A 57671-nucleotide genomic window follows, 5' to 3' on the forward strand; every position below is an offset into this window, starting at 1 on the left:
CGGCACACCGAACTTGAAGCCCTTCCACTGTTTGGGATCGCGTTTATCAAGATGGTCGTTATGCAGGACAATCGCCTGCCCGTTGATGTTTTCAACTGCCGGCATCAGGAACGGGGTTGCGGTCGAACCCGCCCCCATGGTGATGGCAAGCGGCATCGGGGTGAGCATATGCGACGCGTCATATTCATTGTTCAATGACTTGTCACGTGCGACCGCCCAGCCCGCAGTTTTGATCACATCGACATCAAGGCCGTATTTCTCATAAAAGCCCATCGGCTGGGCCATAATGATCGGTGTGGCGCAGGTGATCGGAACAAAACCGATATTAAGCTTGGTCTTTTCCGGCGTGCCCAGATCATCAAGGATCGCCGCCTTGACCTTATCCAGCGGCAGGACCGACGCCAGTGCCGCCATCATCGTGCCGCTGCCAACCATTTTGGCAAAGGAACGACGCGAAATCTCGTTATGCCCGAAGACAGAGCGGACCACCGCACTTTCAATCGCGCGATCCAGCATTTCCTCGCTGCTGGCAAGTTTGCCAGACGATGACGCCGCGCCATCCACAGCCATATCGCTATGGGCGGGCATCGATGCCAGATCGTATGTGTCTTCGTGATGGTCATGACCGGCATGGTGATGTTTGCCGGTTGCGCAAGCCTCGCAGCCGCACGATTTGCTATGCCGCAGATCGCTTTCGCCACTGAATGGATCGCCCAGACTTTTGATAGACATGTGGTCACCCCCTGTTTTGTTTACGCCGCCCGTCAGGCGACACCGATATTCGGGGTGATAACAGCAACCGGCGTGCCAGATTTGTGCAGCGCGAAAAACTCTAGGGAAAGACTGGACTTTGGCCCGAAACAGGCGCAATCTCGGGCTATACGAAATTTCGTAATTTACGATATTTCGTAACCATATTTACGAAATATCGTAGGCCAATCACGATGGATCAGATTGCAAACCCGCCACCCCCAACGGTTTCGGATGCCCTGTATCAACAGGCCCTTGCATCGCATATTCATCCGACTTTGCTGGTGCATCCGCAAAGTGATCGCATCATGTTTGCCAATCAGGCGGCGGCGCATTTGCTGGGCCGCAGCATTGCGGACCTTAAATCTACCGCCATGAGCAGCCTGCACAAGGGGCAGGTGCCAAGCCTTGTGGTGTTCAGTCAGGCCGCCCTTTATCACGGCTTCGCCTGGACGCGGGGCCTTAACCTGATGCATGCGGATGGCACCGAAATCCAGCTTGAACACGAAGCCCGCGCCCTGCACTGGGAGGGCGAGGATTACCTGATCATCATCCTGTGTGACCTTGATGCCCGCCACCGCCGCGACGTCGATGCCGAGGCCGATAATTACCTGCGCGAAGGCATTGCCGAATGGCGGCGTGCCGAACGGTTTTTCCGCGAAATCGAACGCGAAAACCAGTTGATCCTGGGGGCAGCGGGCGAAGGCATTTACGGGGTCAACAGCGACGGCATCACCACCTTCGTCAATCCGGCTGCCGAACGGATGCTGGGCTGGACGGCCGAGGAACTGGTGGGCAAGGAAATCCATTCGATCATCCACCATTCGCATATCAATGGCGATCCCTACCACGCCGAACATTGCCCGATTTACAATGCGTTCCGCGAAGGCATCGTTCGGCGGGTTGATGACGAGGTTTTCTGGCGCAGCGACGGCAAACCGATCCGGGTTGAATATACCTCCACCCCGATCCGCGATCATGGGCTGGTGATTGGCGCGGTGATCGTGTTTCGCGATATCACCGAACGCAAGATTGCCGAGGAAAAGCTGCATGCGGCGCTTGCCGAAGTCGACCGCCTGCGCGAAAGGCTCGAACTTGAAAACGCCTATCTGCAGGAAGAAATCCTGTCGACCAACAACCACCATGAAATCATCGGCCAGTCCGAGGCGATCAATAGTGCGCTTAAACAGATCGATCTGGTCGCCCCGACCGATGCCAACGTCCTGATCACCGGGGAATCGGGGACCGGCAAGGAACTGATCGCGCGCGCCATCCATCAGGCAAGCCACCGGCGCGACCGTGTTCTGGTGCGCGTGAACTGTGCCGCCATCCCCCATGAACTGTTCGAAAGCGAGTTTTTCGGCCATGTCCGCGGTGCCTTTACCGGGGCCGTGCGCGATCGCGTCGGGCGGTTCGAACTGGCCGATGGCGGAACGCTATTTCTGGACGAGGTCGGTGAAATCCCGCTGGAACTACAGGGCAAGCTTTTGCGCGTTCTGCAGGATCAGAAGTTCGAACGCATCGGCGAGGAACGCACGCGAGAGGTCAATGTAAGGCTATTGGCCGCAACCAACCGCGATCTCAAGGAAGAAGTCCGGCTCGGCCGCTTCCGCGAAGATCTGTATTTCCGCCTGAATGTGTTTCCCATCGAATGCCGGCCGCTGCGCGAACGGCCCGACGATATCCCGCCCCTGGCGACACATTTCCTGCGCAATATCTGCCAGCGGCTGAACATTCCGCAACTGACGCTCACCAACGGGCAGGTCCGAAGCCTGATGAAATATGACTGGCCGGGCAATGCGCGCGAACTTGAAAACATCATCGAACGCGCCGCCATTCTGGCGCGCGACGGTAAACTGAATTTTGACCTGCCCGAACCCAACCGCCGCGAAACAGATCATGGCAATGCCAACCCCGCACGTGATCAGGCCAGCCCCCAATCGGCAATCCTGACCGAAGATGACCGGCGCAAACGCGAATATGACAATATCATCCGCGCCCTTGAAACCACACGCGGCCGGATTTTTGGCCCCGATGGCGCGGCAGCCCTTTTGAATGTAAAGCCGACAACACTGGCATCGCGGATCAAAAAGCTTCGGATTGACCGGCGCGATTTCACGCCATCGGGCCAACCCTAGGATACGGCTATAGGAACCAGTCATCGGAAATCGCAAAGATTTTTCGATCTGCGACCTTGCCCCCGCCCGCAGTTTGACGCAGCATGTCGCCCCGCCCGGCACATCACACCCGCAGGGCGGCACAAAGGAGTAGTCCGGTATGGCTGGATTTTTACAGATTGGCGTTCTGATCGCGATGGCCGCGGTCGCGGTTATTCTGGTGCTTGGCATCATCACCATGGCACGTGGCAAGGATGCCAGAAAATCCAACAAGCTGATGCAGCTTCGCGTACTGGTACAGGGGATTGCCCTGCTGCTTCTGGTCATTCTGTCCTTCATGGCGCTGGGCAAATAGGCCCGCCGATGATCCACCCCGAAAGTCACGCATCAGGACAACGGAATTCACCATGGTTCAACTGACCCGCATCTACACCAAATCCGGCGACAAGGGCAAAACCGCCCTTGGCAATGGCACCCGCGTTGCCAAAAACGATATTCGCGTTGCGGCCTATGGCACGGTGGACGAAACCAATGCGGTGATTGGGGTTGCCCGCCTGCATGCGACTGGTGATGTCGATGCCATGCTCGCCCGCATCCAGAACGACCTTTTTGATCTTGGGGCCGATCTGTGCACGCCCGGTGATGGCAGCGACGATAACCCGGAACGCCCGGCCCTTCGCATCACGAGCAAGCAGACCGAGCGGCTGGAAAGCGAAATCGATGCGATCAATGCCGGTCTTGATCCGCTGACATCCTTTGTCCTGCCCGGTGGCAGCGCCCTTTCGGCCCAGCTTCATGTCGCGCGCACCGTATCGCGCCGCGCCGAACGGCTGATTGTGGAGCTCTCGGGAATCGAGGCGATCAACCCCGAAGCGGTCCGTTACATCAACCGCCTGTCGGACCATATGTTCGTTCTGGCCCGCCATGCCAATAATGGTGGCAAGGACGATATCCTGTGGCAACCCGGCCTGACCCGCTAGGCAAATATTCGAACAAACCCCTGTCTTTTCAGGGTTCGGTTGCGTATCAAGGCAGCCCGAGACTTCAGAATTTCAGTAAAGAAGTTGTCGTTAACGTTAACCTCTTTACGTAAATTGACAAGCCCCGTAGCACCCCCTATTGTGCATCGCGGGGAAAACAGTAACATCGGGCCCCACTGCGGACTGCCCCGGCAGAACGCAGCAAGCCCATAGCTTCGACAACAAAAACGAACAGGTCTGTCATGAAGGTTCTTGTCGCCGTTAAGCGCGTTGTGGATTACAACGTCAAGATCCGTGTCAAACAGGACCAGTCTGGCGTTGAATTGAACAACGTCAAAATGTCCATGAACCCGTTTGACGAAATCGCCGTTGAAGAGGCCGTCCGCCTCAAGGAAGCCGGCACCGCGACCGAAGTGGTCGCTGTATCGCTGGGTGTGAAACAGTGTCAGGAAACACTGCGTACCGCCCTTGCCATGGGTGCCGATCGCGGCATTCTGGTCGAAACCGACGACGAACTGCAACCGCTTGCCGTTGCCAAACTTCTCAAGGAAGTCGTTGCCAAGGAAAGCCCGGATCTCGTGATCCTCGGCAAACAGGCAATTGATGACGACGCCAACCAGACCGGTCAGATGCTGGCCGCCCTTCTGGACTGGCCGCAGGGCACGTTCGCGTCCAAGGTTGCCGTTGCCGATGGCAAGCTTGACGTCACCCGCGAAGTCGATGGTGGTCTTGAAACCATCAAGATCGATCTTCCGGCCATCGTCACCACCGACCTTCGCCTGAACGAGCCGCGCTATGCGTCGCTTCCCAACATCATGAAAGCCAAGAAAAAGCCGCTTGATACGCTAAGCCCGGCTGATCTTGGTGTCGACACCGCGCCGCGCCTGAAAACCCTGAAAGTGACGGAACCGCCGGCACGTCAGGCAGGTGTAAAAGTTGCCAGCGTCGCCGAGCTTGTCGACAAGCTTCGCAACGAAGCAAAAGTGATTTAAGCGGGGGCCGATCAAATGAGCATTCTTGTTATTGCCGAACACGACAATACCGAACTGAAGGGCGCAACGCTCAATACCGTTGCCGCCGCACAGAAAATCGGTGGCGACATCACCATTCTGGTCGCGGGCGAAAACTGCCGTGCGGTTGCCGATGCGGCCGCAAAGGTTGCGGGCGTTTCCAAGGTTCTGGTTGCCGATAACGCGGCCTATGGCCATTTCCTGGCTGAAAACCTGGCCGGTCTCGTCAATGAACTGGCCGGTGATTACAGCCACGTTCTGGTGGCCGCTTCGACCACGGGCAAAAACTTCATGCCCCGCGTTGCAGCATTGAAAGACGTCGCGCAGATTTCCGACATCACCGATGTCGAAGGTGCCGATACCTTCGTCCGTCCGATCTATGCCGGTAACGCGATGGCAACCGTTCAGTCGTCAGACAGCCTGAAACTGATCACCGTCCGTACCACGGGCTTTGATCCGGTCGCGGCCGAAGGCGGTTCTGCATCGATCGAAGATATCGCAACTGCGAAAGATGCCGGAAAATCCGCTTTTGTCAGTCAGGAACTGACCGAGTCGGAACGTCCGGAACTGACCGCAGCCAGTGTTGTCATCTCTGGCGGTCGCGGCATGGGCTCGGGCGAGAACTTCCACCTGATCGAACCGATTGCCGATAAACTCGGCGCTGCCATTGGCGCTTCGCGTGCCGCAGTCGATGCGGGATACGCCCCGAACGACTGGCAGGTCGGCCAGACCGGCAAAGTTGTTGCACCGCAGCTATACATTGCGGTAGGCATTTCAGGTGCGATACAGCACCTTGCCGGCATGAAGGACAGTAAGGTCATTGTTGCGATCAACAAGGACGAAGAAGCACCGATCTTCTCGGTTGCCGATTACGGTCTTGTCGCGGACCTGTTCGAGGCCCTTCCCGCACTGGCGAGCGAACTCGACAAATAATCAGATCCCATCTAGGGTCAGAACAGTCAAAGAACATTGTTCTGACCTTGTTTTGACCCTGGGGGATGAGTGGGGAACAAATGGCTTCGCTTGAAGATATCAAGACCATTGGCGTAATCGGCGCCGGTCAGATGGGCAACGGGATTGCTCATGTGATTGCGCTTGCCGACTACGACGTCCGACTGCTTGACGTATCGGCAGAGGCGCTCGACAAGGCGCTTGGCCTGATTGGCAAGAACATGGATCGTCAGGTCAAGAAAGACCTGATTACCGAGGCACAGAAAGAAGCGGCCCTTGCCCGGATTACCACGGGTACGGATTACAGCTTCCTGTCTGACTGCGATCTCGTGATCGAGGCCGCAACCGAAAACGAAGAGACCAAGAAACAGATTTTCAAGGCTCTGTGTCCGGTTCTGGGTCCCGAAGCCATCATTGCGACCAACACATCGTCCATTTCGGTGACGCGTCTGGCTTCCTATACAGACCGCCCGTCGAAATTCATGGGCATGCACTTCATGAACCCGGTGCCGCTGATGAAGCTGGTCGAACTGATCCGTGGTATTGCCACGGACGAGCCGACCTATCGCACCATTCATGAACTGACCAAGAAACTGGGCAAGGACACGGCAAGTGCCGAAGATTTCCCGGCTTTCATCGTGAACCGTATTCTGCTGCCGATGATCAACGAGGCGATCTATACGCTTTACGAAGGTGTCGGCAATGTCCGGTCCATCGACGATGCCATGCGCCTTGGCGCAAACCATCCGATGGGGCCGCTGCAACTGGCCGATTTCATTGGTCTGGATACCTGCCTGTCGATCATGCATGTCCTGCATGATGGTCTGGCCGATACCAAATATCGCCCTTGCCCGCTTCTGGTCAAATATGTCGAAGCCGGCTGGCTTGGCCGCAAGGTCGGCCGCGGCTTCTATGACTATAGCGGCGACGAGCCGGTTCCGACCCGCTGATCATCGCCGGATCAAAAATTCAAAAGGCCACTGCATCACTGCGGTGGCCTTTTTGCATTGGGGGTATACCCCCGCCTTGATGATTTAACCGACGTGCAAAGCTTTTGATCTTTCGATCAGAAATTGCCCTGCTATGATGACCCATAAGAAACCAAGACCAAAAAGAATCCAGGAGGCCGTCCCACATGTTTCTCGGAATAGATGTCGGTACATCTGCCGTTAAAGCGCTTCTGATGGATGAACATTCGGTCACCGTCGCCGAAACAGATGTGCCCCTGACGCTGAGCAACCCCAAACCATTCTGGAGCGAGCAGCACCCGGATGACTGGTGGGCTGCGACCTGCACGGCGATGGATCAGTTGAAATCATCCAACCCCGCCGCCCTTGCCGCGGTTCGCGCGATTGGCCTGTCGGGCCAGATGCACGGTGCGGTGATCCTTGATGCGAACGATAAACCACTTCGTCCTGCGATCCTGTGGAATGACGGCCGGGCAAAGGCCGAATGCGATGAATTGCAGGCCGCCCTGCCCGATCTGCCATCGCGTGCCGGTGTGGTCGCCATGCCGGGCATGACCGCGCCCAAACTGATCTGGCTGCGCAAACACGAACCCGATATCTTTGCCCGGATCAAAACCGTCCTGCTGCCCAAGGATTACATCCGTTTCTGCCTGACCGGCGAAAAGGTCACCGAAATGTCGGATGCCGCCGGCACGCTCTGGCTTGATGAAGAAAGCCGAAGCTGGAACTTTGACGCCATCGCCGCAACCGGCATGGATATCGCCCAACTACCCCGCCTTGTCGAAGGCAGCGACCCCACCGGCCATCTGCGCGGTGAACTGGCCGCGCGCTGGGACATGAAGCCGACCGTGATTGTCGCGGGCGGCGGCGGGGATGCCGCGACCGGTGGCATCGGTGTCGGCGCGGTCAGCCATGGCGACGGCTTCATTTCGCTCGGCACATCGTCACAGATTTTCGTCGCATCGGATCGTTATCGCCCGAAACCCCACGAACTTCTGCACAGCTTCGCCCATGCAGTACCCCAGCACTGGTTCCAGATGGCCGTCCTGCTGAACGGGGCAAGCTGCCTTTTGTGGGCGGCAAACCTGTTGGGTGAAAAGGATATCGGCGCATTGCTGCAACGGACCGAAGCCGGGCACAAGGCCCCCTCGGATGTCGTGTTCCTGCCCTACCTTAATGGCGAACGAACCCCGCATAACGATCCCTATGCGCGCGGCGTGTTCTTTGGCCTTGGCAGTGACACATCACGCGAAACAATGGTCCAGTCGGTGCTTGAAGGTGTCGGTTTTGCCCTTCTGGATGGGCAGTCACGCCTGCATGCCGCCGGAACGCATTGTGAATTGCCCGGTGTCATTGGCGGCGGTGCGCGCAGCCGATACTGGATTCAGTTGATATCGGATATCATGGGCTGCCCGCTTGCCCGATACGAAGGGGCGGCCAAGGGCCCGGCCTTTGGCGCGGCGCGCCTTGGACGGCTGGCACTCGATAACGAAACGGTCGAGGATGTCTGCCAGAAACCGGCCATTCAGGAAGTGATCGAACCCGATATGAACAGACACGCGGCCTATCAACCGCGATTTGCCAAATTCAAACGCATCTATTCCGCGCTTCGCGAAGAATTCCAACCCGCCTGACCCACGCCACCAGACTGATACCTTTTGCCCCACCTGATCGGCTTTTTTGCGGTGTGATGCATTTCACCTGAAATGTTGCACCGGGTTCTTTAATCACTTCAAAAGATGCCAATATCAGCAAAAGGTATTAGAAATTTGCCAATCGGATAGCCCATGACCATTGCCATTGTCGGAAGTTCCAATATCGATTTTGCCGCCCGCGTTGCCGAATTGCCCAAACCCGGCCAAACCGTATCGGCCAAGGATTACATCACAGGCCCCGGCGGCAAAGGCTGCAATCAGGCGGTTGCCGTGGCCCGCCTGGGGCAGAAACCTGTTTTCATTTCCAAAATCGGCAATGATGTTCTGGGACGCAGTCTGATTGATACGCTCAAAATCGAAGGATTTGACACCAACCAGCTGATCCAGACGACGGATGCGCAGACCGGCACCGCCCTGATATCCATCGACGATGCCGGGGAAAACATCATCACCGTGGCCGGTGGTGCCAACATGACCATGAGCCGCGCCGACATCCGCGAAAAGCAGGTTTTCCTTGAACATTGCGACTATCTGCTCGTGCAGCTTGAATGCCCGGTTGTCGCCGTGGCCTGCGCCATGAAATATGCCCGCGACGCCGGGGCCACCATCATTCTTGATCCGGCACCGGTACCCGACCGGGTTGTTCTGCGCGATCTGATGACGCTGACCGATATCGTCACCCCCAATAGCAGCGAATGTTTCGCCATGACCGGCATTCTTCCCGAAAACCTTGAAACCGCCCATCAGGCCGCCGAAAAGCTGCGCGAAATGGGCGCCCGTATCGCGATCATCAAAATGGGATCAAAGGGCGCGTTTTATTCGGATGGCGATCAGTCCGGGATTGTCCCGCCATTTGATGTCTCGGCGATTGATACGGTTGCGGCGGGCGATTGCTTTAACGGTGGCCTGGCCGTCGCCCTGCACGAAGGACGCCCCTTGCGCGATGCCGTCCGCTTTGCCTGTGCGACCGGGGCATTGGCGACCACACGCTATGGTGCCGCCGATGCCGCCCCGACCCTTGATCAGGTTTTATCGCTTCTGGAACAAGATACCGGCACCTGATCGCGTCAGGACGCGGCATCAATCAGGCTGTTGAAATAATCGATGACCGGACCGGCATCCCATTTGGCCGTGCCTTCCAGCTTGCCAATGACCTGCCCGTTGGCATCAATCACGAAACTGGTCGGAAGGCCGCGCGCGCCAAAGGCCCGTGCGGTTGCCCCGCGCGGATCAAGCACGACATCAAGATGGCCGATTCCGTTTTCATCAAAGAATTCCTGCACGATTTCCGCCCCGCCGCGATCCTGACTAAGGGCCAGGACACGGAACGGCTTGCCCTCCATCTCAGACGCCAGACGATCAAGATCGGGCATTTCTTCAATGCAGGGCGCGCACCATGTCGCCCAAAGATTAACCAGAATAACCTGACCTTTCAGGTCTTTAAGGTCACTTTCGCTGCCATCTTTTTCGATGAAAACCGCCTTTTCCGGCAGGCTTGTGCTATCAGGTGCGGTGTCCATTTTCGAAAGTTCTTGCGGCAATTGCGTATCTGCGAAGGCAGGGCTTGCATAAATGGCCGATATGGCGACAATCACGCCCAGTTTTACGTAACGAAGCAGTGCCTTCACAATACTCACCTTTCCAACGCTTGCGGATCACAATGACCGATCAAAACGCCACCGACCAGAAAAATGCCAACGCCCTGTGGGGAGGCCGCTTTGAAGCGGGCCCGTCCGCCATCATGGAAGAAATCAATGCTTCCATCGGCTTTGACAAACGCCTGTACGCCCAGGACATTCAGGGTTCCAAAGCCCATTGCGCCATGCTGGTCAAGCAGAAGATCATCCCCGCAGAAGATGGCGAGAAAATAGTCGCGGGTCTAGACCAGATCCTTCAAGAAATCGAGAGCGGCCAGTTTACCTTCTCCGCCGCCCTTGAAGACATCCACATGAATGTCGAAAGCCGCCTGCGTGATCTGATCGGGCCTGCCGCCGGTCGCCTGCATACCGCGCGCTCCCGCAATGACCAGGTCGCGACCGATTTCAAACTCTGGGTGCGCGACGTGGCACTGGCCGATCTTGAAGCCGGGCTCAAGGGCCTTCAGGAAGCACTGGTTGAACAGGCCGGCACCCATGCTGAAACCATCATGCCGGGCTTTACCCACCTTCAGGCCGCCCAGCCGGTCACCTTTGGCCATCATCTTCTGGCCTATGTCGAAATGTTTGGCCGGGATCGTGGCCGCGTTGCCGATTGCCGCACGCGTGCTAATGAAAACCCGCTGGGTTCAGCGGCCCTTGCCGGAACGCCCTATCCGATTGACCGTCACATGACGGCGTCATCGCTTGGCTTTGATCGCCCGACCGCGAACTCGCTGGATGCGGTGTCGGATCGCGACTTTGCGCTGGAATATCTGAACGCGGCCTCGATCACCGCCATGCACCTGTCGCGCCTGGCCGAGGAAATGGTGATCTGGTGTTCGGCACAGTTCCGCTTTGTCGGCATGTCGGACAAGTTTTCGACCGGCTCCTCGATCATGCCGCAGAAACGCAACCCCGATGCCGCCGAGCTGATCCGCTCCAAGATCGGTCGTATCGTTGGCTGCTATAACTCGCTGATGCTCTCGATGAAGGGTCTGCCGCTGGCCTATTCCAAGGACATGCAGGAAGACAAGGAACCGGTCTTCGAGGCCCACGACCATCTGGGTCTGTGTGTCGCCGCCATGACCGGCATGATTGCCGACATGAAGGTTCACAAGGACAACATGCGTGCGGCTGCCGGTGCCGGTTACACCACCGCAACCGATCTGGCCGACTGGCTGGTCGCCGAACTTGGCATGCCGTTCCGCGATGCCCATCACGTGGTCGGTGCGACCGTGAAACTTGCCGAAGGCAAGGGTTGCGATCTTGATCAGCTTTCGCTCGAAGACCTTCAGGGGATCGAACCCAAAATCACCAACGCCGTTTACGATGTCCTGACTGTCGAGGCATCGGTCAGTGCCCGTCAAAGCTTTGGCGGCACCGCCCCGGTCCGGGTGAAGGAACAGGTCGCGGCGGCAAAGGAAAGGTTCCTGAAATGAGCAACCCGATCTTTAAACGCAGCACAGTGATCGTACTGGCGGTGATGCTGGGCCTGTCTGTTGCCGCCTGTGGCAAAAAAGGCCCGCTTGAACCACCGACCGACGAAGGCAACAAATATCCACGGACATATCCGGCACAATGAACCATTTTGAATATATTGATGGCGTCCTTCACGCAGAAGGCGTTTCCATCCCCGAGCTTGCCGAAAAAGTCGGCACGCCGTTCTATTGCTATTCCACCGCCACCCTTGAACGCCATTACAGGGTGTATGCCGGTGCGTTTGACGGGCTTGATGCCACGGTTTGCTATGCGATCAAGGCAAACTCCAATCAGGCCGTCCTGAAAACGCTCGCCAAACTGGGTGCCGGTGCCGATGTGGTTTCGGTTGGTGAAATGCGCCGCGCCCTGCGTGCCGGTGTCGCCCCGGGCAAAGTCATCTTTTCCGGCGTTGGCAAGGCCGATGCCGAAATGCGCGAAGCCCTTGATGCCGATATCGCCCAGATCAATGTCGAAAGCATCCCGGAACTCGAAGAACTCAACCGGGTTGCCCTCGACATGGGTAAAAAGGCCCGGATCGCGATCCGCATCAACCCGCATGTCGATGCCAAGACCCATGAAAAGATCGCCACCGGCAAGGCCGAAAACAAATTCGGCATCGACTGGACCCGCGCGATCGAGGTTTACCGCATGGCCGCCGCCATGGACGGGATCGAGGTCACCGGCATTGCGATGCATATCGGATCACAGCTAACCGATCTTGCCCCCTTCCGGGAGGCCTTCACCCGTCTTGCCGGGCTGGTCGAAAAGCTTCGCGCCGAAGGCATCAATATCCGTAATCTCGACCTTGGTGGCGGGCTTGGCATTGCCTATCAGGGCGAAACCCCGCCCCTGCCCGATGCCTATGGCCAGATGGTGCGTGAAACCGTCGGTCACCTTGGCTGTCACATCACGCTGGAACCGGGCCGCCTGATTGCTGGCAATGCCGGTGTGATGATTTCGCGTGTCATGTATATCAAGGACGGCGAAGCCAAACGCTTTGTCATTCTCGATGCCGCGATGAACGACCTGATCCGGCCAACCCTTTACAGCGCCTATCACGAAATCATCCCCGTCGATGAACAGGGTGAAGGCGACAAACAGGCGACCGTCGATATCGTCGGACCGGTCTGCGAAACCGGCGACACCTTTGGCAAGGACCGCAAACTGCCCGATGATCTGAAACCGGGCGATCTGGTCGCGGTCATGTCGGCAGGTGCCTATGGTGCGGTGATGTCATCGACCTACAACACCCGTGCCCTGACGCCCGAAGTTCTGGTCAAGGGCAACGACTTCGCCATCGTCCGCCCGCGCCAGTCGATTGACGACCTGATCGGTCTGGACCGCATTCCCGACTGGCTCGACTGATCCGGGCCGGCAAAAACCGGAAAAACTTTGCAAGGCGGTCTTTCAACACGAAAGGCCGCCTTCTGCATATCCGCATCCTGCCCGGCAGGGTTCATCTGACCTGCCCCATCTCCTTCGATCTCCCGGATGGTTCCGGGGACCAACGGCAGTACAGGAACGCCAGACTCCGAAAGCATGGTAACCGGCCGGTTCTCCGGGAAGCAGACGAAATGCCCCACCCGAACAAAACACGGCCTTCCGACAGACGTCCCACTGACAGCCACAGGCTTACCGCCCGCTCCGGTCCCTTCCGCCAACGCCATGACCACGAAGCCCGGCCAAACCCCGGACCTCAGAAAGCCTAACCACCAGACACCCCACAGACCGCCCAAAACCTCGCTGCCCGTTTCGGCCGCTTCCGGCAATGGCATGATCACGAAACCCGGACGCACCTCGGGCCTCCACCAGCCCTCGCCAGCAGATGGCACACTGACGGCCCGCAGCCTCGCTACCCGCTCCGCCCTCTCGGCAATGCCATGATCACCGACGCCCGGACAAAACTCGGGCCTCCAGCAACCGTCGCCGACGGACAATCATCGGCCGCTTTGCCGCCTCGATCACCGTCCGGCCAAGGCGGCAACCTGCCACCTCGACGACCAGACACACCTCGGGCCACTGCCATTTTCACCAGCAGACGGTCCAGGGGCTCGCTGCCCACTTCGATCATCTTCCGGCCACGGCGGCAACCTGCCACCCCGGCGTCCAGACACACCTCGGGCTGCTGCCATTTTCACCAGCAGACGGTTTTCGGGCGCACTGCCCCCAACCTGTCCACCACCGACGGACCGCAAATCACTGCCGCCACTGCTGCCATTTCTGCCCCTTCCGGCAAATCCGGGGTCGCTTCCCGACAAGACGCACCTCTCCCGTCATGACAAACAAGCGTAATAAAAGCGTGTTAGAATCGGCGCGGAATGCCGCCGTAATGGCTCCGCCATCCGCCGACGCATATCCTGCGGACTGCCCCGCCACCCTGCCTCAATCCTTGCCGCTGCATCCTGATCACCTCTTTGATCCGGCCCCAAACGCAAAAACCCGCGAGGCTCAGGGCCTTGCGGGTTTCGGTCCGGGTGCATTTCTCCCGTTGACTTTATCTTTATGCCACAACAAAAAGAACAAATCAAGAACTTTTTGAAAAAACTTTGCATGCCTTCAAAAGCCGCCGCCCTTCAGGGACCGCCTTTTATTTTGGCCTGGCCGCGATCCTGACTTGACCCGCCCCGCCAAAGCCCCAAACTTAGATTAAGGTCTGAAATCTGTTCATAGGACCACGCTGGCGTCACATGTCCCGGACACGGGGCGATTGCAGGGGCCTGAAATCGATATGTCGATCATACCACCCAATCCCCGACTGGAACGGCATCTGCGCTTGGCGCGGATGATCATGTCGTGGGAACGGGTGTGGCCGCGGCTGATCCCGCCTTTGACAATCGTGATGCTGATCGCCGGGCTGACCCTGACCGGCACCTTTGAAATACTGCCCGCGACCGGGCATATCATGTTGCTTTCGATCCTGTCGGTTGCCGGTCTTGTCGCCATCATCCTGCCGTGGCGCCATTTCACATGGCCCAATCGCCGTGCTGTCCTGCAAAGGATCGAACAGGAAAATGGCCTTGAAAACAATCCGCTGCAAAGCCTTGAAGACCATATCGATGATGGTGACGACCCGCTAACCAGTTACCTGTGGCAAAAGCAGTTGCAACGCCACGAGGCTATGCTTGATAACCTGCATTTGCCCCGCCCCCTGCCCTCGCTGGCGCGCATTGACCGCTATGGGCTGGTGGTTTTGCCGGTACTGCTCCTCGCCGTCGGGCTGTTTGTCGCCCATGACCGGATGGGGGAACGTTTCTATAAGGCGTTCAGCCCGCTGCAACGGCTGGGTGCTGCCGATTTCAGCACCACATTATGGGTCACCCCGCCTGCCTATACCGGACAGATCCCGCGAGTCCTCCGTTTTGCCGATGGCACCGACCAGCCGCAGCTGCAACCGGCGGATACAAACGCCGGAAATCCCAATGTTATCGATGTGGATGTCCCCGTCGGATCAACACTGGCCGGCAGCATCGGAAGTGTCTGGCAACCGACACTGCATACCCCCACCGGCGAACGCGAGATATCGGAAAGCAGCGACAACAGCTATGTCATTTCGACCGCCCTTGATCAGGCCGGGCCGTGGCGCATTTCGGTCTGGGGCAATGACCGGCTGACACTGAATGTCAATCTGGTGGCCGATAAACCGCCCGCCCTTTCATTCGTCAGCCCGCCCTCGGTGACGCGCCGCGATCATATCCGTCTCGATTATGTCGCGACCGATGATTACGGCATGAACAACCTTGATCTGATCATCACCCCCGCGACCGATGGCATTGGCGCCGAACAGTTCGGGTCGATCGACAATATCCGTATCGATATGTCCGGTCGCGATGGTCAGGGGGGTGCTGTATCCATGCCGACCCGGATCGAAGGCCCCCGTTTCCTTGATCTTGTTTCCCATCCCTGGGCAGGGCTTCCGGTCAATCTTCAACTGGTATCGCAGGACAATTCCGGGCAGCGCGGCGAAAGCGACATGCGATCCATCGTGTTGCCGGAACGCGAATTCACCCATCCGGTTGCCAAAAAGCTGATCACGATCCGGCGTGGCTTGCTGCGCTATCCCGACAAGGCGCTTGAAATGCGCAATGCTCTTTTGCCCGTGCTGTATGCCCCGCAGGCATTTAACGGTCATATCGGTATTTTCCTGGCCCTGTCGGTCACCGAAGCCCGTCTTTCGGCCCATCTGCGCGACCGCGACGTCCATCAGGAAGTCGCCGGATTGCTGTGGCACATTGCCGAAGAAATCGAACGTGGCAGCTATGGCATGGCCGAACGCAATCTGATGGAGGCCGAGGAACGGCTGCTCGAAGCACTCGCCGATCCGAACGTCACCGAGGCCGAAATCGCCGAGCTGATCGAAAACTATCGCCGGGCCCTTAACGAATATATGGCCGCCCTCGCCCGCGAGGCACCGCAAAACCAGCAAAGCCAGCAACAGGCGCCCGCCGCCATCCTTGAACAGCAGGACCTCTCGCGCATTGTCGATCAGATAGACGCCCTGATGCGGGCCGGTGCCCGTGATCAGGCACGCGCCCTGATTGATCGCCTGCGTGAACTGGTTGAAAACATGCAGGTCACATCGGGCGACGGCGGGACCGATATCACATCGACCCTTCGCGAAATGCTCGATGGCATCCGTGATCTTGCCCGTCGGCAGCAGGAACTGATGAACCAGGGCGACAACCCATCCACCAATTCCGGCGGCAATGGCAACCGTGCCGAGGAACAGCAAAACCTTGCCGGTGATGCCCAGAACCTGACCAATAATTCCGGCTTTGGCCAGTTTGGCAATCTCAGCGGCATTGAAACTGCCATCGAGGCGATGCAGCGCGCCGCAGAAGCCCTTGGCCGCAACCGCGCCCACGAAGCCCTGCAACAGCAGGGACAGGCCATGGAGGCCCTTCAGCGCGGCATTGGCGAACTGAGCCGTGCCCTTGAAGGACTTAGCCAGATGATGCCGATGCTTGATGAACTGCGCGGGTCGGGCAACCGTGATCCGCTTGGCCGGCCTGTCGGCGGGGATGGCACAACCGTCATCCCCGAAGTCGACACGCTTGAACGGGCGTGGCGTATCTTGCAGGAACTGCGCCGCCGATCCGGCGACCCGGACCGCCCGGTGATCGAACAGGAATATATCGACCGGCTGCTTAAACGGTTCTAGGGCGTCCTACCGGACCCTTTGCGAACGACCACAAAAAAAAGGGCAGCGATCCGTCGCTGCCCTTTGTCATTTTCAGATCAAACCGATCAGGGTTCGACCGCCTCGCGCGGGTCAAGGAAGGTGACCTGCAGGCGGGTTGCGGTCGGGTTCGGACGGCGGATCTTGGTTTCCACCGTCATGGTTTCGCCAACCGGCAGCATCTGGGCTTCCATTGGCATTTCCGCACTGCCCTGAACCGCACTTTCGTCATAGATCAGCGGCACTTTTTTGCGCTGAACCACACGATCCAGCGGATCAAGAAGCTCGATCAGCAGATAGGGAAGAACCCGGTCAACCTCGCTGATATTGACGATCTCGGCGCGCACGACAAGAACATCGACACCGTCTTCTTCTTCGCGAGTCGGCGGCAATTCACGAATATCAAGACCTTCGCCAACATGCGGGACGTCAAGCCCGACCATGTCATAGACCTTGGCAATCGGCGGCCACAGATTGATCAGGATATCTTTGGCAAAATATCCGCCCGCGCCAATCCCGCCAAGGATCAGGAAGAACAGGATCCAGCCAACCACACCCTTTTTCGATTTCGCAGGCGGCTTCGGATTGTTGCGAATCAGCTGCTGCGGGATGGGGGGCGGATCGGGGATTTTATCGGCTTCTTCGAAACCGGGATCAACCTGACCTGGCATCTGGTCGGCATTGAAGTCGGCACCAAGTGCGCCGTCCTGATCGAAAGGTGGCGGCAGCTTGTTTTCCTGCGCTGGCGACGGGGTTTTCGTTCCCGGCGGGTCCTGATGCCAGCTATTGCCGCAATTTTTGCAGCGCACGGTTCTGCCCTTTGGGCCGATCGCCTCTGTTTTCACAGAGTATTTTTTTGAACAATCTGGGCAAGTAATGATCATTGCAAACCTGGCATCTCGATGTCAGCGGCATGAAACCCGGGGCACGGCCATAACCTGAGTGATTTCCGGCGACCCCCCGAATTCGCCGGTGTAGGGCAGAACCTACACTATATGTAAATAGCGGCGATTTAACAGACTGTTAAGCACAGATAACTGAAGCTGCCCGAATTTGGTTGGCACAGCATTGCATATATGGTGCTTCGATGACATCCGAAGAACTGTTTAAGTCGTCATATTTTAGGCCAATCTGCAATGATACCCACTTTGGGGTCTGCCAGATCGGACTTTTGCAATTGTTCAACCGGCCCCCGCATTATCATGTTATGTCGGGTCTGATACGTCGTGCTGCGATATGGAGCGCAAGTTTTGACTGAAGTCGTAAGTTTCAGGAATGTGGGTGTCCGCTATGAATCCGGGCCGGAGATTCTGCGCGATCTGAACTTCACCCTGCATCGTGGCAGCTTCCATTTCCTGACCGGGGCTTCGGGTGCAGGCAAATCGACATTGATGCGCCTGCTTTATCTTGCCCTGCGCCAGACCCGCGGCGAGATCAACATTTTCGGCCGCGACAATATCCGTATTCCGCGCGATGAACTGCCCGCGATCCGCCGCAGGATCGGCGTGGTGTTTCAGGATTTCCGCCTGATCAATCACCTGACGACTTTTGAAAATGTCGCCCTGCCGCTGCGCGTCGCCGGGGTTGAGGATTTGCAGATCCGCAAGAACGTGACCGAACTTCTGGAATGGGTCGGCCTTGGTGATCAGATCAACGCGGTACCATCCCGGCTTTCGGGCGGACAGCAGCAACGCGTTGCCATCGCGCGCGCCGTTATCGGACGCCCGGCCCTGCTTCTGGCTGACGAGCCCACCGGTAACGTTGATGACCGCATCGCCATGCGGCTGTTATATCTTTTTGAAGAACTGAACAAACTTGGCACCACGGTGCTCATCGCCACCCATAACCGGCAACTGGTGCGTCGTTTTGGCCATAATCAATGGCTGCTCGAAGCTGGCACCCTGCACGACATCACGCATAGCGCGTAACCGGACCAACCGACGGCAACTGGCTCAGACAGGACCCAAAATCGATCATGGCTTTTCGTTCGCAACCGTCACATCTGCCACTTGATAGCGACTCATCGACGCGCTTTTTGCCAAGCATCGTCGCATTGATGGTGGCCCTGCTGACGTTTTCGATTGTTGGCCTTGCCGCCCTGCATGACAGTGTCGGCAAATGGTCCGGCCAGATCGAAGGCAGCCTTTCGATACAGGTTCCCCCGACCGGCATGGCGGATCGCGACCCCGAAGAACGCGAAGAAGCCCTGCAGGCAACGGTTGACGATATTATCGAACAGCTCGCCGACATGCCGGGCATTTCCCGGATCGAGGAACTCAGCCCCGAAACCATGTCCGCCCTTCTGGAACCTTGGCTTGGCCCGGACGAGGTCGTCAGCGAATTACCCATCCCGCGCATTATCGAAATCACGCCGGAAACCGGTTTTAATTTCGATGCCCTTGAACGCAGGTTGGGCGAAATCGCGCCCGAGGCGGTTCTGGACGACCATCGCATCTGGATTGAACGGATTGCCGATGTTGCCTTTTCGGTCGAACTGGCGCTGATTACACTGATTATCGTTCTGTTCGGGGCAACGATGCTGTCGGTCGTATTTGCCACCCGATCAGGTCTTTCCATTCATCGCACAATCATCGAATTGCTGCACCTGATCGGGGCGCAGGATTCGTATATCGCGGGCCAGTTTGCCCGTCATAACCTGCGGCTGGCGTTTTTTGGTGCCCTGATCGGCCTTCTGATCGCCCTGCCGGTTTCGGGGGTAATCGCGTGGCTTGGCATGCGGGCGGGCTGGCCGATCCCGACACTGGTTTTCAGCCCGCTTTTCATTGCGATCATCATTGCCATTCCGTTCGTGGTCGCTGGTGTCGCCCAGATGACGGCCAAAAGAACTGTACTGCGTGTCTTGCGCAGAATGTTGTAACCTGCCTCACTCCTCCGTATAGTCGGCCTGCAGCGTCGTGATCATTTCCCGTTTCGGATCATGACCTTGTCCCCAAAAGGAGAGCCTTGTCGCATGCCAGCGTCCCGTCAGGCCCAATCATATGAGTAAGCCACCCCTTTCCGTTCAGCACCGGCGACGCTTCCGCCGGTTCCGTTTTTTGCTGTCGACCCTGATCCTGCTGGGGCTGGTCTGGGCGGGTGGTTTTGTCTGGTATGTCGATATCATCCCGACCGAGGTCAATGAACCTGACCGCACGACCGATGCCATCGTCGTTCTGACCGGCGGCAGTGAACGCCTGTCAGAAGGCCGTCGCCTTCTGACCCGCCATCTTGCCAAAAAGCTGTTCATTTCCGGCGTTTATCGCGGGGTCGAAGTGGACGAACTTCTGTCCGCTGGCAAAGCCGACCCCCGGCTGATTTCATGCTGTGTGGTTCTGGGCCATGTCGCGGAAAACACGCGGGGCAATGCGCTTGAAACGGCGGTCTGGGTCTATGAAGAAGGCTATAAAAGCCTGCGCATCGTCACAGCCAATTATCACATGCCGCGATCGCTTCTGGAATTTCGCAGCCTGATGCCCGATGTCGATATCATCGCCCATCCGGTTTTCCCCGAGAATGTCAAGGTCGATAGCTGGTGGCGCTGGCCGGGAAGCGCCAGCCTGATTGCCAGTGAATATAACAAGTTCCTGTTTGCCAGCCTGCGGAACTATCTTCTCGGATTTCTTCCGGACGGGGACCGTGCTGGCCTGCATGGACCGAGCACGCCATCAACGCCGCCAAAGCAGGATTATTCGGCGTCCAATCGCCTGTCCCAGAAATCAGGCTGAAGATACGGCGTTTCACTCGTGTCTCATAACTGTTACAAACCCTTTGACGAAGTGTTTGAAGGATCTGTCTGCATGAGAGCCCTGCGCGCGTTTTTGTTTAACGTGTTGTTTTTCGCCGGTACCGCAGCATTGTGCATTGTGCTCATTCCGGTGATGCCGTTTGGCCGCAAAATCAATCAGTGGGTTGGCCATACATGGTGTCGCCTGACACAGGGAATGCTGGCGACGTCGGTTGGCATGTACAGGCGTATTCGCGGCCTTGAAAACCTGCCGAAAGGCCCGTGTATTCTGGTTGCCAAGCATCAGTCTGCGTGGGAAACCCTGACCTTTCACACGGTCGTGCCTGACCCGGCCTATATCCTTAAAAAGGAACTGACCCGCATCCCGTTGATGGGGCAGTTTCTGCTGCTGTCCGGGCAGATCGCGGTCGACAGATCGGCTGGATCATCGGCCCTGAAAGACATGATCAAGGGTGCCGAACGTGCCCTTGCCGATGGCAGACAGATCGTGATTTTCCCCGAAGGTACGCGCACGCCCCCCGGGTCGGATCGCCCCTATCACCCGGGCATTTACGCGCTTTACAAGGCTTTCCCGAATGTCCCGGTCATTCCGGTCGCGATTAATTCCGGCATGTTCTGGGGACGGCACAGCTTCATGAAATATGGTGGCGAGGTCACCATGGAATTCCTGCCCGCGATGGAACCTGATCTGGATCGCAAAACCTTTATGAAGACGATCAAGGGCAGGATTGATGACCGCACCCGTGAACTCGAACGCGAAGCACAAACCGAATTCAACCTGCCGACCCTGACATCCCGTGACGTCGAGATCGAGGAAGCCCGCGAAAAGGCCGAAGCCGAACAGCAGGAAGCCAAAACCGCAATTCCGATGAAATCCATCGACAAGGAAAAAACGCCTTCCTGATCAGACGGATCGTTCGAACACCAAAAAGGCCGGAGTTTCATCCGGCCTTTTTCAATTCCATCCATTCAACTATCGGCTGCTATGCCTTTCGGCGTGTTGCCTGCCAGATACCAAAGGCAATCAATGCGATCCCGCCCAGATGGTAAAGATGCAATTCCTCGCCCAGGAAGATGATGGCAAGAACACTGGCGAAAACCGGCATCAGATACAGGAACACGCCTGCATTTGCCGGGCCGACAACCGCAACGCCCTTGTTCCAGAACAGATATCCCAAAAAGGCTGGTCCCGCCCCGATATAGAAAATCTTCAGCATATCGGGCCATGCCGGATCAAGATGGGTAAAGAACGGCTCATTGCCCACGGTTACCGACCAGATGTAAAGCGGCGTCAAGAACACCAACCCGATCAGGGCCGAAACGAATACGAGGCTTAGCGGATGCACCCCCTTGGGCGCGCGTTTCAAAAGCATTGAATAGGCCGCCCAGACCATTGCCGAAATCATGGCAAACAGGTCACCCGAGACAAAATTCATCTCGGCAAATACCGAAAAATCACCTTTGGCAATAATCACCGCCGTACCGACACCGGCAATCAGCACACCGACCCACTGGCCAAGCTTGGGTTTATCGGCAGTCAGGAAAGCTGCGAACAACAGAACCCAGACCGGGGTGGTCGCATTCAGAAGCCCGGTATTGACCGCGGTCGTGTTGTAGGCAGCCAGATAAATGACAATCGAAAACATGAAAACACCGGTTGTTCCGATCAGGAACATCGACATTTTATGATCCGCCATCAGCCTCAGATCGCGTTTAAGGTGCGGAATACAAACCGGAAACAGCAATACGGCAGCCACAACCCAACGCCAGAAAGCCAGCGCCTCAAGCGGCACCGTGGCATTCACCCCGCGGGCAACCACGTGGTTTGATCCCCACATCATCGCGCAGGCAACCAGCATCAGATAGGCTGCCATCATCGGTGCGTTTCCGCCTTTTGACATCGTGGTGGCATTCGACATCAGATACCGGCTCCCATATTGATTTCACCGTATTCGCGGCGCACCAGATCCATCAGATCGTGCAATGGCGGGTCGACAATTCCCATCTGGTCCAGATGACAGACCGTATTTTCAAGATATTCAAGGTTCGGGCCGATATTGCCGTGTGCCGCGACAATGATTTCAACCGCTGTTCTTACCGGCAGGTTGCCCGCGAACTGTTCATGCGTTGGATCGGCGACATAGGTGTGCGCAATGACCTTCCGTCCATCGGCAAGCTCGACCTCGACATCGGCGGGAATATAGGTGTTGGTCACCAGTTCGCGTTCATCCAGATATGCCTTGACCAGCGGCCAGTTGTCCGGCGCGATCCGGAATGCATTGCCCACACATTCCCCGCCAACATTCAGCCCCAGAACCAGCCCCGGGTTTTCCGGTGTGCCGCGATAATGATGGGAATATATGCAAAAGGACCGGTGATAGCCGCGCAGCGTCGCGCGTGCCCGTTCTTCAAATTCGAAGCCCGGCCGCCATAGCAGCGATCCATATCCAAATACCCATCTTTCCTGGGGCTCAGTCAAAATTTCCTCCGGTCATGCTGGTATTTTATGTCCGGTTCTGAACCTAGCGTTTCACCATCACCAATGCCACCCCGAGTGCGGCAATTGCAAATCCGGCAAAACCGAGCAGGCCCAGATGTTCATCAAAAAGCAGCCAGGCAAAGAAGGCAGCCGTGGGCGGGACAAGGTAAAACATGCTTGCAACCCGGGTTGCCTCGCCCTGCTTGATCAAAACCATCAGAAGCATGATCGCCCCGATTGACAGCACCAGAACCAGCCACGCCATCGCAAGAATGAAGTTCATGCTCCATTCGATCACCAATGGTTCCTTGATCAGGGCCACCAGCCCGACAAAAGCCGCCGCAGCGATATACTGGATAACCGTACCGCTCATCAGGTCCATGCCCGTGCAGAACCGCTTCTGATAAAGCGTCCCGGCCGTCATGCCAAACAGCGCCATGATGGCAAGCCCGATGCCAAAGGCCGTAATACCGATCCCGTCACCAATTTTGGGCAGCAGGACCAAAGCCACGCCAATCAGGCCAAGAACAAGCCCGGCCCACTGACGCCCGCTGACACGTTCACCCAGAAGGGCACCAACAACCGATGCCGTCACAACCGGCTGCAACCCGACAATCAGGGCCGCCAAACCCGACGGAAGCCCCGTATCAATCGCCCAGAAAACGCCGCCCAGATAAATCCCGTGAACTAGAACCCCGGTGGTACTGATATGGGCAACCTGTCGCCAGCTTTTGGGCCATTTGGCGCCCAGCAGCGAAATCACCGGCACCATCAGAACGATGACAATGGCGAAACGGGCAAACAGAAAGGTAAAGGGTTCGGCATAGGGAAGACCGAACTTTGCGCCAACAAAGCCCGTGCTCCATAGGAACACAAACACAAACGGCATGATCCGTGCAAAAGCCGGATGATCGGTGGCAGGCATGACGTTCCCCTTTAACCGGCGGAAGATGCAGTTTGGGGCCCATCTTTCCGCCCGACAACGGCCTGCCATTTGCAAACCGTGAAAATTGCTTATTTATCGGACTTGCTTTTACCCTTGGCGTCGCTTTGGCGGTCTTCACCCTCGGCCGAGAAATTGGTGAAGTACTGCCCGGCATCGACAATACCACGGCGAATTTCGCGTGTACGGGTGAACAGGTCGAACAATTTTTCGCCCTCGCCCCAGCGGATCGCACGTTGCAACGCCATCAAATCTTCCTGAAAACGGCCAAGAACTTCAAGAACAGCTTCGCGGTTATTCAAAAACACGTCGCGCCACATCGTCGGGTCGGATGCGGCAATACGGGTGAAATCACGGAAACCCGATGCGGAAAACTTGATGACTTCCTGACGCAGTGCATCTTCAAGATCGGTTGCCGTCCCGACGATGGTATAGGCAATCAGGTGCGGCAAATGCGACGTGATGCCCAGAATGCGATCGTGATGATCGGCATCCATGCATTCGACCTTCATGCCACATGCTTCCCAAAGGGCCTGCACGCGTGTGGTCGCACTTTCCTTTTCCCCCGGAACCGGGGTCAGAATGCACCAGCGGCCTTCAAACAGTTCGGGAAAACCGGAATCCGGTCCGGAATGTTCGGTCCCGGCCAACGGGTGGCCCGGCACGAACGAAACACCTTCGTCAAGATGCGGGGCGATATCGCGAATGACCGCCTGTTTGACCGACCCGACGTCGGAAACAATCGCACCCTTTTTAAGTTTTCCGGCAAGCTGGGCGCCAATGGCTTCATTGGCACCCACCGGGGCACAGATCATCACCAGATCGGCATCCTTAACCGCTTCCTTGATGTCGCAATAGGCTTCATCGGCAATACCAAGTTCAAGCACCCGGTCACGGGTAGCTTCAGAACGCACGGCACAGGTGATTTTTTTCGCCAGACCATCGCGCAGAATGCGACGCGCCAGGGACGAGCCAATCAGCCCCATGCCGATAAAAGCAACGGTATCAAAAAGCGGTTCGGATGCGGTGTTGGTCATTTTACCTGTTCACAAAGTCTTTGATCGCCTTGAGGCAGATTTCCATTTCTTCCTTCGTACCGATCGAAATACGAAGCATCTGCGGCAGGCCATAGGCACCAATTTTGCGCGGGATAACGCCCTGTGCCATCATGAAATCATTGGCAGCATCGGCGTTCTTGCCTTCTTCCTTGGGGAATTCGGCCAGCACAAAGTTGCCATAGCTCGGATGGGCGATCAGCCCGTCAATCGCGTTCACCTGATCGCGGAACCACGCCAGTGTTTCGGCATTGTGACGCACGCAGGCATTGACGAATTCATCATCATCCAGTGCCGCAAGACCGGCTTCCTGTGTCGGAAGGGCCACGTTAAACGGATTACGCAGGCGTTGCAGAACATCGGCAATATCAACCGGTGCATAGCACCAGCCAAGACGAATGCCGCCAAGACCATAAATCTTGGAAAATGTACGGGTCATGACGGTATTTTTACCGGCTCGCACCAGTTCTTCACCCGCAGAATAATCTTCCTGACCAGTCATGAATTCGGCATACGCCGCATCAACGACCAGAACGATATCTTCGCGCAGGCCATCACGCAGGCGTTTCATTTCCGCATCATTGATGTAGGTGCCCGTCGGATTGTTCGGGTTAGCGACAAAAACGATTTTGGTTTTTTCAGTCACAGCGGCCAGCAACGCATCAACGCTGGTGGTCATGTTGGTTTCGGCTGCGGTCACCGGAACCGCACCAACACCCTTGGCTGCAATCGGATACATCAGGAAGCCATGCTGCGAATACAGCACTTCATCCCCCGGACCGGCATAGGCACGGATCAGAAGGGTGATCAGCTCATCCGAACCGGCACCGCAGACAATCTGATCGGCTTCAAGATTGTATTTTTCAGCCAGCTTGTTGCGCAGTGCCTCGCAACCACCATCGGGATAGCGATGCAACTTTTCAGCCGACTTGCGGAGCGCCTCGATGGCCTTGGGGCTCGGGCCAAGCGCGCCTTCGTTCGATGAAAGCTTGATCACGCGGGTTGCACCATCGGTGCGCGACTTGCCGCCAACATAAGGCGCAATATCAAGAATGCCGGGACGTGGGGTGGGCGCAGACATTTCCTAGTTTCTCCCAGTGGGCAGGGCCGGTGACAATCAACCGGCCGGTATCAATCAACTCAGCGCGTCTTCGGGAATCGGCACGCCATAGGCACCAACAACACTGAGATCTTCGGGATCAAGCCCCTGATCGGTCAGTGCGCGCTGAAACACTTCGGCGCGATTACAAAAGAATCCCGGCACATCAACAAGAACAAAACGTCGATCACCGGTTTCATCTGCAGAAAAGCCAAGGATTGCCGATCCATCGATGCCATTCGCAATTTTTTTGCGCGCCGTATCCATCGAAATCTCGTTTGGCAGGCTGACGATAAACAGCGTGCGATCATCCCCGCTTTCTTCAAGCTCGATCGCCGCAAGGACAAATCCCTCGGTCTGTTCACCACGTCCGACCGGACGCCCGCCAAATGGCAGCTTCGATACAATGCGCACCGGGCTGTCATCGGACAGCAAAGTCCACCACGGCTGTGCTTCGCCAAGTTCCGGTTTCGGGAACACGCCGACCGCCGCACGACCTTCTTCAAGGGCGTAAAATGCCTCGCGCGGTGTATCGAATTCGACAATTTCGTTCAGGCAGCCAAAGTTAAGGCGCGCAAGTTCCCAACAATCAACACCATCGGCATTGCGGCAAAGTGCAACCGTATACGGCGCTTCAAGACGCGTTCCGGCCGCAATCATTTCGCGCCAGATCTGGATCAGGGCCGTTTTCGGAAAGGCACCATTGTGACGGTCAACCAGCGTGCGCATGATGCGGGCTTCACGTGCCGGACGATAAGGTACCTTGACCTTGCCACCCGCGGCAATCACCCGGTCCTTATAGGCCCCGACAGCCTGAACCACCTTTGTGCGCCGGATGATCAGGGATTGCAGTGCCTGATCGATATCATCGATTTCCGCCCTGAGCCCGTTCAGGTCAAGATTTGCTAAATTTTCGTCGCTTTGCGCCATGATCCGCTCTTTTCTCAAACGGCGCCCAGTATTAGGACAGGGCAGCCGAAAAGCAAAGAAAAGATTGACTAAATCCCGGTCTATTCCTAGCTAGAACAGGCTTGTTTCCTTCGATAGCAAGGAACAGCCAACCTTGCCTGCAAGAAAAACAACCTAATCAAAGGGAAACGGACATTCATGTCGACCGCCGCCAGTACGGATCAGCGCAGCAAACTTCCCGGCCATCACATGGTCCTTGGGGAAACGGAAAAGCTGCGCCTTGATAGCGGCATCGAATTTGGGCCGTTCACCATTGCCTATCAGACATATGGCGAACTTAACGCCGACAAGACCAATGCAATTCTGGTCTGCCACGCATTGACGGGTGATCAGTATGTCGCCGACGAAGTCCACCCGATCACCGGCAAGGAAGGCTGGTGGCGTGAAATCGTCGGGCCGGGCAAAATCATCGATACCGACAAATATTTCGTCATCTGTTCGAACGTGATTGGCGGCTGCCTGGGCAGCACCGGGCCCAAGGAAATCAACCCGGCCACCGGCAAACCCTGGGGTCTTGATTTCCCGGTGATCACGATTGCCGACATGGTGCGTGCGCAGACCATGCTGATTGATGCATTGGGCATCGATACCCTGTTTGCGGTTATTGGCGGTTCGATGGGCGGCATGCAGGTTCTTGAATGGTGCAAAAGCTATTCCCATCGCGTTTTCGCCGCCGCCCCGATTGCAACCAGCTTCCGCCATTCGGCGCAAAATATCGCGTTTCACGAAGTCGGGCGTCAGGCGGTCATGGCCGATCCGGACTGGTGCGGGGGCAATTACCTGCTGGAGGGCAAAAAGCCGTCCCGCGGGCTTGCTGTGGCGCGCATGACCGCGCACATCACCTATCTGTCGCAACCGGCCCTGCATCGCAAATTCGGCCGCAAGCTTCAGAACCGCGGGGCGATCACCTATAGCTTCGATCACGATTTCCAGATCGAAAGTTACCTGCGCCATCAGGGCAAAAGCTTCGTCGACCGGTTTGATGCCAACAGCTACCTTTATATCACGCGGGCGATGGATTATTTCGATCTGTCCGCGGATGCAGAAGGTCGCCTTGGGGAGGCGTTTGTTGGCTGCAAAACCCGTTTCTGCGTCATCTCGTTTTCCAGCGACTGGTGCTTTACCACTGCCGAAAGCCGCCAGCTTGCCCACGCATTGAATGCATCATCGTGCAATGTCAGTTGCGTCGAAATCGAAAGCGACAAGGGGCATGATGCCTTCCTGCTCGACGAGCCGGATTTCCATATGGTGTTAAGCGGCTTTATCGAAGGCGCTGCTGAAATCCGGGGATTGAAATAGGTTATGAGTCATTCTTTACCAAACGCGACCGGCGTTATTCCGAATGATCGCATTCGTGTCGACCTGCAGCTTATTGCCGATATGGTCGAACCCGGCACGCGTGTACTTGATATCGGGTGCGGCGATGGTGAATTGCTGAGCTATCTGACGCGCAGCAAAAATGTCGATGGCCGTGGGCTTGAGCTTTCCAACGAGGGGGTGCGCAACTGCGTAGCACAGGGTCTTCCGGTGATGCAGGGTGATGCGGATCGCGATCTTGGCGATTATCCCGACGGGGCGTTTGATTACGCCATTCTCAGCCAGACTTTGCAGGCGACCAACCGCCCGAAACAGGTTCTGACCGAACTGCTGCGCATCGGCCAGAAAGCCATCGTTTCCTTTCCGAATTTCGGGCACTGGCGCGCACGGTTTGATTTGATGTTCCGCGGGCGCATGCCGCAAAACCCGAACCTGCCGATCATGTGGTACGAAACCCCGAACATCCATTTTTGCACCGTCCGGGATTTCGTCACCCTTTGTGATGAGTGCGGCTTTAAAATCGAACGATCGATGGTGCTTAATGAAAGCGGATCGAAAGTCAGTCTCGACAGTCATTCCCGGCTTGCCAATTTCTTTGGTAATCAGGCGCTTTTCATGCTGAGCAAATAGCACCTGCCGGTATCCGGATTTTAAAAGGCCGCAGCAAATCTGCGGCCTTTGTTATTTTTGCCATCACATTTTGCACCTGTTCCCGTCAGATGACGAGCATGATCACGTGATGGGGACGTTATGGCAGTTTCATCGATCTACCAATTCACACGCAAAGCAGTCCTGATTATTGGCATCGGGCTTTTGGCCGCCTGTTCGCAAAAAGCCGAAACCCTGAAAATCACGGTCACCCAGTTTGGCAGCGCGGCCGAGGATGCCTTTGATGCCTATGGCACGGCACAGACCGCGCAATTTGCACCGACACCAAAATCGCAAAACGCCCGGCAATCCGAATTCATCACGAATATGGAAGCCTTCACCGGCAAGGTGACGCCATCCAATCTGCCCACCCTGCTTGATCCGGATGCGGTTAAAATAGATCCGAATGTTGCGCAAGAATGGCAAAAGACACTGGCCGACCTGCGCAGCCAGTATCGGCAATTTGTCGCAATTTTCGATCAGATCGAAGGCGGATCGGCCCTTGGGGCATCGGCGGTCACGGATTCCGGTCCGATCCTTGAAAAACTGCGCAGTCAGCTTGACGCCATCACCAGCGATCTGGCCAAAGACCCGCCGCAATATCTGGTACGTCGCGGCACATTGATCGCCGAACTGAACAAAATCCGCTCCGAACCAAATGATGATGACGACGCCAAATCATTGCGTCTGCAAATCTGGTGGCAGGACTGGCAGGCTCTGATGGCCGAGGAAAAGCTGCTTCAGACCCATACGCTACGCAGCTTCATGACGGCATCCTCTCTTGGCGCGCATCTGCAAAATCAGATCGACAGTTACGCCCAACTGGACGTCACCGCCCTGATTGGTGCGGCAGAACAGGGCATTGCACTGGCCGGAGAAGTTCGCAACCTGCCACCGACGGAACTTATTGCGCAGGGCAGCAACCTGCTTGAAACCGCCACCGGTAGTGCAACCGCGATACCAGCACAATAGGGAGTATCACCATGAGCAATCTTGATGAACTGATAAGGGCCGCCAAAGCCAGCTTCATTGAAATCGACGCGGCCTACCAGTCGTCAGATATCAACGAAAAACTTGTGATGGCCGAAACACGCAATAAAGCTGCTGATCAGCTTATAACACTTCAAGCAAAGCGGCTGATCCAGAATGCATCGGCAATTACCGATGCGGATATAGCCGAAATGAAGAACCTTAAAGACCGGATCGATGATGCCGCGCAAATCCAGACAGCCCTTCTTCAGTTTGTCGGATTGCTGGCAAAATTTGTCGGTTAATCCGTTTTCCAGCGATCAGCATCGGCATCGTCCGATGCCTTTGCCGTGACCCAATGATCACCTTGGGCGGTTTCTTCGCGTTTCCAGAACGGGGCCCGGGTTTTAAGAAAATCCATGATGAAGTCGCAGGCCTCGAACGCAGCGCGTCGATGGGCCGACAGGGTTATCACCAGAACGATCCGTTCACCGGGCAACATACGCCCAAACCGGTGCACGATCCGCACATCATCAAGCGGCCAGCGATTGGCGGCTTCGTCTGCGATCTTTTCAAGTTCGCGTTCGGTCATTCCGGGATAATGATCAAGTGTCAGGGCGGAAACGCTGTCCCCGCCGTGGATATCACGCACCAGCCCGACGAAACTGACCGCTGCCCCGATATCGGTACGACCTTCGGTCAGGGCTGCCAGTTCGGCACCCGGATCAAAATCCTGTTCCTGAACAGATATACGTGTCATGCGCGACCTGATCCTTCCGATAGGTGTCAGTCGAGATGCTTGAGCCCGGTGCGAAGATAGATATACCCTGTCTGAACCGTCACAAGCCCAGCAATCCACAACAGGATATCACCGATCAGGATCGACGGGATCATGTCGGGCGACGCATCGCCAACCAGAAGAAACCCGATGGCAAGGATTTGTGCCGTGGTTTTCCATTTTGCAAGAACCGTCACCGGCAATGGCACTTTCAGTTCGGCCAGATGTTCGCGCAAACCCGACACCATGATTTCGCGGCACATGATGATCACGGCGGGTAAAATGGCCAGACCGGAAATGCGTTCAAACGCAACCATCATCATCAGGGCGGCAGCGACCAGAAGCTTGTCAGCAATGGGGTCAAGGAACCGGCCAAGCGGCGAGACAACATTCATGCTGCGCGCAAGGTAACCATCAAAAAAGTCCGTCACCCCGGCAAAGGCAAACAGCGCAAACCCGATCCAGTTACCAACCGGTCCGCTGATATAAAAGGACGCAACCAGAGCCGGAATCACAATGATGCGCGACAAGGTTAGCAGATTGGGAATCTGGTTTTTCATAAACAGGCCTGTTTGCGGGTATTGTATCGAACGGTCCGGCGAAGCGTTTTCTGTCTCCCCGATGCGAGGCAATTATTAATGTCTCCGGGCAGTTACCACAAGAGCCGCGTTCAATTGCAACAAACCTGTTATGAAACAGCCGGTAACCGGGATCAGTTTTCGCCGTGGAAATGATCGTAAATCTTGCGTGCAAGGGCGGCACTGATGCCGTCCACCGCCTCAAGATCGGTCAAACCGGCATCCGCCACGCCGCGTGCCGACCCGAAATGATGCAACAATGCCTTTTTGCGTGCCCCGCCAACGCCGGGCACATTATCCAGAACACTTTTGCCGATCTGCTTGGACCGTTTGGCGCGATGTGTGCCAATCGCCCAGCGGTGGGCTTCATCGCGCAGACGCTGGATGAAATATAGAACCGGGTCCTGCATATCGAGGCGCACGGGCGGCTTTCCGGGGATATGCAGGACTTCCTTGCCCGCATTCCGATCGACACCCTTGGCGACCCCAACCAGCATCACATCTTCGATTCCCAAATCCTCAAGCACTTCGCGGGCAACGCCAAGCTGCCCCAAACCACCATCAATCAGACAAAGGTCTGGCCATGTGCCGTTTTCCCGGTCCGGATCTTCCTTTTGCGCACGGGCAAAACGCCGGGTCAGAACTTCGCGCATCATGGCAAAGTCATCACCCGGTGCGATGTCGCCCTTGATGTTGAATTTGCGATAGGCACTTTTCATAAAGCCCTCGGGCCCGGCAACGATCATGCCGCCGACCATGTTGGTGCCCTGAATATGGCTGTTATCGTAAACCTCGATCCGTTCCGGCGTACCGTCCAGTTCCAGTTTATCGGCCAGATCTTCCAGCAATTTGCGCTGTGACGCGCTTTCGGCCATACGACGCCCCAGCGCATCCTTTGCATTGTTCATCGCATGTTCGACAAGCTTGCGCCGACCGCCGCGCTTGGGTACCTGCAGGGTGATTTTGCGGTTATTGTTGATCGACAACGCGGTTTCGACCAGTTCCTGGCCTTCGATCTCGTGCGACAGCAGAACCTGTTTCGGGGCCGGTTTATCGGCATAGAACTGCCCGACAAAGGCCGACAGGATTTCGGGGATCTCAGCCCCCTGTTCATGACGCGGGAAATAGGACCGGTTGCCATAGTTCGACCCGGACCGGAAGAAGAACACCTGAACGCAGCTTTGCCCACCTTCGTGATGCAGGGCAATCACATCGGCCTCTTCAACGCCTTCAAGATTGATATCCTGATGCGATCGTATCTGGCTTAGGGCACGGATACGGTCGCGATACATCGCGGCCTGTTCAAAATCCATGCGTTCGGATGCCGCCAGCATGTCGCTTTCAAGCTGCTTGAGGATTTTCTGGCTACGCCCGGTCAGGAAGTCACGACAGATATCGACAAGCCCGTCATATTCGGCCTTGGCAACCCGGTCCACGCACGGCGCGGAACAGCGTTTGATTTGATACAGCAGACACGGGCGCGAGCGGTTGGCAAACACCGCATCCGTGCAGGACCGCAGCAAAAAAGCCCGCTGCAGATGATTGATCGTGTTGTTCACGGCCCAGGCGGACGCAAACGGCCCAAAGCAACTGCCATCCTTGGCCCGTGCCCCGCGATGTTTGACGATGCGCGGATAATCGTGATCCTCGGTGATCAGGATATAGGGGAAGCTTTTGTCATCGCGCAGCAGGATGTTGTAACGCGGTTTAAGCTTCTTGATCAGGTTGGATTCAAGCAGAAGCGCTTCGGCTTCGGTATGGGTGGTGATGATTTCCATACGCACCGTCTGCGCGACCATACGGGCGATCCGTATCGGCAACTGCATCAGGCGGGTATAGGCCACCACACGCTTTTTAAGGTTCTTGGCCTTGCCGACATAAAGAACCCGGTCCTTGTCATCGATCATGCGGTAGACACCCGCCGAACCCGGCATGGTTTTCAGCGCATGTTTGATGGCCTCGACACCACGCGCAGCTCCCCCGTCATAATCATCGCTTTCAAGCGACAATCCGATTTCCCGAGCGGGGTTTTCGGATGGGGTTTCAGGCTTCATCAGGCGTCTCCGGCAGATTTATTAAAAATCAAAAGTTGTGATGGCCGTCACTTCTCAAAGTGGCTTCCGACAATACTCAAAAAGATTAACGCCGCAACATCACTTCACAGAATCGCGACCGGAAAAAGATGTCCACCAAGGCTGTGGATAAGTTTGTGGGTAATAGGGGGGCTCTTTGCTACACCCCTTGAGAGTCTTAACGTTCTATGAAGTGCACATTTATTGAGCAAACAAGTTAAGTTATTGATTTAATTTACAAAAAATACTGTCAACCTGAAAACATTCGGTAATAGAGGAGTCAAAAAAGAATATTTTCCTTTGATTCCACGTCCCCAGATGCTTGTGCATAAGGGCGGCAGCGATTCGGCCTAGAGGAATCACAGAGTCCCCGTCCAAAACCGTTAACAAAAGTAAATTTTACGCAGATTTACCGATGCGATCAGCGCGCGATATTAAAGCGCTCTATTTCGACCCCGACCGCCGCAACGTCGTCAAAGACATCAAGCTTTTCAACCCGGACGTTTACCTTGCGCACCCGGCGATCCGCCAGGCACATATCGGCCAGTTTTTCCCCAAGGGTTTCCACAAGGTTCACATGACCGTCACGGCAGATTTCCCGCGTGCCTGTCACCAGATCCTCGTAGCTTAAAACAGTGGCAATATCGTCATTCTGGACACCTTCGCCTTCAAGTACGGCAAGATCCAGATTGATGCGCACCCGCTGCGGGGCATGTTTTTCGTGGTCATATACGCCAATGGATGTCTCGACCACCATGTCGCGAACGAATACACGACGCAAACTGCCTGCATGATCTGCATAGGGCAGTGTCGTAATGTTATCGTCCTGCTTAAGGCCTGCGGTCATGGTCTGGTCTTCCTTGTGCTGCGCTTCTGCGGCCAGATGTCCGGAACCCAAGCCCGATGCATCATTCCTCTGGCATATTCTGTTCGCCACTGGGCGCCCAATTCAGGTGCTGCCCGCCGTCAAGCGCTAACATTTGCCCGGTGATGGCTGGCGCGGCAAGGAAAAATCGTACCGCGTCGCAAATCTCTTGCGGGTTTGTCCCAATTTTCAGGGGAGTCTGATCGCATTGCTGATCGAAAACTTCCTGTGTTTGCCGAACACTAGGCAATGCCGGACCGGGGCCAATGGCGTTGACCCGGATTTGCGGTGCCAATGCCAGTGCCAGCGTCTGGGTCAGGGTCCAAAGACCTGCCTTGGACAAGGTATAGGTCATGAAATGCGGTGTCAGATTCCAGACGCGCTGATCAATCAGGTTGATGATGGCACCCTTGTACCCGTCCGGTAACCGTTTGGCGAAATCCTGCGACAGTACGAACGGCGCACGCAGATTGGCTTCCATATGATAGTCCCAGCCTTCGCGCGTGGCGGTGCCGATATCATCATACTCAAAGGTGGATGCGTTGTTGATCAGAACGCCAATCGGGCCCAGTGCAGCCGTTGCCTCGCGCACGACACGCCCGGTGTCTTCTTCCCGGCCAAGATCGGCCGAAATAACGCAGGCACGACGGCCAAGGGCACGGATTTCATCCGCCAGGCTTTCCGCATCCCTGCGCGAGGAATGGCAATGAAGGGCAACATCATATCCCTGCGCGGCCAGATCAAGCGATAAAGCCCGTCCGATACGCTTCGCAGCCCCTGTCACAAGGACCGTTTTCGGCATTATCCCTGTCATCCGGTTTCCATCCCGTCCGTCAAGATGCGTCCCCTTTTCCGGGGAAGGCGGCCGCATTCGAACGCAGGCCGCCATCATTTAGTTCAGTAATTCCGGAACTTACAATCAAACCTGCCTGCCGGTCCATCACCGTGTGAACGGTTTCAGGCACGTAAGATGGATCATGCGGTAACCAGACTTGCGACATATCCAAGATAGGCAAGAACAAAGACAATCCCCGTAATCCGCGACACGCCGCGCAGGAAATAGCCGACAACCAGCAAAAGAACGGTCACCGCCAACATGATCCACAGATCGGATTGCAGTATCTGATCAGGCACCGCAATCGGCGCAATCAGCGACACACCACCGATGATCACCAGCAGGTTCAGAAGGTTTGAACCAACCACATTGCCCAGCGCGACATCGGAATGCCCGCGAAACGCCGCAACAATGGATGCGGCCAATTCCGGAAGTGACGTTCCGAACGCGACAAGTGTCAAACCAATCACGGCTTCGGAAACGCCGAACTGACGTGCAACAGAAACACCGCCATTCACCAGCAGATCGGCACCATAGGTCAGGGCGACAATACCGATAACGGTCGCAACAATCGGTTTCAGCCAACCGCTTGGCACCTCGCCGACTTCGTCGACTTCTTCCTCGTGCAGGTGGCTGGCTTCGCCCGGGCTTTTTTTGTCATGCTGGTAGGTGAAATACCAGATCGCCGCCAAAACCAGCAGCATCACCGCTCCTGCCCAACGCTCCACAACACCGAACATGCAAAGACCGATGAACAGTACAGTGCCCAGCAACATGGTGCCACCATCGCGAACAATCATGGTCCGGGACGCTGCGATTGGCTTCAGAACAGCCGTCGCACCAAGGATCAGAAGAATGTTGGCAATGTTGGAACCAACAACGTTCCCCATCGCGATATCCCCCGAACCGGCAAGTGCCGCATTCAGCGACACTACGAATTCCGGGGCCGACGTTCCGGCGGCCACCACGGTCAGGCCGACGATAACCTTGGAAACACCCATTAGCAGTGCAAGACCAACAGCGCCGCGAACAATGAACTCGCCACCGGCCGTCAAAAGCACAAGACCACCAATAATCTGCAAATAGGGGATGAACTGTTCCAATGTCGGCCTGCTCGTATGGGGGAAAATTGTGATTATTTTTGTGCCCTTTAACGGGCCAGCGGAACATGGCATTCCGAACACAGAATAGCAAGCCGTGTCGTCCCGCCGCGGAACCCTTTTGGATGGCTGTGTGATGCTGTTCCCACACAGGTAAGCACGCCGAACGTAATCGCCACGGTCGCTTACTCTTAATACGTGTCGTCTACCACAGATGTCTTCGCATACGCGAAATTTCCATAGAAATCATAGGGGTATTTCCGCTATCCTGATTTGAACGAGTTTCCTTTACACGCCCATCTGCGCCGGACGCATATCCCAACATGTCTCACAGCGTTCTTTTCGAACTGTTCCTTGTCCTGACGGCCGCGGTGATTGCTGTGCCGCTGGCCCAGAAATTACGTGCAAACTCGATCATCGGCTTTCTGATCGGTGGTTTTTGCATCGGACCTTTTGGTTTTGGTCTGATCAATGACCGCGAAGACATTTCAACGGTGGCCGAGCTTGGCATTGTCTTTCTGCTATTCATGATCGGTCTTGAACTGTCGCGCGAACGATTGCGCGTGATTGGCGGCCGGTTTGCCACCCTTGGATTTCTGCAAATCGGCGTCACGATGGCGGTGATGTTCGGTGTATTGCTGCTGATCAATTACGATATGCCTGCCTCCATCGTGATTGCCGGAGCACTGGCCCTGTCATCAACAGCCATTATCCTTAAACAGCTTTCCGATGAGCGCCAGCTGCATACCCGTTTCGGCCGTGCAGCCCTTGCCATCCTGCTGTTGCAGGACGTTGCGGTTGGTCCCTTCCTGATCATGGTGCAGGCCGCAGGCAAGGCCGGAACCGAAACCAGCCCATGGATCAGTGCGTTAAGTGGGGTCGGCGCTGTTGCCGTCCTGCTGCTTGCCGGTCGTTATCTGCTGCCACGGCTGTTTCGTTATATTGCGTCCCTTAAAAATCCCGAACTTTTTGCCATCGGCACCCTGTTTGTCGTTCTGGCTGCCAGTACCCTGACCGAAGCCGCCGGTCTTTCGATGGCGCTTGGTGCCTTCATCGCCGGGGTGATGCTGGCCGAAACCGAATTCCGCCATCAGATCGAAGCCGACATTTCGCCATTTCGCGGGGTTTTCCTGTCGCTGTTCTTCATGTCGGTCGGCATGTCGGTGAATGCCAATGTCGTCATTGGTCAGGCCGGTACCATCATTTTATGGCTGATCGGGTTGCTGGTCGTTAAGGCGGCGGTCCTTTTCGGGTTATCCCTGCTGATCGGCTTTAACCGGGCATCATCGATCCGGGTTGCCATGAGCCTGGCCGCAGGTGGCGAATTCGCCTTCGTCATGCTGGCACTGGCATCGCAGAATGGCGCGGTTCCGATTGATATCGCCGTGATGCTGATCCCGGTTGTCGCGATTTCGATGGGTTTGACCCCCTCCCTGATTTCACTGGGCCACCGGATCGAACAGAAACTTCATCCCAAGGAAAACGATCAGCTCAGCGAAATTTCAGATGAAACCGATGGCATTCAGAAGCATGTTCTGGTGATTGGTTGCGGGCGTGTCGGCCGGGTTCTGGCCCGTCTGCTGCGTACCAAGGATATCCCGTTCATCGTTCTTGAATCCGATGCCCAGCAGGTTTCACGCGGCCGTGCCGAAGGTCTGCCGGTTTATTTTGCAGATGGATCACGTCCGGAAACATTCCGAGCGGCCCATACAGAACAGGCCCATATTGCCGCCGTTGCCATGGGCAACCCGCACGCAACCGAAAAGACCGTCGCCTTGCTGCGACAGCATTATCCACATCTGAAAATCTTTGCCCGTGCCCAGGACATCACACATATCGGTCCCCTGTCACGCAGCGGTGCGGATGCCGCCATCCCCGAAGTACTCGAAACCGGTTTGCGCCTGTCCGACCATGTTTTGGCCGCCTGCGACATCCCGCAGGAAGATATCGATACCGAAATTGCCAAGTTCCGTCGTGCCGATATGCTTCTGATGAACGAACTGGCGCCACGCACCGCGCGCCAGAAAGCCGAAGATCCGGCATCAAAATCGGCCAAACCGGTAAAATCCAGGAAAACCACCTGAAAACAAAAACCCCCATCATAAAGATGGGGGTTTTTCGTTTCACCTTCCGGAATAACCGCGATCAGGCGGCTTCGACATCCAGTGCGTAACCGGCGGCACGAACCGTACGGATCACATCGCGCGTTCCCTTGACGTCATTCAATGCCTTGCGCAGGCGGCGAATATGTACGTCAACCGTTCGGGTCTCGACATAGATGTTCGGACCCCAAACCGCGTTCAGAAGCTGCTCGCGCGAGAAAACCCGCCCCGGATGTTCGAGGAAGTAACGCAGCAGACGGAATTCGGTCGGGCCAAGATGTATGGCCTTGCCGTTACGGCTGACACGATGGGCAGCCAAATCCATTTCGATATCGGAATAGATCAACTGCCCCTGTGGTTGCGCCGGGCCGGATCGGCGAAGCAACGCGCGAATACGCGCCAGCAATTCGCCAATCGCGAATGGCTTGGTCACATAATCGTCGGCACCGGTATCAAGGCCACGGATGCGGTCACCTTCTTCGCCACGCGCGGTAACCATAATCACCGGCAAATCGCGGCTTTCCGGTTTCCGGCGGATCTGGCGGCAAACCTCGATCCCCGACATTACCGGCAACATCCAGTCCAGAAGGACCAGGTCGACATGGGTTTCAGCCAGAATCTTCAACGCTTCGTCACCGTCTCCGGCTTCGACAACCTGCATCCCCTCGCGTTCGAGGTTGTAGCGCAACATGGTTACGATTGCAGCTTCGTCCTCGACGATAAGAACCGTTGGGTCCATCTTCCTATGCTCCAGTGTCACTCATTCGGTTCTACGACAGCGAAATTCGCCGCGTCATTTTTTGGCCGAGTATCCATCGGCAGGTCTTCACCCTTGATCCGGTAATAGATCGTTTCGGCGATATTGGTCGCGTGATCGCCAATACGTTCGATGTTCTTGGCAATAAACAGCAGATGGGTCGATGCCGTGATGTTACGCGGATCTTCCATCATATAGGTCAGCAATTCACGAAACAGGGAGTTATACATATCGTCAACTTCCTGATCACGCGCCCATACACGCTGGGCCTTTTCCGCATCGCCTTCGATATAGGCGTCCAGAACGTCCTTGATGATTTCCTGGCACAGCTTCGCCATGTTCGGGATCACCTGAACCGGACGGATCGGCGGCACCTGGTTGAGAACCTGCGCGCGCTTGGCAATGTTTTTCGCCAGATCGCCAATACGTTCCAGATCGTTGGAAAGTTTAAGCGCTGTCACCACCTGACGCAGGTCATCTGCCATCGGCTGGCGCAGGGCCAGAAGACGTACGGCAAAATCCTGTACTTCCTGTTCCAGCGTATCGATACGATGATCGGAAATAATGACCTTTTCGGCCAGTTCCGAATCCCGCTTCACGATTGCGCGGATCGCAGAAATCAGCTGGCTTTCGGCAAGCCCGCCCATCTGCGAGATGATATTGTTCAAACGGGTCAGTTCTTCGTCAAACGAACTGACGATATGGTGTTTTTCGTCGGCCATCTAATAATACTCCTGCCCGGAATTAACCGAAGCGACCCGTGATGTATCCCTTGGTGCGTTCGTCCTTGGGATTGGTGAAAATCTGATCGGTTTCGCCCACTTCGACCAGCTTGCCGAGGTGGAAGAACGCCGTGCGCTGCGACACGCGGGCCGCCTGCTGCATGGAGTGCGTCACGATCACAATGGTGTAGTTCGAACGAAGCTCGTCGATCAGTTCTTCGACCTTTGCGGTCGCAATCGGGTCAAGCGCCGAGCACGGCTCATCCATCAGGATGACTTCCGGGCTAACGGCAACCGCACGTGCGATGCAAAGGCGCTGCTGCTGCCCACCCGAAAGACCGGTCGCCGGTTCCGGCAGGCGGTCTTTGACTTCTTTCAGAAGGCCTGCCCGTTCAAGCGAGGTCATGACGATCTCGTCAAGCTCGTCCCGCGAGTTCACCAGACCATGAATACGCGGACCATAGGCCACATTGTCATAGATCGATTTCGGGAAGGGGTTCGGTTTCTGGAACACCATGCCGATACGGGCACGCAACTGAACAACGTCGATGGCCTTGTCATAGATGTCACGGTCATCAAGCGTCACCTTGCCGTTGATCGTGACACCGTCAATCGTGTCATTCATGCGGTTCATGCAGCGCAGGAAGGTCGATTTGCCGCAGCCCGACGGACCGATCAGCGCAGTAACCTGACGTTCGACAATGTCAAGATTGACATCGAAAAGCGCCTGGTTGTCACTATAGAAAAGATTAAGGTCACGGGCCGTCATTTTCGGGCTAGTGACTGACGGCTCTGCCGTCATTGCGCTTTGAGTTACAACAGCCATTTTACCACTTCCGTTCAAATTTCTTGCGCAGATACACGGCCAATCCGTTCATCAGGATCAGGAAGCCCAGCAATACCATGATCGCCGCCGAGGTTTTCTCGACAAAGGCTCTTTCCGGACTGTCAGCCCACAGATAAATCTGCACCGGAAGAACCGTCGCCGGATCAAGCGCGCCTCCCGGAACATCAACGATGAATGCCACCATGCCGATCATCAGAAGCGGTGCGGTTTCACCAAGCGCCTGCGCCATGCCGATGATGGTTCCGGTCAGAATGCCCGGCATTGCCAGCGGCAGCACATGATGGGTCACCGTCTGTACCGGTGATGCCCCAAGTCCAAGGGCAGCCTGCCGGATTGACGGCGGTACTGCCTTGATCGCTGCCCGCGATGCGATGATGATCGTCGGCAGGGTCATCAGTGCCAGCGTCAAACCACCGACAACCGGTGCCGAACGCGGCAGATGCATGACATTGAGGTAGACCTCAAGCCCGAGAAGACCGAACACGATGGAAGGCACAGCCGCAAGGTTGTTGATATTGACTTCGACAATAGTCGTGAAACGGTTTTTCGGAGCGAATTCCTCGAGATAAATCGCGGCCAGAACACCGATCGGGAATGACAGGAGAAGCGTCACAATCAGGGTATAGAACGACCCGACCGCGGCCCCCCAGATGCCAGCAAGTTCCGGTTCGCGTGAGTCACCATTGGTGAAGAACCGCGTGTGAAACTGCTTTTCAACAGCGCCTTCGGCGGTCAGGGCGTCATACCAGCCGAGTTCCTGGTCATTCAGGCGACGGTCGCCTTCATCTGTATCTGCGCTGATATAACCCTTGTTGAGCATATCAAAATCGTCACCCGAAATCAGCCAGACCTTGCGGGTCTGTCCAATCAGGCTCGGATTATCAAGCACACGCTGGCGCAGGTCGTAAGAAGCCCCGCCCGAAACGATGTCATAAAGGTCACGGCGTTCGCGGCGATCGGTTACATCCGGGAACCGGTTGCGCAATGCTTCCTTGACCAGACCATCGAAATTGGCGCGACCGATAACTGCGGGGTCACCTGTTCCGTCCGGATCAATCTCAGCCGGATCGAAATGAATTTCGAGCTGAACATAGGTCTGGAAGAAGGCGCTATACCCCTTCGAAACAATCGAATAGCCAAGCACGACAAGCGCCATGAGAGCGATGGCAATCGCGCTCAGGCCATAAATCTTGAACCGGCGTTCCGCCGCATACCGCTTTTTGATGTTGCGGGCAATTTTCGGGCTATCCCAGTCAACCGGCGTGTGCAGATTGCCAGAGATCACTTTTGCGGCGGCTCTATCTTCCATAAGCGATGCCATATCAGTCATATTTCTCGCGATACTTCTGAACAACCTTAAGGGCAAACACGTTCAGGCCCAAGGTGACGAGGAAAAGAACAAGACCGAGTGCAAAGGCCGACAGGGTTTTGGCACTGTCGAACTCCTGGTCACCGACCAGAAGCGTCACGATCTGCACGGTAACGGTGGTAACCGCCTGCAACGGGTTGACCGTCATATTGGCCGCAAGTCCGGCGGCCATAACCACGATCATGGTTTCACCAATTGCACGCGACACTGCCAGCAGAACCGCCCCGACAACACCTGGCAGGGCAGCGGGAAGGATCACGTGGCGGATGGTTTCCGACCTTGTGGCACCCAGACCATAAGATCCGTCGCGCAGGGATTTGGGCACCTGCGACATGACATCGTCAGACAGCGACGACACAAACGGAATGATCATAACCCCCATAACGAGGCCGGCCGCAAGCGCGCTTTCGGAGCTGACATCAAGTCCAAGAATAGCACCATTATCACGCAGGAACGGCGCGACTGTCAGGGCAGCAAAGAAGCCATACACAACCGTCGGAACACCGGCCAGAATTTCAAGGGCTGGCTTGGCAAAAGCACGGAATTTCGATGATGCATACTCGCCCATATAGATGGCAGAGAACAAACCGATCGGCACTGCGACAAACATCGCGATCACAGTGATCAGCAGCGTCCCTACGAATAGCGGGATCGCACCAAAGGCCCCTTCGGATGCCACCTGATCAGCACGGATCGCCGTCTGCGGGCTCCATTCCAGCCCGAACAGGAATTCGAGCGGGTTGATCTTGGAGAAGAAATGCAGCGCTTCGAACAACAGCGAGAAAACGATCCCCACTGTCGACAGGATCGCGATCCCGGAACAGGCGATCATCGCATAACGCGCGATACGTTCGACATTGTTGCGTGCCCGCATTTCTTTTGCGATCTTGCGATACGAAAGCGCCAGCCCGACCACCGCCGTACTCAGCATCACCACAACCAGTGCCGCATTTGCAATGGTCTGCAGGTTCGCAAGACGCTGGCCCGCCTCCACGACTTCCGGATCAACCGACAGATGTTCTCCGTTGCCTGCGGCAATCAGCGAGATACTGTTCAGTGCCAGTGAAAGACGGCCGGAGTCACCGGTAATTTCGGCAGGAAGATCGGAAACGATCATCGCTTCGATGATCGACCCCTGAAACACGTGCCAGACCAGAAGCAGCAAAAGCGCGGGAATACCGCACCACATCGCCGTATAGGTCCCATAATGGGCTGGCAGGGAATGAAGATTGCTGTATCGGCCGCCCGACAGGGCAACGGCCCGCTGCCGCCCGAAATAGAATGACAGCGCGCAAAGTGCAGCAACCGCGAGCAACAGAAAAGTCAGGGACATTTCGATAAATCCGTTTGCCTGGAGGGCCTGTTTAAATCACGAGGAGCCAATAGGACAAAAATAATAAATCAATCAAGCCAAGAAACAAAGAAACCGGTGGCAGCAGGGGCCGCCACCGGTTGAAAGATCGCGTTACATGCTCAGCGGAGCAAGGTTCAGCGCAGCATTGCGAACTGCTTCACGCTCGCTCGCATCCATCGGGATGAGACCACGGTCAGCAAGGTAACCTTCGTCACCAAATGCTTTGTCGGAGGTGAATTCGGTCAGATATTCTTTGATACCCGGAATGGTACCAACATGGGCGTTCTTGACATAGAAGTACAGCGAACGCGAAACCGGGTAATCACCAGCCGAGATGGCTTCGAAGGTCGGCTCGACACCGGCAATCAGGGAACCCTGAAGTTTGTCGCCGTTCTGATCAAGGAACGAGAAGCCGAAGATGCCAAGCGCATCATGGTTTGCTTCGAGTTTCTGAACGATCAGGTTGTCGTTTTCACCGGCTTCAACATAGGCACCGTCTTCACGAACGCCTTTGCAAACTGCACCGTGCTGATCTTTATTGTCTTTGATTGCCTTGATGGCTTCGAAGGAGTCACAGGCTTCTTCAAGTACCAGCTCAGTGAAGGCATCACGGGTACCGGAGGTCGGAGGCGGGCCGAGAACTTCGATTTTAACGTCCGGCAGGCTCGGGTCGATTTCGGCCCAGGTGCTGTACGGGTTATCGATCAGCGACTTGCCGTCTTTCGAAGGAACGGTTTTGGCCAGCGCCAGGAAGATCTGTTCTTTGGTCAGGTCAAGACGCGGAGCATCTTTGGAGTTCGACAGAACGATACCATCGTAGCCAACTTTGACTTCGGTGATTTCGTTGATGCCGTTTTTGGCACAGGTTTCAACTTCGGACTTCTTGATGCGACGCGAAGCATTGGTGATGTCCGGGTGCTGTTCGCCAACACCGGCGCAGAACAGCTTAAGACCACCGCCGGAACCGGTCGATTCAATAACCGGGGTCTTGAACGAGGTGGTTTTACCGAATTCTTCAGCAACCGCAGTTGCGAACGGGAATACGGTGGACGAACCAACGATACGAATCTGGTCGCGTGCCTGGGCCGCGCCAACAAAGGCAACGCTCATCAGCGCCGCAACAGCAAGAGTCTTCTTCATGGTAAATTCCCCATTGATTGTTCCAAACCGGAACGGTGCAACGATCTGCGAGGCGGACTCTAACGCCGGGTGCTTACGGTATTGCGTCAGTTTTGTTAACGTTATGTGACAACGTATCAGAGATGCAAACGACCTTCTGAAAACCTTTATTTCTCAATGATTTTTTCAAAATAGCGCCTGTGAATAATCAAAGCCGGAACCGGCAATTCCAGGGCTGCATTGTTCGATTTTGACGGACTTGGTTACAAAAACTGTAACATTGCCCAAACACAGCACTGGAAATTCTTGAGACTGTCGTTCAAACATACCCGAGATACTTTCTGCTTCCCCGACTTTACAAAGCGGGCCGAAAACACGAAGCTTGTTCATAAGATATCAATCCGTTGGGGACAAAGTAGCGCAGAACCGCGCAAAAGGGAGACGATAATGAGCACTTCGCTCGACGAGATTCAGGAACTGATCCAGAAACTTTCCGGCGAGTTGGGCGACATGTCCGAAGCCGCATCACGCCATATTGATGACCTGCATGTCGCGGTCAACAACATTGCGTCTCATGTCCTTGCCATGGAAGCCGTCATTGCCGTGATGGCAACAAAGGTCGATGTCAGCGAAGCCGAAGTGCAAAACTGGATTCGCGAAAAAACCGCTGCCTTCGCCGAAGACAGCAGCGAAGGTTCTGCCGCCGAAGGCATCGCCACCAGCCTGCTTGCGAAATAAGCGGCTTTACAACGCATCCGTCCATCAGCTTGCACAAAAGCCCGCCGACATTACGTCGTGCGGGCTTTTGCTTTAAAACTCCAACCGCCAGCTAGGCGGTCCTTTCCGTATAATAAGGCAAAAGCTTTTCCGGGACCGGTCCGCCCATTGCCCAGTCAAGCAATTGAACCGTATGCACAACCTTTAACGCATTGGTTTCAAGCTGCACCATGCAGCCGATATTGCCGGTCGCGACAAGGTCCGGTGCCGTGTTTCTGATATTGCCAAGTTTGCGTTCACGCAATTTACCCGCGATTTCCGGCTGCAGCAGGTTATAAACCCCCGCCGACCCGCAGCATAAATGTCCCTCGGCAATTTCAAGCACCTCGTACCCGGCCTTTTTCAGAAGGTCGCGGGGCTCACGAATGATCTTCTGACCATGCTGCATCGAACATGCCGAATGATAAGCCACCCGTGCCCCGCCATGGGTCGCACCGGCAAAACGATCCACCGGGACATCAATTCCTGCCAGATATTCGGTCACGTCACAGGCAAGTTCCGAAATTCTGGCGGCTTTTGCCGCGTAATCCCGGTCGTTCCGTAACATATGCCCGTAATCCTTGACCGTTGTGCCACATCCCGATGCCGTGATGACAATCGCATCGAGCCCCTCGCCCGAAAGTTCCCCGGTCCAGGCATCAATATTGGCTTTGGCCTGCTGCTGGGATTGCGCTTCCTTGCCCATATGATGGACAAGTGACCCGCAACAACCAGCCCCTTTGGCCACCACAATCTCGATGCCAAGGCGTGTCAGCAAACGCACGGTTGCTTCGTTGATCTCGGTCTCAAGCACCTGCTGCGCGCAACCGGTCAGGATGGCGACCCGGCCTTTACGTTGACCAATGGCCGGGATCACCTGCGGCTTATCAACCCAGCTTGGCGGCGGCATATGCCGTGCCCCCATCTTCACCATGCCCTTCAACCGCCCGGGTAAAAGGCCCGCGAATGGCGATGCCAGCTTCGCCCCGATCAGCGAAAGTCTGAACAGTGTAGGGTTGGGCACAACAATCGATAGAATCCGGCGCAACCATTTATCGGCAAATGGCCTGTCATAGGTTTCTTCGATATGGGCGCGCGCATTATCGATCAGATGCATGTAATCAACACCCGACGGACATGTCGTCGTGCACGACAGGCATGACAGGCACCGGTCCAGATGCTTCACCACCTTATCGGTCGCCGGTTTATCGTTTTCCAGCATGTCCTTGATCAGGTAAATGCGCCCGCGCGGGCTATCGAGTTCATCGCCCAGCGTGACAAAAGTCGGGCATGTCGCGGTACAGAACCCGCAATGCACGCATTTCCGCAGGATCTGTTCACTTTCGGCGATTGCCGGATGGGCAAGCTGGGCGGGGGTAAAGTTCGTTTGCATTACGCATCCCCCTGCTTGGTAAGCATTTGGCCAATACGCCCTGGATTAAGGATGCCTTCAGGGTCAAAATTTTCGCGAATCCTGGCATTGATACGGGCCAAAGCCGCGTCCTCGGCATGGAACACCGACATCTGATTTCGGATATCTTCTGGCGCACGGACCAAAACCGCCCGCGCATCGTAGGACACGGCAATGTCGCGCACTTTGTCGGCCATCGCATCACGCCCCGCCAGTTGCAGCCAGATTTGCGCTCCGGCCCAATCCATCATGACCTTTCCACCGGTTTCCGCCGCCAGCTTCGAGGCAATCGCCCCACCCGATGCCGGTGCTGCGGAAACACGCCATAAAATTCCCGCACCACCGGCAAACGGCGCCACATCGGCGACCGACCGCCAGAACACATGACTGTTGGTGCTATGAAGTTCCTCGCTTGTGCCGATATCGGCCAGAAGCTTGCGCAATGCCTCGCACCGCCAGGCAACCGAGGGAGCCGGTCCCTCAAGGCGCAGCGCGACAATCCCGGCCCCGATGCCAGTTGCGATATCCACGCCAAGCATTCCAACCTGTTCCCGTGCGATCCATGCGGCGGCAGAAACTTCATTTTCGCTGCCCATGGCACGCGTCATCGCACGCCCGGCACTTTCTATATCGTCACAGGCGATCAGAACGGTTCGGGTTTTCTCGTCGCGCGGCATGACTTTCATGGTGATGGTATGCATCACGCCAAGCGTGCCAAACGATCCCGCCATCAATTTTGAAAGATCAAAACCCGTCACATTCTTCATTACCCGCCCGCCGGATTTAAAATCCTCGGCCCGGCCGCTAATGGCTTCAAACCCCAAAAGATGATCGCGTGCGGCCCCAACCTTGATGCGGCGTGGACCTGACAAATTCGATGCAACCAACCCGCCAATCGTTCCGGCATGGTCCGTAACGCCATCGGCCAGCAATCCCGGAAAATTTCCGGGCTCAAAATGGAATTGCTGGTTTTTATCGCTCAGCAATGCGTGGATTTCTGCAAGAGACGTGCCCGCCCTTACCGACATCACCAGTTCTTCGGGCTCATAAAACATGATCCCGCTCAATTTCGACAGGTCCAGAACATGGTCGGCGGCAACAGAATGTCCGTATGTTTTCTTGCTACCCGATCCGATGATTTCCAGCGGGGTTTTTGAACCAAGCGCCCAACTGATGGCCTCGCGCAATTGTTCGGGCGTGGCGGGGGATATGACTTCCGTCATGACGGTTTCTCTCTTCCTCTCCTGATCCTTGCCGACCGGTTGGTGGGAACCGATGGCAGGATTATTTTTATTCTCGTTTTTCGACCCGGCTCAGAAACGCGGAATATCCGGGAACTTGTCGGCGACTTCACGCGCATGCAGGGTTTTAAGTTCCCCGCAGCCATGCAAGGTCGGGAAAACCTTGCCGGGATTCAGCAATTCGTCTTCGTCAAACGCCAGTTTCAGGCGTTCCTGATGTTTCATGTCATCTTCGGTAAACATTTCAGGCATCAGATCGCGTTTTTCGACGCCAATCCCGTGCTCGCCGGACAAAACCCCGCCGACCTCGACACATAGTTTCAGGATATCGGCACCGAATGCTTCGGCCCGTTCCAGTTCGCCGGGCTGATTGGCATCAAACATGATCAGCGGATGCAGATTGCCGTCGCCTGCATGAAAAACATTGGCAACCCGCAACCCGTGGCGTTGCGACAAAACCTGCATGCCGGTCAGGACTTCGGCCAGACGTCGGCGCGGAATGGTGCCATCCATACAGATATAATCGGGTGAAATACGGCCAATCGCCGGAAAGGCATTCTTGCGTCCCGACCAGAACAGCAGTCTTTCATCCTCGCTTTCGGAAATACGCGAATAAACCGCACCGCATTCCCTGGCAATCGCACCGACACGTTCAATCAGATAATCGACCTCGACCTTTGGTCCATCGAGTTCAACAAGCAGCAACGCCTCGACATCAAGCGGATAACCCGCATGGACGAAATCCTCAGTCGCCTTGATGGCCGGGGCATCCATCATTTCAAGTCCGCCCGGGATGATCCCGTCGGCAATGATCCGGGCAACGCAATTGCCGCCTTCTTCGCTGCTGTTAAAGCCAAGCAGAAGCGCGCGCGCCGTTTCCGGCTTGCGCAGGATGCGTACCGTGACTTCGGTAACGATACCCAGCAACCCTTCGGACCCGGTAATAACCCCCAAAAGGTCATAGCCCGACTGATCCGGCCCCTTGCCCCCGACACGAAGGATTTCACCTTCGATCGTGACCATTTCAACACCAAGGACATTATTGGTGGTCAGTCCGTATTTCAGGGAATGCACCCCGCCCGAGTTTTCGGCGATATTGCCACCAATCGAACAGGCAATTTGGCTGGACGGGTCCGGGGCGTAATAGAACCCCTTATGTTCGACCGCACGCGTGATGCCAAGATTGGTCACACCGGGCTGCACAACGACGGCCCGGTTGTCCCAATCGATATCCAGAACGCGGTTGAATTTCATCATGCTGATCGTGATAGCATCCGCCATCGGTAGCGCCCCGCCCGAAAGGCCGGTGCCCGCCCCACGGGGAACGACACGAATTTTATGGGTATGACAATATTTCAGGATGGCCGCGACCTGCCCGGTATTTTCGGGCAGGACCACGATCATAGGAAGCTGGCGATAGGCCATCAACCCATCGCATTCATAGGGCCTGAGCTGATCTTCATCGACGATAACCCCGCCTTCGTTCGGAACGATGTCCCGCATGGCGGCGATGATATCCTTGCGACGCGCAAGGGTCGATTGATCCGGCTCAGGCATCCTAAGCATGCGAAGTTTACTCCCTTAATTCGATCAGCAGATCCTTGCTGTCGACCTGTGTACCCGCGGGGGCATGGATGGTTGCCACGACCCCGTCCCTTTCCGCATGAACCGCGGTTTCCATTTTCATCGCTTCAAGCGAACACATCACATCCCCCGCCTTGACCTTCTGGCCTTCGGCAACATGGACCTCGACGACAAGACCTGGCATCGGGGCCGCGATATGAAGCTGGTTGCCATCCTCGGCCTTTGGTTTGACCTTGCCAGTCGCGGCCAATGTCTTGTCAGCAACCTTGACTGTTCGAGGCTGACCATTCAGTTCAAAGAACACGGTCCGATTGCCTTCCTCGTCCCCGCCTTCGGATGTTGCCAGATAGCGGATAACAAGCGTCTTGCCCTTTTCCAGATCGACGGAAATCTCGTCATTCTGGCTCATGCCATAGAAGAAGATCGGGGTCGGCAGGATCGAAACATCGGCATTGTGGCTGCGATGTTCGGCATAATCGAGGAACACCTTGGGATACATCACATAAGATGCGACCTCGGCATCACTGATGCTGCGATGGGTTTTCTTTTCGATTTCCTTGCGGGTTGCCTCAAAATCAATCGGCGGCATGGATTTGCCCGGACGATCCGAAAGGGCTTCGGCCCCCTTAAGCACCTTGCGCTGAAGGGCTGGCGGGAAGCCGCCAACCGGCTGACCGATTTCACCGCGGAAGAACGAAATGACGCTATCGGGGAATGCGATGTCCTTTTTCGGGTCCAGCACATCCTTTTCGGTAATGCCCGATGTCACCATCGTCAGCGCCATGTCACCCACAACCTTCGAGCTTGGCGTCACCTTGACGACATCACCAAACATCTTGTTGACCGCGGCATAGGCTTTGGACACTTCCGGCCAGCGTTCCTCGATGCCAAGCGACCGCGCCTGCTGACGCAGGTTGGTATATTGGCCGCCCGGCATTTCATGGACATAGACATCCGATGTGCCACTGCGGATATCGCTCTCAAATCCGGCATAATACCGCCGGACCTGCTCCCAATAGGTCGAAACTTCTTTAAGCGCCTCGGTATTCAGCCCCGGATCACGTGGCTGCCCGATATAGTTATTGGCAATCGAACCGAGGTTTGGCTGCGATGTCAGGCCCGACATCGAATCCATCGCGGCATCGACCGCATCCACCCCGGCATCAATCGCGGCAATCACGGTGGCCGCCGAAATGCCGCTGGTATCGTGGGTATGGAAATGGATTGGGATATTGACCGTATCCTTCAACGCCTTGATCAGGGTCGTTGCCGCCGCCGGGCGCAGAACCCCTGCCATATCCTTAAGCCCCAGGATATGCGCGCCGGATGCCTCAAGCTCCCGGGCCATTTTGACATAGTAATCAAGGTTATATTTCGGGCGTTTCTCGTCAAAAATATCGCCCGTATAGCAAATGGTCGCTTCGCACAGCTTGTCGGTTTTCAGAACCGCATCCATGGCGACTTTCATGTTTTCGACCCAGTTCAGGGAATCGAAGACACGGAAAACATCCATGCCGTGTTCTGCCGCCTGCTTGACGAAATACTCGACCGCATTGTCGGGATAGTTGGTGTAACCAACCGCATTCGACGCCCGCAAAAGCATCTGGGTCAGGATATTGGGAACGCGTTCGCGCAGCTTGACCAGACGATCCCACGGATCTTCTTTCAGGAACCGCATAGCGACGTCAAATGTCGCCCCACCCCAGCATTCCAACGAAAACAGTTCCGGCAGCCCATGCGCATAATAAGGCGCGATTTCGAGCATATCGAAGGTCCGCATCCGGGTGGCCAGCAGTGACTGATGGGCGTCACGCATGGTGGTATCGGTGATCAATACCCGTTTCTGATCCTTCATCCAGCGTGAAAAACCTTCGGCCCCCAACTGGTCAAGCTTCTGCTTGGTGCCCGGGCGGATTTCGCCCAAATCAATCGATTTCGGCATGACCGGCGCATGCAGGTTGGTCGGCACCACCCGGCCTTCGACTTCCGGATTGCCGTTCACCGTGACTTCACCGATGAAGCGCAGCAACCGGGTTGCACGGTCGCGGCGGCGCACAAACTTGAACAGTTCGGGCGTTTCATCAATGAACCGCGTGGTATATTCACCGGCCCGGAATTTCGGGTGATTGATCAGGTTTTCAAGGAACGCCAGGTTGGTCGCAACACCGCGGATACGGAACTCGCGAAGGGCGCGGTCCATCCGGTCCACCGCTTCACGCGGGGTACTGCCCCATGCCGTAACCTTTTCCAGCATGCTGTCATAGAACGGTGTGATCACCGCCCCGGAATAGGCCGTGCCGCCATCCAGACGGATGCCAAAACCATTGGCACCACGATAAACCTTGATGATCCCGTAATCCGGTACAAAGCTGTTTTCGGGGTTTTCGGTCGTGATGCGGCACTGAAGCGCATGATCACGCAGCTTGATCTTGTCCTGCCACGGAATGCCGGTTTCCGACGGGAAGCCGATCCGCCCCCCCTGCGCAACAAGGATTTGCGCCTTCACAAGGTCAAATCCGGTCACGCATTCCGTCACGGTATGTTCGACCTGAATGCGGGGATTGACCTCGATAAAGTAAAACTTGGATGTATCGACATCCATAAGGAATTCGACGGTACCCGCATTGACGTAATTTGCAGCCTTGCCCAGACGAAGCGCTGCTTCGCAAAGTTCTTTGCGCTGATCTTCGTTAAGGTAGGGGGCAGGTGCCCGCTCAACGACTTTCTGGTTGCGACGCTGAACCGAACAGTCACGTTCAAACAGATGCACCAGCGTGCCATGCGTATCGCCCAGAAGCTGGACTTCGACATGGCGGGCACGACGGATCAGCTTTTCGAAATAAACCTCGTCATTGCCAAATGCGGCTTCTGCTTCGCGCTTGGCGGCCAGAACCTGTTTGGAAAGGTCCTTGGAATTCTCGATGACGCGCATCCCGCGACCACCACCGCCCCAGCTGGCTTTCAGCATGATCGGATAACCGACCTGATCAGCAATGCGGGCCACTTCATCCATATCATCGGGCAATGCGCCTGATGCTGGCATAACCGGCACACCCGCACTTTCCGCCAGATTGCGCGCGGCAACCTTGTTGCCCAGCGTGCGCATCACTTCAGAATCGGGACCAATGAATGTTATGCCAGCCTCGGCACAGGCATCAGCAAAATCGGGATTCTCGGACAGGAACCCATAGCCCGGGTGAATGGCATCAACGCCAGCTTCACGGGCAACGCGCAGGATATCCTCGATATCAAGATAGGCGCGAATGGGTTTGTTGCCCTTGCCGACAGTGTAACTTTCGTCGGCCTTGAACCTGTGCAGGGCAAAACGGTCTTCGTCGGAAAAGATGGCAACTGTGCGAATGCCAAGCTCGTTGGCGGCACGCAGAACACGAATCGCGATTTCACCGCGGTTCGCGACCAGAAGTTTACGGATACGCTTTGGTGCAGAACGCGTCATGGACACCGGGCTCCTACCAGATTTGTAGGGCAGGTGCGTCCCTGTGCGCCCCTGCCGAAAACCAAGAGAAACGCCACGATATGATCCCGGAATGCGTTGCGGTGCGGGATGCCTGCAACGCCATACCATCTGTGGCGATAAAGGATGTCTGTCACGTTAAAACGCGTGCAGTGCATCCAGGGTTCCTGGCGCCCGGTGGGCAGGCGACGTGTCTGATATATGCGCAATGCGCTGCCTCTGTCAAAGCATGATCTTCGAAATTGGTAATACCAATTTCACTTTGTCGCGGCCAGTGCCTTTTCACCATGCGGAAAATCTCGACTTTGAACAATGCAACCCAAAGGTTCGAAAACTGCGATCAGGCGCAGACTTTTGATGCTTTTATGATATTGTCCGGCCCGAAAAATTTTCCTGTATCCGAGACTGTTGCGCCCATGCCGAAAATCAATCTTCGACTAAAGTTTTTGCTGCTGTCGATCCTGCCACTGGTTCTGGCGGCTGCGGCAATCTCGTATCTGGTGTTTGCACAGGCCGAACGACTGGCCGAAGCCGAAATCAGAACGTTCGAGCGCAACATCCTTGAAGCCCGCAAGGAAGAGCTTAAAAGCTATCTTGAACTCGCCCTTGCCTCGATCGATCACATCTATTCGGTCGCAAGCCCTTTGGATGCGGTTTCCAAGGAACGGGTCAAAAGCATCATCGAAGACCTGTCCTATGGCGAGGATGGCTATTTCTTTATCTATGACCGCGATGGCACTGCCCTTGTCGATCCGCCCCAACCGTGGCGACTGGGGCGGACATACTGGAACCTGCGCGATCTGAACGGGAATTCCGTCATTCAGGCGCTGATTTTCAATGCCGAAAAGGGGGGCGACTTCCTGCGCCATGTCTGGGAAAAACCATCGACCGGCGAGCCTGCCGAAAAAATCGCCTATTCCCTGATGCTGGATAAATGGGGCTGGATGATCGGCACCGGGATTTATATCGATGACATTTCCGAACAGGTGAAGGAAATCGAGACCGAGGTATCATCCCACATCCGTGACACGACCATATCAATTGTCGGAATCACCATTCTGGCGGTTTTGCTGGTTGGCATTTCGGGCACCGTAGTCACGCTTTCAGAACGCAAACTTGCCGATTCCAAGCTAAAGGAACTGACCCATCGGGTTGTCGACGTTCAGGAACAGGAACGTTTGCGGGTGTCGCGCGAACTGCATGACGGCATCAGCCAGATCCTTGTTTCCGTCAAATATTCGGTCGAAACCGCCATCGCACGATTGGGGCCGGAAAAGAATGCCGCGACCGAACCGATGGAAAAGGCCGCCAAACGTTTGCAGGATGCCATTCACGAGGTCCGTCGCATATCGCGCGACCTGCGCCCGGCGGTTCTGGATGATCTGGGCCTGCGTCCGGCGATTGAAAGCATGTGCAAGGAATTGGCAGACCGGTCCGACATGCAGATTGATGTCAAATCGGATAACATTGATGTTGTTCTTGATATCGCAAAAAAGACGACCCTGTATCGCGTCTTGCAGGAAACCCTGACCAATATCGAACGCCACGCCGATGCCACGCATATCAAGGTCACGATCCGCCGCGAAGGCCAGAGTGTCGTGATGAAAATCATCGATAACGGTGTCGGGTTTGAAACCAACCGTTATATTCGAAATCGCGATCCGCGTGCCGGGATCGGACTTCGCAATATGCGCGAACGCATGGAATTCCATGGTGGCGGCATGACCGTCAAATCCGAACCGGACGATGGCACAACCATCACAGCCTATATTCCGGTTTCGCGTGATAATGATCTACCCGTCACCGCCATCACCGGCTAAGGTGACATCAGATGTTTCGGCCCAGATGTTTCCGTAATGTGACAGAGAACTGAATTGACCATGAGCAGCGCAAATATCTCCTATTCGCCCAACCGCCCCATTCGTGTTTTGCTGTGCGACGACCATGCGCTGGTCATGGATGGCATTCGTTCGCGTCTTGAATGCTATGACCATATCGATATCGTCGGCGAAGCTGGCAACGGCATGGAAGCCCTGTCACTGGCCTCTAATGTCAGACCCGACATCGTTCTGATGGATATCTCGATGCCGGTGATGAACGGGCTTGAAGCCGCCGAAAAATTCCGCGAAACCATGCCCGATATCAAGGTCATCATCCTGACCATGCATGAAAATCCGGAATATCTTCGCACCGCCCGGCTGGCAGGCGCACGCGGCTTCATCCTGAAGGACGTATCGTCAAACGACATGGTCCGCGCAATCGAAACGATTGCCAATGGCGGCGAGGCCTATAGCCCGACATTTGATCGCATCAGCAACAACGAAGGCATGCCTGACGACGGCATGCCGTTGACGACCCGGGAACGCACCGTCTTGCGGCTTCTGGCCAAAGGTGCCAGCAACAAGCACGTTGCCCGCGAACTTGATATCAGTGTGCGTACCGTCGAAACCCATCGCCGCAACATCAAACGCAAGCTTGATATCGACAGTTCCGCTGGTCTGGTCCGCTATGCGATTGAAAAAGGCCTGGTCACTCTGGACAACACTGCATAACGGTCCTCCCGAAAAGGTCGTGCCATTGTGATGTTTCTCGCGTCTTGGTCGCTATTAGGTTGAATTTACAAATCAATAAGGTAGATTGTTCCAAGATTTAGAGTGCTTCCACCTAACAGCCTGCGGCGACCGATCCTGCATCTGTCCCGTTCCGTCAGGGGGTTTTGTGAATTACTCCGCACCGCAATCAGCCATGCCCGACATGTTGCGTTGTCGCCAATGCGGCGTTCGGCAACTTGCGCTTTTCAACGACCTGACCGATGCCGATTTCAAACTGGTTCACCTGCCGGTCGAAGACATGGCAATTGCCAAACGCACAGCCCTTTATAACGCCGGTGATGATGCGAACGCACTGTTCACCCTGCGTAGCGGCCTGATCAAACTGACGCATTATCTCGCCGACGGCTCGCAACGGGTTGTCAGGCTTGTCCGCCCCGGCGGTACAATCGGCCTCGAAGCCCTTGTCAGCGATAGCTTTGCCCATCACGCCGAAGCCCTTCAGGACAGCACGCTATGCCGGATTCCGGTTGCGGTTGTTGAAAAGCTTGATCGCGAAAGCCCCCGTCTGCACAAACAGTTGCTCACCCGCTGGCATCAGGCGGTGATGGAATCCGATAACTGGCTTACCCAGATGTCGACCGGTTCCGCCCGGGAACGAGTTGCACGGCTGTGCCTGTATCTGTGTGATGATACCGATGACAGTTGCGTTCTGCCCGGTCGCGAAGACATGGGGGCCATGCTTGGCATCACGACCGAAACCGCCAGCCGGGTTATCGCCGAGTTTCGCCGACATGGTCATCTAAACCTGCGCAATCGCTCTGAATTCGGGCTTGATGTCAAAGCACTTCAGATCGTTGCCGGACTTGATCACGAAGCGGCCTGACCGAATTGCACAAAACCAGTCAACGCATTGCATCGGGCAATGTTGTCTGGAATGCCGAATCTGGTCCGCATGCCTTCGATAGCCGTTCATATTCTTCCGGGGTGTCTATCGCACGATGGTCTTCGCGCCGCGCAAGATCGATGGCGCGCAACCGGCGTTTGAAATCCTGTCCATACTGGTTCAGCAAACGCCGTTGCAGGCGTTGCACCTCGCCCGCACCAACCGGTCGCATGGCGGCAAAGTCCGCGGTAATTTCCGCAACCATCGCATCAAGTTCCCGCTGGATATCGCGTTCCATATGCTGGTTGATCTGCACATGTTGCCCTTCATGGGCATAGACCACATCATATTCGCATGTGCCACGCTCTAGCTCAGACGCGACATACACCAGATGTTTGATCACCTTGACCTCGGGATTGATCCTGATCGGATAAAGGCAAAATTGCCCCACCCCGACTTCGACTGGTTCAAGCCGCATGTCGAACCGTGCCTGAAGCTCATATTCGGTCAAGCCGGTCACCAGATAACGACTGCCCTGGTTGGCCCGGTTGTTAAGCCAGCGCACGGACCGATGACGATCCAGCATCGGGTCCTGATTGATGAATGAAAGGCTTGCAACAGGTGCACGCGCGACCGCACAGCTGTTTTGCTGTGCGGCGGCATAATCGCTCGGCGTCACAAACAGAAACACCGCGATCAGACTGCATGCTGTAATTGCGCCGCACCTGATCAATGATTTGGGTACAGCGTGTTTCGCCCTTTGATCTGCCATATAAAGGATACGTTAATTCGGCCTGACCGGTTTGATCAATCCGCCCCTAACTGTGTTTGACATGGGCAGCGCAATCAACGCAAAGCGGTGTGGTCGGATCAAATTCCAGACGCTTCTTTTCAATTTCCTCGCCACAGTTATGGCAGAAACCGTAATCAGCACGTTCGATCCGGGCCAGCGTCTTTTCAATGCGATCAAGTTCGGCAGCGCGGCGACGTTCCTGTTCCAGATGCATCTGCTGATCCTGAAGCGCATCCATCCGCGACAGGCGACCGACGGCCTGCTGATCAAGTTCAACCGGCTTTCGATAATCTTCCGAATGGTTTGAATGGGCACTGATATCCGCGCGCCGGTCTTCAAGCCGCTGACGCAAGAATGCAATGTCAATATCTCTACGATCAGACATTCTGTTCCCTCACCGATTTGTTGCCGCCATAAAATATATATGGGTAGCGACCGGTGCCTTTCGCCAAGGGGGCGTCACGAATTTGTTCCGCCCCCTGCATTCAGCCGTGCCTAACCACAGTTTCCGCAGGCATCGACCAGCTTTTC

54 protein-coding genes (2 of these 54 only partly in view) are annotated in these 57671 nt (G+C 56.0%); 25 read left to right on the forward strand and 29 right to left on the reverse strand.

The window, feature by feature from the left end; all coding sequences use genetic code 11:
• Positions 1-732, reverse strand: the beginning of a protein-coding gene (locus R1T41_RS05190) for a CmpA/NrtA family ABC transporter substrate-binding protein (RefSeq protein WP_317340412.1). 738 nt of this gene lie to the left of the window's left edge; only the first 732 of its 1470 coding nucleotides appear in the window; the start codon lies at positions 730-732; its stop codon lies off the left edge, out of view.
• A 212-nt stretch (positions 733-944) separates the two neighbouring features.
• Here R1T41_RS05190 and R1T41_RS05195 point away from each other — a divergent pair, with 212 nt between their 5' ends.
• The 8 genes from R1T41_RS05195 to rbsK all read left to right on the forward strand — a co-directional run bounded on the left by R1T41_RS05195 (position 945) and on the right by rbsK (position 9493).
• The gene (locus R1T41_RS05195) at positions 945-2888 is read left to right on the forward strand and encodes a sigma 54-interacting transcriptional regulator (RefSeq protein WP_317340414.1); all 1944 of its coding nucleotides are present in this window, start codon (positions 945-947) and stop codon (positions 2886-2888) included.
• Between the two features lie 139 nt (positions 2889-3027).
• Positions 3028-3222, forward strand: a complete 195-nt coding sequence (locus R1T41_RS05200; RefSeq protein ID WP_062961271.1) for a twin transmembrane helix small protein — start codon at positions 3028-3030, stop codon at positions 3220-3222.
• A 52-nt stretch (positions 3223-3274) separates the two neighbouring features.
• Positions 3275-3847 carry a cob(I)yrinic acid a,c-diamide adenosyltransferase gene (locus tag R1T41_RS05205; protein ID WP_317340417.1) on the forward strand — a complete coding sequence of 191 codons (573 nt, stop codon included), beginning with the start codon at positions 3275-3277 and terminating at the stop codon, positions 3845-3847.
• A 242-nt stretch (positions 3848-4089) separates the two neighbouring features.
• A complete protein-coding gene (locus R1T41_RS05210) occupies positions 4090-4839 on the forward strand; it encodes an electron transfer flavoprotein subunit beta/FixA family protein (RefSeq protein WP_037987118.1) in 750 nt (249 codons plus the stop codon).
• Between the two features lie 15 nt (positions 4840-4854).
• Complete coding sequence (locus R1T41_RS05215; protein WP_317340421.1) at positions 4855-5790, forward strand: electron transfer flavoprotein subunit alpha/FixB family protein; 936 nt, start codon at positions 4855-4857, stop codon at positions 5788-5790.
• An 80-nt stretch (positions 5791-5870) separates the two neighbouring features.
• A complete protein-coding gene (locus tag R1T41_RS05220; protein WP_062948428.1) occupies positions 5871-6758 on the forward strand; it encodes a 3-hydroxybutyryl-CoA dehydrogenase in 888 nt (295 codons plus the stop codon).
• A gap of 185 nt (positions 6759-6943) precedes the next feature.
• Complete coding sequence (gene xylB / locus R1T41_RS05225; protein WP_317340424.1) at positions 6944-8410, forward strand: xylulokinase; 1467 nt, start codon at positions 6944-6946, stop codon at positions 8408-8410.
• A gap of 153 nt (positions 8411-8563) precedes the next feature.
• Entirely contained in the window at positions 8564-9493 is a 930-nt protein-coding gene (gene rbsK / locus R1T41_RS05230) for a ribokinase (protein ID WP_317340425.1), read from the forward strand.
• Positions 9494-9498: 5 nt separating this feature from the next.
• On the opposite strand, the gene R1T41_RS05235 is transcribed toward rbsK, so the two are convergent.
• Positions 9499-10059: a TlpA disulfide reductase family protein gene (locus tag R1T41_RS05235; RefSeq protein WP_317340427.1), complete on the reverse strand. Its 561-nt coding sequence runs from the start codon at positions 10057-10059 to the stop codon at positions 9499-9501.
• 32 nt (positions 10060-10091) lie between these two features.
• Here R1T41_RS05235 and argH point away from each other — a divergent pair, with 32 nt between their 5' ends.
• The 4 genes from argH (at position 10092) to R1T41_RS05255 (ending at position 16705) form a co-directional block, all read left to right on the forward strand.
• Complete coding sequence (gene argH, locus R1T41_RS05240) at positions 10092-11507, forward strand: argininosuccinate lyase (protein WP_062948436.1); 1416 nt, start codon at positions 10092-10094, stop codon at positions 11505-11507.
• Positions 11504-11650 (forward strand): LPS translocon maturation chaperone LptM, encoded by a 147-nt coding sequence (lptM, locus tag R1T41_RS05245; protein WP_147250134.1) that lies wholly within the window; start codon positions 11504-11506, stop codon positions 11648-11650. The genes argH and lptM overlap by 4 nt, the downstream gene beginning before the upstream one ends.
• On the forward strand, positions 11647-12912 hold the full coding sequence (lysA, locus tag R1T41_RS05250; protein WP_317340430.1) for a diaminopimelate decarboxylase: 1266 nt from the start codon (positions 11647-11649) through the stop codon (positions 12910-12912). Before lptM ends, lysA begins: the two co-directional genes overlap by 4 nt.
• Positions 12913-14275: 1363 nt before the next feature.
• The gene (locus tag R1T41_RS05255; protein WP_317340432.1) at positions 14276-16705 is read left to right on the forward strand and encodes a DUF4175 domain-containing protein; all 2430 of its coding nucleotides are present in this window, start codon (positions 14276-14278) and stop codon (positions 16703-16705) included.
• An 86-nt stretch (positions 16706-16791) separates the two neighbouring features.
• Here the strand turns inward: R1T41_RS05255 and R1T41_RS05260 are convergent, their stop codons facing one another.
• The gene (locus tag R1T41_RS05260; RefSeq protein ID WP_317340434.1) at positions 16792-17607 is read right to left on the reverse strand and encodes a DUF3426 domain-containing protein; all 816 of its coding nucleotides are present in this window, start codon (positions 17605-17607) and stop codon (positions 16792-16794) included.
• A gap of 366 nt (positions 17608-17973) precedes the next feature.
• Between R1T41_RS05260 and ftsE the strand changes: the two genes are divergently transcribed.
• The 4 genes from ftsE to R1T41_RS05280 all read left to right on the forward strand — a co-directional run bounded on the left by ftsE (position 17974) and on the right by R1T41_RS05280 (position 21372).
• The gene (ftsE, locus tag R1T41_RS05265; protein ID WP_082824648.1) at positions 17974-18651 is read left to right on the forward strand and encodes a cell division ATP-binding protein FtsE; all 678 of its coding nucleotides are present in this window, start codon (positions 17974-17976) and stop codon (positions 18649-18651) included.
• Positions 18652-18698: 47 nt separating this feature from the next.
• The gene (locus tag R1T41_RS05270; protein ID WP_247794653.1) at positions 18699-19601 is read left to right on the forward strand and encodes a cell division protein FtsX; all 903 of its coding nucleotides are present in this window, start codon (positions 18699-18701) and stop codon (positions 19599-19601) included.
• Positions 19602-19722: 121 nt separating this feature from the next.
• The gene (locus R1T41_RS05275) at positions 19723-20448 is read left to right on the forward strand and encodes a YdcF family protein (protein ID WP_062961281.1); all 726 of its coding nucleotides are present in this window, start codon (positions 19723-19725) and stop codon (positions 20446-20448) included.
• A gap of 72 nt (positions 20449-20520) precedes the next feature.
• Complete coding sequence (locus R1T41_RS05280) at positions 20521-21372, forward strand: lysophospholipid acyltransferase family protein (protein ID WP_114109530.1); 852 nt, start codon at positions 20521-20523, stop codon at positions 21370-21372.
• Positions 21373-21451: 79 nt separating this feature from the next.
• Here the strand turns inward: R1T41_RS05280 and R1T41_RS05285 are convergent, their stop codons facing one another.
• The 6 genes from R1T41_RS05285 to R1T41_RS05310 all read right to left on the reverse strand — a co-directional run bounded on the left by R1T41_RS05285 (position 21452) and on the right by R1T41_RS05310 (position 26974).
• Positions 21452-22387, reverse strand: coding sequence for a DMT family transporter (locus R1T41_RS05285; protein ID WP_114109529.1), 936 nt, complete (start codon positions 22385-22387; stop codon positions 21452-21454).
• Positions 22387-22947: a gamma-glutamylcyclotransferase gene (locus tag R1T41_RS05290; RefSeq protein WP_062961284.1), complete on the reverse strand. Its 561-nt coding sequence runs from the start codon at positions 22945-22947 to the stop codon at positions 22387-22389. Before R1T41_RS05290 ends, R1T41_RS05285 begins: the two co-directional genes overlap by 1 nt.
• A gap of 43 nt (positions 22948-22990) precedes the next feature.
• Positions 22991-23872: a DMT family transporter gene (locus R1T41_RS05295; protein WP_062961285.1), complete on the reverse strand. Its 882-nt coding sequence runs from the start codon at positions 23870-23872 to the stop codon at positions 22991-22993.
• A gap of 89 nt (positions 23873-23961) precedes the next feature.
• Positions 23962-24927 carry a prephenate/arogenate dehydrogenase family protein gene (locus tag R1T41_RS05300; protein ID WP_317340439.1) on the reverse strand — a complete coding sequence of 322 codons (966 nt, stop codon included), beginning with the start codon at positions 24925-24927 and terminating at the stop codon, positions 23962-23964.
• A 1-nt stretch (position 24928) separates the two neighbouring features.
• On the reverse strand, positions 24929-26026 hold the full coding sequence (gene hisC / locus R1T41_RS05305; RefSeq protein ID WP_317340441.1) for a histidinol-phosphate transaminase: 1098 nt from the start codon (positions 26024-26026) through the stop codon (positions 24929-24931).
• Between the two features lie 54 nt (positions 26027-26080).
• Positions 26081-26974, reverse strand: a complete 894-nt coding sequence (locus R1T41_RS05310; RefSeq protein WP_317340443.1) for a chorismate mutase — start codon at positions 26972-26974, stop codon at positions 26081-26083.
• Positions 26975-27151: 177 nt separating this feature from the next.
• On the opposite strand from R1T41_RS05310, the gene R1T41_RS05315 reads away from it, so the two are divergent.
• The 4 genes from R1T41_RS05315 (at position 27152) to R1T41_RS05330 (ending at position 30252) form a co-directional block, all read left to right on the forward strand.
• Positions 27152-28312, forward strand: coding sequence for a homoserine O-acetyltransferase MetX (locus R1T41_RS05315; RefSeq protein ID WP_062961289.1), 1161 nt, complete (start codon positions 27152-27154; stop codon positions 28310-28312).
• A 3-nt stretch (positions 28313-28315) separates the two neighbouring features.
• Positions 28316-28960, forward strand: a complete 645-nt coding sequence (gene metW / locus R1T41_RS05320; protein WP_317340445.1) for a methionine biosynthesis protein MetW — start codon at positions 28316-28318, stop codon at positions 28958-28960.
• Positions 28961-29080: 120 nt separating this feature from the next.
• A complete protein-coding gene (locus R1T41_RS05325; protein ID WP_317340447.1) occupies positions 29081-29950 on the forward strand; it encodes a hypothetical protein in 870 nt (289 codons plus the stop codon).
• An 11-nt stretch (positions 29951-29961) separates the two neighbouring features.
• Positions 29962-30252 (forward strand): hypothetical protein, encoded by a 291-nt coding sequence (locus tag R1T41_RS05330; RefSeq protein WP_317340448.1) that lies wholly within the window; start codon positions 29962-29964, stop codon positions 30250-30252.
• Here R1T41_RS05330 and moaE read toward each other — a convergent pair.
• From moaE to R1T41_RS05360, 6 genes are all read right to left on the reverse strand, one after another.
• On the reverse strand, positions 30249-30707 hold the full coding sequence (gene moaE / locus R1T41_RS05335) for a molybdopterin synthase catalytic subunit MoaE (protein ID WP_317340450.1): 459 nt from the start codon (positions 30705-30707) through the stop codon (positions 30249-30251). The two genes, R1T41_RS05330 and moaE, sit on opposite strands and share 4 nt — an antisense overlap.
• A 26-nt stretch (positions 30708-30733) precedes the next feature.
• A complete protein-coding gene (gene pgsA, locus R1T41_RS05340) occupies positions 30734-31285 on the reverse strand; it encodes a CDP-diacylglycerol--glycerol-3-phosphate 3-phosphatidyltransferase (protein WP_062951347.1) in 552 nt (183 codons plus the stop codon).
• A 152-nt stretch (positions 31286-31437) separates the two neighbouring features.
• Positions 31438-33357: an excinuclease ABC subunit UvrC gene (gene uvrC, locus R1T41_RS05345; RefSeq protein WP_411045540.1), complete on the reverse strand. Its 1920-nt coding sequence runs from the start codon at positions 33355-33357 to the stop codon at positions 31438-31440.
• 439 nt (positions 33358-33796) lie between these two features.
• Positions 33797-34222, reverse strand: a complete 426-nt coding sequence (folB, locus tag R1T41_RS05350) for a dihydroneopterin aldolase (protein ID WP_051682075.1) — start codon at positions 34220-34222, stop codon at positions 33797-33799.
• 61 nt (positions 34223-34283) lie between these two features.
• Entirely contained in the window at positions 34284-35042 is a 759-nt protein-coding gene (locus R1T41_RS05355; RefSeq protein WP_209220470.1) for an SDR family oxidoreductase, read from the reverse strand.
• A gap of 173 nt (positions 35043-35215) precedes the next feature.
• Positions 35216-36178 (reverse strand): calcium/sodium antiporter, encoded by a 963-nt coding sequence (locus R1T41_RS05360; RefSeq protein ID WP_062951346.1) that lies wholly within the window; start codon positions 36176-36178, stop codon positions 35216-35218.
• Positions 36179-36498: 320 nt separating this feature from the next.
• Here R1T41_RS05360 and R1T41_RS05365 point away from each other — a divergent pair, with 320 nt between their 5' ends.
• Complete coding sequence (locus R1T41_RS05365; protein ID WP_317340455.1) at positions 36499-38259, forward strand: cation:proton antiporter; 1761 nt, start codon at positions 36499-36501, stop codon at positions 38257-38259.
• Positions 38260-38320: 61 nt separating this feature from the next.
• On the opposite strand, the gene phoB is transcribed toward R1T41_RS05365, so the two are convergent.
• The 7 genes from phoB to R1T41_RS05400 all read right to left on the reverse strand — a co-directional run bounded on the left by phoB (position 38321) and on the right by R1T41_RS05400 (position 44835).
• A complete protein-coding gene (phoB, locus tag R1T41_RS05370) occupies positions 38321-39016 on the reverse strand; it encodes a phosphate regulon transcriptional regulator PhoB (protein ID WP_007091986.1) in 696 nt (231 codons plus the stop codon).
• A 17-nt stretch (positions 39017-39033) separates the two neighbouring features.
• Positions 39034-39756, reverse strand: a complete 723-nt coding sequence (gene phoU / locus R1T41_RS05375; protein WP_062951343.1) for a phosphate signaling complex protein PhoU — start codon at positions 39754-39756, stop codon at positions 39034-39036.
• 22 nt (positions 39757-39778) lie between these two features.
• Positions 39779-40582, reverse strand: a complete 804-nt coding sequence (pstB, locus tag R1T41_RS05380) for a phosphate ABC transporter ATP-binding protein PstB (protein WP_062951342.1) — start codon at positions 40580-40582, stop codon at positions 39779-39781.
• Between the two features lies 1 nt (position 40583).
• Positions 40584-41933, reverse strand: coding sequence for a phosphate ABC transporter permease PstA (pstA, locus tag R1T41_RS05385; RefSeq protein ID WP_062961296.1), 1350 nt, complete (start codon positions 41931-41933; stop codon positions 40584-40586).
• Positions 41926-43305, reverse strand: a complete 1380-nt coding sequence (gene pstC, locus R1T41_RS05390) for a phosphate ABC transporter permease subunit PstC (protein ID WP_062951336.1) — start codon at positions 43303-43305, stop codon at positions 41926-41928. Before pstC ends, pstA begins: the two co-directional genes overlap by 8 nt.
• Before the next feature lie 132 nt (positions 43306-43437).
• Positions 43438-44466, reverse strand: coding sequence for a PstS family phosphate ABC transporter substrate-binding protein (locus tag R1T41_RS05395; RefSeq protein WP_097051536.1), 1029 nt, complete (start codon positions 44464-44466; stop codon positions 43438-43440).
• A gap of 165 nt (positions 44467-44631) precedes the next feature.
• The gene (locus R1T41_RS05400; protein ID WP_317340459.1) at positions 44632-44835 is read right to left on the reverse strand and encodes a hypothetical protein; all 204 of its coding nucleotides are present in this window, start codon (positions 44833-44835) and stop codon (positions 44632-44634) included.
• Between the two features lie 57 nt (positions 44836-44892).
• Here R1T41_RS05400 and R1T41_RS05405 point away from each other — a divergent pair, with 57 nt between their 5' ends.
• Positions 44893-45183: a hypothetical protein gene (locus R1T41_RS05405; RefSeq protein ID WP_062961298.1), complete on the forward strand. Its 291-nt coding sequence runs from the start codon at positions 44893-44895 to the stop codon at positions 45181-45183.
• 91 nt (positions 45184-45274) lie between these two features.
• On the opposite strand, the gene glcF is transcribed toward R1T41_RS05405, so the two are convergent.
• The 4 genes from glcF to pyc all read right to left on the reverse strand — a co-directional run bounded on the left by glcF (position 45275) and on the right by pyc (position 52894).
• Entirely contained in the window at positions 45275-46594 is a 1320-nt protein-coding gene (gene glcF / locus R1T41_RS05410) for a glycolate oxidase subunit GlcF (protein WP_317340461.1), read from the reverse strand.
• Positions 46594-47835, reverse strand: a complete 1242-nt coding sequence (glcE, locus tag R1T41_RS05415; RefSeq protein ID WP_317340462.1) for a glycolate oxidase subunit GlcE — start codon at positions 47833-47835, stop codon at positions 46594-46596. Before glcE ends, glcF begins: the two co-directional genes overlap by 1 nt.
• A gap of 90 nt (positions 47836-47925) precedes the next feature.
• Positions 47926-49410: an FAD-linked oxidase C-terminal domain-containing protein gene (locus R1T41_RS05420; RefSeq protein WP_317341566.1), complete on the reverse strand. Its 1485-nt coding sequence runs from the start codon at positions 49408-49410 to the stop codon at positions 47926-47928.
• Positions 49411-49426: 16 nt separating this feature from the next.
• Positions 49427-52894 (reverse strand): pyruvate carboxylase, encoded by a 3468-nt coding sequence (pyc, locus tag R1T41_RS05425; protein WP_062951320.1) that lies wholly within the window; start codon positions 52892-52894, stop codon positions 49427-49429.
• Positions 52895-53328: 434 nt separating this feature from the next.
• On the opposite strand from pyc, the gene R1T41_RS05430 reads away from it, so the two are divergent.
• The 3 genes from R1T41_RS05430 (at position 53329) to R1T41_RS05440 (ending at position 56347) form a co-directional block, all read left to right on the forward strand.
• On the forward strand, positions 53329-54732 hold the full coding sequence (locus R1T41_RS05430) for a cache domain-containing protein (protein ID WP_231858222.1): 1404 nt from the start codon (positions 53329-53331) through the stop codon (positions 54730-54732).
• A 60-nt stretch (positions 54733-54792) separates the two neighbouring features.
• A complete protein-coding gene (locus R1T41_RS05435) occupies positions 54793-55464 on the forward strand; it encodes a response regulator (RefSeq protein WP_062951314.1) in 672 nt (223 codons plus the stop codon).
• Between the two features lie 166 nt (positions 55465-55630).
• On the forward strand, positions 55631-56347 hold the full coding sequence (locus R1T41_RS05440; RefSeq protein ID WP_231858221.1) for a Crp/Fnr family transcriptional regulator: 717 nt from the start codon (positions 55631-55633) through the stop codon (positions 56345-56347).
• A gap of 19 nt (positions 56348-56366) precedes the next feature.
• Here the strand turns inward: R1T41_RS05440 and R1T41_RS05445 are convergent, their stop codons facing one another.
• The 3 genes from R1T41_RS05445 to R1T41_RS05455 all read right to left on the reverse strand — a co-directional run.
• On the reverse strand, positions 56367-57026 hold the full coding sequence (locus tag R1T41_RS05445) for a hypothetical protein (protein WP_317340466.1): 660 nt from the start codon (positions 57024-57026) through the stop codon (positions 56367-56369).
• A gap of 139 nt (positions 57027-57165) precedes the next feature.
• Entirely contained in the window at positions 57166-57525 is a 360-nt protein-coding gene (locus tag R1T41_RS05450) for a TraR/DksA family transcriptional regulator (protein WP_062951311.1), read from the reverse strand.
• Positions 57526-57635: 110 nt separating this feature from the next.
• Positions 57636-57671: the final stretch of a hypothetical protein gene (locus R1T41_RS05455; protein ID WP_317340468.1), read on the reverse strand. The gene runs 1179 nt beyond the window's last position; the window shows 36 of its 1215 coding nt (coding positions 1180-1215); the start codon falls outside the window, past its right edge; its stop codon occupies positions 57636-57638.

This window comes from Thalassospira lucentensis (assembly GCF_032921865.1).
GTDB lineage: Bacteria > Pseudomonadota > Alphaproteobacteria > Rhodospirillales > Thalassospiraceae > Thalassospira > Thalassospira lucentensis_A.

What these genes read in the sequence shown, in the direction of transcription:
- phoB (WP_007091986.1), bottom strand. Translation starts at nt 39,016, where the DNA reads ATGGACCCAACGGTTCTTATCGTCGAGGACGAAGCTGCAATCGTAACC.
- R1T41_RS05280 (WP_114109530.1), top strand. Translation starts at nt 20,521, where the DNA reads ATGAGAGCCCTGCGCGCGTTTTTGTTTAACGTGTTGTTTTTCGCCGGT.
- R1T41_RS05295 (WP_062961285.1), bottom strand. Translation starts at nt 23,872, where the DNA reads ATGCCTGCCACCGATCATCCGGCTTTTGCACGGATCATGCCGTTTGTG.
- glcF (WP_317340461.1), bottom strand. Translation starts at nt 46,594, where the DNA reads ATGCAAACGAACTTTACCCCCGCCCAGCTTGCCCATCCGGCAATCGCC.
- R1T41_RS05330 (WP_317340448.1), top strand. Translation starts at nt 29,962, where the DNA reads ATGAGCAATCTTGATGAACTGATAAGGGCCGCCAAAGCCAGCTTCATT.
- argH (WP_062948436.1), top strand. Translation starts at nt 10,092, where the DNA reads ATGACCGATCAAAACGCCACCGACCAGAAAAATGCCAACGCCCTGTGG.
- R1T41_RS05200 (WP_062961271.1), top strand. Translation starts at nt 3,028, where the DNA reads ATGGCTGGATTTTTACAGATTGGCGTTCTGATCGCGATGGCCGCGGTC.
- R1T41_RS05260 (WP_317340434.1), bottom strand. Translation starts at nt 17,607, where the DNA reads ATGATCATTACTTGCCCAGATTGTTCAAAAAAATACTCTGTGAAAACA.
- moaE (WP_317340450.1), bottom strand. Translation starts at nt 30,707, where the DNA reads ATGACACGTATATCTGTTCAGGAACAGGATTTTGATCCGGGTGCCGAA.
- R1T41_RS05420 (WP_317341566.1), bottom strand. Translation starts at nt 49,410, where the DNA reads ATGCCTGAGCCGGATCAATCGACCCTTGCGCGTCGCAAGGATATCATC.
- R1T41_RS05285 (WP_114109529.1), bottom strand. Translation starts at nt 22,387, where the DNA reads ATGTCGAATGCCACCACGATGTCAAAAGGCGGAAACGCACCGATGATG.
- pstC (WP_062951336.1), bottom strand. Translation starts at nt 43,305, where the DNA reads ATGTCCCTGACTTTTCTGTTGCTCGCGGTTGCTGCACTTTGCGCGCTG.
- R1T41_RS05450 (WP_062951311.1), bottom strand. Translation starts at nt 57,525, where the DNA reads ATGTCTGATCGTAGAGATATTGACATTGCATTCTTGCGTCAGCGGCTT.
- R1T41_RS05220 (WP_062948428.1), top strand. Translation starts at nt 5,871, where the DNA reads ATGGCTTCGCTTGAAGATATCAAGACCATTGGCGTAATCGGCGCCGGT.
- pstB (WP_062951342.1), bottom strand. Translation starts at nt 40,582, where the DNA reads ATGGCTGTTGTAACTCAAAGCGCAATGACGGCAGAGCCGTCAGTCACT.
- rbsK (WP_317340425.1), top strand. Translation starts at nt 8,564, where the DNA reads ATGACCATTGCCATTGTCGGAAGTTCCAATATCGATTTTGCCGCCCGC.
- folB (WP_051682075.1), bottom strand. Translation starts at nt 34,222, where the DNA reads ATGACCGCAGGCCTTAAGCAGGACGATAACATTACGACACTGCCCTAT.
- xylB (WP_317340424.1), top strand. Translation starts at nt 6,944, where the DNA reads ATGTTTCTCGGAATAGATGTCGGTACATCTGCCGTTAAAGCGCTTCTG.
- R1T41_RS05310 (WP_317340443.1), bottom strand. Translation starts at nt 26,974, where the DNA reads ATGGCGCAAAGCGACGAAAATTTAGCAAATCTTGACCTGAACGGGCTC.
- metW (WP_317340445.1), top strand. Translation starts at nt 28,316, where the DNA reads ATGAGTCATTCTTTACCAAACGCGACCGGCGTTATTCCGAATGATCGC.
- R1T41_RS05255 (WP_317340432.1), top strand. Translation starts at nt 14,276, where the DNA reads ATGTCGATCATACCACCCAATCCCCGACTGGAACGGCATCTGCGCTTG.
- R1T41_RS05195 (WP_317340414.1), top strand. Translation starts at nt 945, where the DNA reads ATGGATCAGATTGCAAACCCGCCACCCCCAACGGTTTCGGATGCCCTG.
- R1T41_RS05315 (WP_062961289.1), top strand. Translation starts at nt 27,152, where the DNA reads ATGTCGACCGCCGCCAGTACGGATCAGCGCAGCAAACTTCCCGGCCAT.
- uvrC (WP_411045540.1), bottom strand. Translation starts at nt 33,357, where the DNA reads ATGAAGCCTGAAACCCCATCCGAAAACCCCGCTCGGGAAATCGGATTG.
- R1T41_RS05435 (WP_062951314.1), top strand. Translation starts at nt 54,793, where the DNA reads ATGAGCAGCGCAAATATCTCCTATTCGCCCAACCGCCCCATTCGTGTT.
- R1T41_RS05215 (WP_317340421.1), top strand. Translation starts at nt 4,855, where the DNA reads ATGAGCATTCTTGTTATTGCCGAACACGACAATACCGAACTGAAGGGC.
- R1T41_RS05430 (WP_231858222.1), top strand. Translation starts at nt 53,329, where the DNA reads ATGCCGAAAATCAATCTTCGACTAAAGTTTTTGCTGCTGTCGATCCTG.
- R1T41_RS05400 (WP_317340459.1), bottom strand. Translation starts at nt 44,835, where the DNA reads ATGAACAAGCTTCGTGTTTTCGGCCCGCTTTGTAAAGTCGGGGAAGCA.
- R1T41_RS05300 (WP_317340439.1), bottom strand. Translation starts at nt 24,927, where the DNA reads ATGACCAACACCGCATCCGAACCGCTTTTTGATACCGTTGCTTTTATC.
- R1T41_RS05355 (WP_209220470.1), bottom strand. Translation starts at nt 35,042, where the DNA reads ATGCCGAAAACGGTCCTTGTGACAGGGGCTGCGAAGCGTATCGGACGG.
- lptM (WP_147250134.1), top strand. Translation starts at nt 11,504, where the DNA reads ATGAGCAACCCGATCTTTAAACGCAGCACAGTGATCGTACTGGCGGTG.
- R1T41_RS05405 (WP_062961298.1), top strand. Translation starts at nt 44,893, where the DNA reads ATGAGCACTTCGCTCGACGAGATTCAGGAACTGATCCAGAAACTTTCC.
- pyc (WP_062951320.1), bottom strand. Translation starts at nt 52,894, where the DNA reads ATGACGCGTTCTGCACCAAAGCGTATCCGTAAACTTCTGGTCGCGAAC.
- R1T41_RS05205 (WP_317340417.1), top strand. Translation starts at nt 3,275, where the DNA reads ATGGTTCAACTGACCCGCATCTACACCAAATCCGGCGACAAGGGCAAA.
- lysA (WP_317340430.1), top strand. Translation starts at nt 11,647, where the DNA reads ATGAACCATTTTGAATATATTGATGGCGTCCTTCACGCAGAAGGCGTT.
- pstA (WP_062961296.1), bottom strand. Translation starts at nt 41,933, where the DNA reads ATGACTGATATGGCATCGCTTATGGAAGATAGAGCCGCCGCAAAAGTG.
- pgsA (WP_062951347.1), bottom strand. Translation starts at nt 31,285, where the DNA reads ATGAAAAACCAGATTCCCAATCTGCTAACCTTGTCGCGCATCATTGTG.
- R1T41_RS05275 (WP_062961281.1), top strand. Translation starts at nt 19,723, where the DNA reads ATGAGTAAGCCACCCCTTTCCGTTCAGCACCGGCGACGCTTCCGCCGG.
- R1T41_RS05210 (WP_037987118.1), top strand. Translation starts at nt 4,090, where the DNA reads ATGAAGGTTCTTGTCGCCGTTAAGCGCGTTGTGGATTACAACGTCAAG.
- R1T41_RS05365 (WP_317340455.1), top strand. Translation starts at nt 36,499, where the DNA reads ATGTCTCACAGCGTTCTTTTCGAACTGTTCCTTGTCCTGACGGCCGCG.
- R1T41_RS05325 (WP_317340447.1), top strand. Translation starts at nt 29,081, where the DNA reads ATGGCAGTTTCATCGATCTACCAATTCACACGCAAAGCAGTCCTGATT.
- glcE (WP_317340462.1), bottom strand. Translation starts at nt 47,835, where the DNA reads ATGACGGAAGTCATATCCCCCGCCACGCCCGAACAATTGCGCGAGGCC.
- hisC (WP_317340441.1), bottom strand. Translation starts at nt 26,026, where the DNA reads ATGTCTGCGCCCACCCCACGTCCCGGCATTCTTGATATTGCGCCTTAT.
- phoU (WP_062951343.1), bottom strand. Translation starts at nt 39,756, where the DNA reads ATGGCCGACGAAAAACACCATATCGTCAGTTCGTTTGACGAAGAACTG.
- R1T41_RS05270 (WP_247794653.1), top strand. Translation starts at nt 18,699, where the DNA reads ATGGCTTTTCGTTCGCAACCGTCACATCTGCCACTTGATAGCGACTCA.
- R1T41_RS05395 (WP_097051536.1), bottom strand. Translation starts at nt 44,466, where the DNA reads ATGAAGAAGACTCTTGCTGTTGCGGCGCTGATGAGCGTTGCCTTTGTT.